Here is a 56,205-nt window from a genome sequence, read left to right on the forward strand (position 1 = left end):
ATCCAGTCGGTGAACGTGGGACGGGCCGTGCCCGTGCCGTACACGGACGCTCCGAGCGGGACGACCGGTATCGACAAACGCGCCGTCCCGGGACCCGTGCAGGTCGCGGCACCCGGCCCCAAGGGCACGGGAGCGAGCGGGGTCGACGGCGACGACGTCTGCGACCTGCGCTTCCACGGCGGCGACGACAGAGCGGTGTACGCCTTCGCCCGCGAGGACCTCGACGCATGGGAGCAAGAGCTCCGACGCGCCCTCCCCAACGGGTCGTTCGGCGAGAACCTGACCACCTCGGGCCTGGACGTGAGCGGCGCGCTCATCGGCGAGCGCTGGCGCGTCGGCTCCGACCTCCTCGTCGAGGTGACCGGGGGCCGCCTCCCGTGCCGCACCTTCGCAGCGTGGCTAGGCGAGGAGCAGTGGACCAAGCGCTTCACCCGGGTCGGCAGGACGGGAGCGATGCTGCGCGTCCTGGCGCCCGGTGCCGTGCGTGGCGGCGACACGGTCTCCGTCGTGCACCGGCCCGACCACGACATCACCACGGGGCTGCTCTTCCGTGCGTGCACCCTGGAGCGGGAGCTGCTGCCCGGCACCCTCGTCGCCGCCGACGCGATGGAGAGCGAGCAACTGCAGATGGCGCTCGCGTACGCGCGGAAGTACGGCCACGCGGAGAAGCCTGCGACGGCCCGGCCGTCTTCCGTGCCGGCCCCGTCGGCCGGTGCTCCCCGGTCCGCGACCCCCGACGCGGCCTCCTGACACCGGAGTTCACGGGCGGGCTGCACACCGGCGCTGGCCCGAGGGCGAACCCGTTGCATAACCTGACGGGGACAATGCCGGCGACCGCGGTGCACGGCGCGGTGGGGGACGGGGGACGACATCGGTGCGGAGGTTCTTCGGGACGCCTGGGGCATACCGCATCTGCGGGCCGGCGGCTTCCTCGAACTCGCTTACGCCCAGGGCTGGAACGCGGCGGTCGACCGCGGCTGGCAGATCGAGCTGGAGCGCCGCAGAAGCGAGGGCACCACGGCGGCCTTCATGGGTCCCGCGGCGCTCGACTGGGACCTCCTCGCACGCCGGGCCCGGCTGAAGGACACAGCCAGGCGCTGTTTCAACGCGCTGGCCCCCGAGACGCGGCGGTGGCTCCGCTCGTACGCCGACGGGGTCAACACCGGGCTGCGCCGATCGACCGCCGGCGCGCCCCAGTTCACCGCTGCCGGGGTAGCTCCGGGCACATGGCGGCCGTGGACGCCGCTCGCCCTCTGGCTGTCGACACATCTCCTGATGGGCGGCTTCCCCTCCAAGCTCTGGCGTGGCGAGCTGGCCGAACGGCTCGGCCCCGAGGCGGTCGGCCTCTTCTCCGGCGACGGGCCCGGCAGCGGCGGCAGCAACGGCTGGCTGCTGCCCGGGGACCGCACCCGCAGCGGAGCGGCGATCCTCGCCGGGGATCCGCACCGCATCGTCCTCGCCCCCGGCGTCTACCAGCAACTCCACGTGGCCTGTCCGGAGTTCGACGTCGTCGGATTGGCGATCCCCGGCGTCCCGGGCATCGCCCACTTCGGTCACACCGGCCGCGTCGCCTGGGCCATCACCAACGCCATGGCGGACTACCAGGACCTCTACCACGAGAGGCTGCGGCGGCGCGGTAGGGGTGTGGAGGCGCTGGGTCCCGACGGCTGGCGGCCCGCCAAGGCCGTCACGGACGTCGTCCACGTCTCCGGGGCGGCGCCCGTGGAGTTCGAGGCGATCGAGACAGAGCGGGGACCGGTCGTGCTGGGCGGCTACGACGCAGGCTGGGCGATGAGCTTGCGCCGGCCGGTGACAGCCTGCGCGGCCCTCGGCTTCGACAGTCTCCCGCAATTGCTGCGTGCCACGTCGGTCGCGGATGTGGACGCCGCGTTCGAGGGATGGGTGGAACCGGTCAACGTCGTCATGGCGGCGGACACCCGCGGCGGCCTGCTCCACCGGGTGGCGGGCAGGGTGCCGGTCCGCGCGGAGACCAACCGCCTGTGGCCCGTGCCCGGTTGGGAGCCGGGACACGGCTGGACCGGCTCCTGGGAGGCGCCGCCGCGGGAGCCCGTCAGCGGTACGGCGGTGATGGCGAACCAGCGGGACCTCGCGGCGCCGCTCGGCGTCGAGTTCGCCGCCGGACACAGGGCCGCACGGATCAGGGAGCTGCTGGGCGGGTCCGGCAACTGGTCGGCAGGGGATATGGCGGCGATCCACACGGACGACGCGCTCCCGTCCGCCTCCGCGCTGCTCGACCCGCTGGCCCGTCTCGACGGCCTCAGCCCCGCCGCCGCCCGCCTGCAGCGACGGCTGCTGCGCTGGGACCGTCGCATGGACGCGGGCAACACCGACGCCACCGCCTACGCATTGCTGCGCGCCGCCGCCGTCGCCCGGCTCGCCGCCCACCCCTTGCTCGCCGCACTCGCCGCGCCCTCCTCCCGCCCCGCGCTGTACCAGCCGTGGCTCGCGCCGGAACCCCGCATCGCGCTGGCGCTCGGCAACCTGCTCTCCGCGGGCGGAGCGCTCGGCATCGACGCGGCCGACGTGGTCAGGGCCGCCGCGGAGGACGCCGCCTCTCCCGCGGAGACGGCCGCGCCGTGGGGCCACGTCCACCGGCTGTCTCCCTGGAGCGCGCTCCCGAGCCTGTGCGAGAGCGACTGGCCCGGCCTCTCCGGCGATCACGACTGCGTGCTGTCCGTGGTGAACGTGCCCGACGCGGTCGGCCGGGTCACGCGCGGCCCCGTGGCCCGCTACGTCTGGGACCTGGCGCGCCGCGAGGACAGCCTGTGGATCGTCCCCCTGGGTGCCTCCGGCGACCCGTCGGCCCCGCACGGACGAGACCAACTGCCGCTGTGGGCACGGGGCGAGCTGCTCCCCGTGGTCACCGACCGGTCGGAGCTTACGGCGGACTCCTCCCCGGCGCGCTCGCCGTCCGCCGCGGAGAGCCCCCGGCCGTGAACGGTCGCCACGAGCCCGGCTCACCGGCAGTGCGACGGGGGGCGGCCCGGCTCTACAGCGCAGCTATGCGTCGCAGCGCCCGCACGTACGCCTGGGCGACGCCGCTGATCGTCGCCTCCCTGTAGAGGTCCGTGCTGTACTCCAACTGGCAGACGATTCCCGGCGAGGCGTCCTGGACGAGGAGGGCGAGGGCACTCTTCGCGGTGGCGTTGGTGTCGTAAAGGCCCTGCGTCACGGAGATGCCGGGCAGCCGCAGGTCGATCTCGTCGTGCCCCTCGTGGAAGACGAACATCGTCTGGAAGGCCCGCACGAGCTGTTCGCCGTGCGTGGTCCTCGCGAGCTCCGCCTCGATGACCGAGGGCGGGACGTCCTGGTGCGCGAAGGCACCGGCCAACTCCCGGTCAGCGCGCGCGAGGAGCGTCGCCGGGGCCACCCCGTGCTCCGCCCTGATGCGGAGCGCGTGGGTGTGGGCGAAGTACCCGACCGTGCGGCGCGACTCCCGGTGCCACCGGTTGGCGAAGGGGGCGACGCACACGATGTCCTCGTGGCCGTAGTCCTCGTGGAGCAGCAGGCAGAAGGCGGCGAGCACCACGACCGCCACGGTGGTCCGGCGGTCGGCCGCCGCACGGCGCAGCGTGCGGCTCAGGTCCGCGTCGATCCGGAACGTGTGCTTGTCCCCGCGGAAGGTCGGAGCTGCCGGTATCGCCCCGTCCGCCGGGACGCCCGCGGCCGGGGGAAGGTCGTGCAGGTGGCGCACCCAGCGGCGCAGCGAGGCCCTGCCGGCCTCGGTGGCGAGCGCAGCCCGCTGGCGTGCCACGAACTCCGCGTAAGTGCCCGGCACCGCGGGGACCGGACGGCCGGAGCAGGCGTAAGCGTCAGCGATCTCCCGCTGCACGAGCGAGACCGACCACCCGTCGGCCACGAGGTGGTGCACCACGAGCGCGAAGGCGTACCGCTCCTCCCCTGTGCGTATGAGAACGGCCCGCAACAGCGGCGCCTCGGCGAGATCGAAGGGCTCTTCGGCGGCGCGTGCGACCGCCCGCCTCGCCGCCTCCTCCCGCTCTTTCGCCGGGAGGTGCGCGAGATCGGTCGTCCGCAGCACAGGGGGCGCCTCGTCGAGTACGGTCCTGCGCAGGCTGCCGCCGGTGCGTCGGAAGGCGGTGCGCAGGCTCTCGTGCCGGGCGACCACCGCGGACACCGCGCGCTGCAGGGCACCTTCGTCCAGCGGCCCCGACAACTTGTAGACGCGGTCGATGTTGTAGGCGGCGTTTGCGGCCGGGTACTGCTCGATGAGGGCGTGGAGCTGCTCCTGCCCCTGCGAGGCGTAGGGCACCTCGCCGGGTACTCCGGAAGCCGCTCGGCTCTTCCGCACGACCTCCGCGACGGCCCGCCACCGAGCGGACTCCTCGGGCACGCCTCCTGCAGTGTCCTCAGCCATGCCTTCCCCCTGCCGCTGGACGCTCTCCCGGGCGGCAACGCACCTTCTTCCCAGGCGGGTTCCGCCGGGCATGCGGTCCGGTGCGGGCCGTCACCTCACTGTGTGGACGGGCGCCGGGGGGCGCCGTCAACTGCGGGCCGTCCACTCCCGAGACGCACGCGGAAGTCCGGCCGGCCGCCGCGGTCGCCGGCGCGCGGAGGCCGCCTGTGCAGCGGACCGGGTCCGACCGCGTCCTGCACGAGCGCCGGCCTCCGGCCGACGCCTCCCCGCCTGCCGGCGGCCGTCTCACCGAGCTGGGCCGCGAGGCGCTCGGCACGGTCCAACTCTCCCTGGAACTTGGAGAGCCGCTGCGAACGGCCTTCCCCGACGAGCTGGTGAAGAGCCGCACCCTCACCGGCTCCCTGCGCTCGCTCGCGGACGGCTCCTCGGCACCGGGCTGACGGCAAAGCCGGTTCAGTGGCATGCCGGCCCACCGTCCGTTCCACTCTCCTGCGCGGCCCGGTCGGGGCGCGGCACGTCGAGCGTGGGGTTGCGGTCGAAGAAACCCGCGGGGCGCAGCGTGAAGCCGGCGCGGTCCGCCGGCATGACCGGCCAGTCCTCGGTGCGCGGGCAGTGGGTGAGGCCGAAGGTGTGCCACAGCACGAGGTCGGCGCCGTCGAGGTCCCGGTCGGCCGCCGTCCACGCCGGGAGGCCGGCACCGCCCGGGTGCTGGTTGACGAGGTGGCCGGCCGGATAGCGCTCCTCGTCCGAGTGCCGGGTGACCCAGAGGTGCCGGGTCGCGAACGCGGCCCGGGAGGCGATCGGGGACGCGTCGTCCGCGAGGAGGGTGGGCCGCTCCTCCGGGACGAGGTCGTAGGCGACGGGGTGCCCGAGCCGGTTCGGGGAGTCGGGGTTGCTCACCCGCCAGACCCGGTCGCGCCTGCCGTCGGCGAGGCGGCGTGCCTTCAGCTCCGACCGGAGGCGGGTGGCCCTCCTGGTGAAGGCGTTGCCGTGCGGATTCGTCCGGCTCATCGGGACCCGCACCATGTCGAGTTCGTCGACCGCGTTGCGGTGGCCGTCCACCGCCATGTCGAGCCGGGCGGAGAACAGGTGCTGGTGGTAGGGCGCCCCGAGTCCGGGGGCGACTTCGGCGGCGTACTCGCTTCCCTCCTCCCGCCAACCGGAAGTGAACACGATGCCCGTCGCCTTCACCTCGTGGGCGAGGGTGCCGTCGAGGTAGAGGTACCAGTAGAAGCCGTAGTCGTAGTTGCCGATGGAGGTGAAGTACGACAGCACGAGCCTGCGTTGGCGGCGCGTCTCCCGTACGCCGAGGAAGAGGTCGGTGTGCTTCCAGAGCACGCCCTGGTCCTCCTCGTGGAGGCAGACGGCGTTGGGGACGGTACGCGGATCGCCGTGCTTGTCCGCGACGACCGCGTCGAGGTAGTGGATCTCGCCCAGGCAGTCGCACCCGCGGGCGAGGGAGTTGGTGTAGCGCCCGAAGAGGTACTCGCCCTGGTCGAAGTAGTTGTGCCGGGAGCGAGTCGGGGACGGGTCGGCGTAGGGGACGACCATCTCGGCGATCGAGGCCCGGTGGACGACGGACCGCTCCCGGCCCCGGTCCCTGTCGTGGAAGCGGAGGTCGTGGAGGGTGAGCCCTTCGCGGACGTTGAAGCCGAGGCGCAGCGACCAGTTCTCCCATCGCACGTGCCCCGCGTCGACCGTGAAGCTCACCCCTTCGGGTTGCGTGACGCGGATCGGCCGGAGCGTCGTGCGCGGCGGTCCGGTGTCGGCGGACTCCCCAAAACCGCCGGGTTCCCGCGGCACCGGCACCGGCAGGTCGTCGACGACCTCGACCACCCGGCCGGCGGTGAGGTCCACGCAGGCGACCAGGCCGTCGACGGGGTGCGCCCAGGGCTGGTCGCCCGCGTGCGGCAGGTGGAAGCCGAGGCCGCGGAGGAGCCGGTGGCCGGACGGCGGACCCGGGCCGTAGTGCCCCGCGGAGAGCGAGACCACGAGCACCGTCTCCGCGCTCAGACCCCGCCGCGCGAGCGCGGCGCGCCAGCCCTCGTCGGCGTCGAGGAGCGCCTGCACCGCCTCGAACTCCTCGGTGAGGATGGGTAGGTGGCCCTCCGCTCGCGGATCGACGGCGCGCCAGCTCTCCACGGTCCCGCGGGTGAGGGAGACGACGGCCTCGTACGACTCGCCGCGGGAGCGGTCGAGCAGCTGCACGCGCAGGCGCCGGCCCGAGGGGCTCCCCTGGGCGGATCCGATCAGCTCCGCCTTGGGCGGCTCCTCGGGCAGGACGGAGACGTAGCGCACGTCGTCGCCGAGGCGCCCCGACGCCTCGACGATCTCGCGCGCGGCCCGGATCTCCCCGGCGGACAGCATCGCCAGGGGATGCGGCGGGGGGCCTTCCGGCGCGGGGGCGTCAGGCATCGGTGCCGAGGAGCTCCGTCAACTCGTCGAGGTGGTCGGCGAGCGCGGGGTCCGGGGTCTTCGTCCAGGGGCCGTCGAGGTCGGGACGGTACCGGGAGACGTGGACGGTGAACGCGGCCACCTGATCGCGCGCGTTCTCCTCCGGGGTGACCTTCTCGCCGATCAACCGCCGGGCCTCCAGGCAGAGGTCGATGCGCTCGCGGAGCCACAGGGGAGCCGTCCTGGCCCGTTCCGCCGCCTCCTGTGCGTCTGCTGCGGCCAGCGTCGAGAGGCGGTCGGCGAGTCGGCGGGCGTCGTGCCGCTCCGCAAGGCGCTCGAAGCGGGTCCACTCCCTGCCCATGGAGTCGAGCCGCTCCCCCACTCCTCGACGTGGGCGCAGCGCAGGCGGCGGGCGGCCTCGCGCAGGAGCCGGCTGGCGCGCTCGGGGTCCGTGTCCCGGCACTCGACCGCCTCGTCCGCGACATGGCGGGCGTCGTGGCGCCACCGCGCGACGCGCTCGGCAGTCACCGCCGGGTGGAAGCGCATCTCCGTGGCCCAGGAGACGAACTCCTCCGTGAGCTTGTCGTCGGGCGTTCCGGGGTAGCCGCCGTAGGTCATGTCCAGGGCGTGGAACCAGCGCGGATCGGACATGCGGCCGACCAGCCCCTGTACGCCCTCGGCCATGGTCTCCCGCAGCTCCGGGGCGGTGAAGGAGAGCCAGCCGACGGCGAGGGTCTGGGCGAGGCCGGAAGCGGCCCACCAATCGACCAGTTCGCTCTGCTGCTCCGCCACCTCGTCCGCCGGCTCCTTGGTGGAGGCGAAGACCGGCAGGAGGTCGATGTCGGACATGGGCCAGGGCTCTCCCCGCCCGACGCTGCCGCCGACGATCAGACTCTGCACTCCGGCGACGGCGCCCAGTATCCGTAACGACTCCTCGAGACGCTCGGCGAGCAGCTGGTTCCAGCGGGGCGTCACGGTCATATACCCATACTCCTTTGGACATCGGCGTACCTGTGCAAAAGGTGAACTGTGGTACTCACGGGGCTGGTTGCGTTCGAGGAGGCTATCCCCCATCCCCCTCCGTGTAATCCCCGTCACGGCGGAGCACCATGTTCCGCCGAGAGCGGCGTACGGCGTCAGGGGCGGAGGAGGATCTTCAGCGCTTCCCGGTCGGCCATCGCGCGGTAGGCGTCCGGCGCTTCGTCGAGCCCGAGAGTGCGGTCGAAGATCCGGCCGGGCTCCACCACTCCGTCGAGGACGTCGGGCAGCAGCTCCTCGATGTAGGCGCGCGCCGGCGCCAGTCCGCCGACCAGCCTGATGTTGTGGCGGAAGGCACCGGCGTCCAGGGGCAGTCGCGCGTACTGCGGCATGCCGACCCGGCTCACCGTCCCGCCGGGCCGTGCCACGCCGAAGGCCGTCTCCAAAGCCTGCTCGGTGCCGACGCACTCCAGCACCGCATGGGTGCCGTGGCCGCCGGTCAGCGACCGCACGCGCGCGACGCCCTCCGCGCCGCGCTCGGCCACGACCTCGGTGGCACCGAAGTCGCGTCCCAGGTCGGTGCGGTCCTCGTGCCTGCCCATCAGGATGATGCGCTCGGCGCCGAGCCGCGCGGCGGCGAGGACCGCGGAAAGCCCGACGGCCCCGTCGCCGATCACGGTCACCGACGTGCGGGGGCCCACTCCGGCCGTCGTCGCGCAGTGGTGGCCGGTGGGGAAGACGTCGGAGAGCGTGAGCAGCGACGGCAGCAGCGCGGAGTCCTCGCCGACGGGCAGTTTCACCAACGTGCCCCGAGCCTGCGGCACCCGGACGGCCTCGCCCTGGCCTCCGTCCACCCCGGGGGCGCCCCAGAAGCCGCCGTTCCGGCACGACGGGTGCAGCCCTTCCGCGCAGTAACCGCAGGCGTTGTCGGCCCACATGAAGGGCGCAACCACCAAGTCGCCCGAGGCGAGCCCCGGCACCTCGGAGCCGACCTCCTCGACGACGCCGAGGAACTCGTGCCCGATGCGGAAGCCATGCTCCGACGCGGCGAGCGAGCCGTAGGGCCACAGGTCGCTGCCGCAGACGCACGCGTACACCACCCGCACCACGGCGTCGGTCGGCTCCCGCAGCACCGGATCGGGCACCTCCTCCACCCGCACGTCGCCTGCGCCGTAGAGCAAAGTCGCCCGCATGGAATCCTCCTGGTCGGTGTCGTCCCGGCCCTGCCCGGCCGGGGGAAGTGAACTCGCCTACTGCGTACGGAGCTTGGCGGCCCGGCGCCGCGCCGGAGGGGCGTGTCCGCAGTCTGGACGATGCCGCACGGGACGGTGAACAGCACGGGCGGCCGAGCTGGCGTCAGAGCCGCGGAGCGTCCGCGGGGGGCAGCCGGTGCATCGAGCCCGCCACCTCGGCCAGCGTGCGGTGCGAGCACAGGTGCCGCCAGGCGAGGCCGCCCCACCCGGAGGTGTCCAATTCGTGCAGGACCGAGGGCACTTCGGAGAGCCGGCCGCCGACGGCGAAGTACGATCGCCCGGCGTCGCAGTCCTTCGCGGGGAGGACGCGGCTCACGGCCGCCGTCAGGGCGTCGAGCGCGGGAGACGGCGGCGCGGGGCCGACCGCCGGCGCGGGGGTGCTTACGACGTCGACGGCGTCGGGCACGACGAACCCCGGCACGTCCAGCAGCCCCAGGCAGGCTTCGTGCAACTCGTCGGCGTCCGCGGCCGGTTCGGCGACCCGCACTTCGGCGGCGAGGCGCCTCCCCTCCTTCCCGGCGGTCAGCCGCGTCCGTGCGTCGAGTACACCGTTCAGCGTCTTCAGCGCCCGCTCCACCGCCTCCGGCTTGGCCCAGCGGTCTCCCGCGAGCAGTACCCAGTCGTCCTGCGGCTGCACCGGAGTCAGGGAGGCGGCCGCGGCCGGCGGACCGGTCGGAGCCGGGGAACGGAGGGTCTCGGCCGTGCAGCGGAGGAGATCGTGCAGACGGTTGCCGCCCAACAGGTTCGCGTGCAGGAAGAGTTCGACGTCGATGGCGTCGGGGGAGCGGCTGGCGAAGCACCAAAAGGTGGTTTCGGGGGCGGACTTGGCGTGCCGGACGTCGATGGTGTCGGGTTCCGCCGCCCTGTCTCCGGGGCCGGTGACCGCCTCGCGCTCCCAACGGTCACCACCGTTGCGCGCGAGGTAGTTGAAGGTGAAGGGGGTATGGACCCTGACCCCCCTTTCCCGTGAGACGGAGAAGCGCTCCTCGGTGACGACCGTCTCGCCGCAGGGCCGGACGCGCAGCGTCTGGAGCATCCGAGTCCACATGGTGCGCGCCTCGGAGCGCAGACCGTCGCAGTCGCCCGCTCCCTTCACGAGGCTGATCCCGGGCTCGTAGCACGCCGCGTTCCGTGCGCCGGCGCCCGCCCTGTCCGTGTAGACCTGCCAGGTCAGGGCGCGCGCGTCCGGCAGGATGCGCCGGACCGCCATGGAGACGCCCGCCAGGACGATCGCGGAGACCGGCGTCTCCCACTCCTCGGAGAGCTGCTCCAACCGCCACCGAAGAGCCGGTGAGTGGAGGTTGCCGATGACGGTTCCGCCCTCTTCGTCCGGGTCCCTCGGAAACGGCGTACTGGGGACCTCCCGCAGGACGCCCCGCGTCTGCTGCCGCGCGCGCCGACGGATGCGCTCCCCTCGCTGACCGAGGTCCTCGCTCAGGAAGTTCCTGGGGTGCACGCACTCCGGCAGCCCCTCCTGGCCGGGGCGGCCGCGGCAGAGGTTCTCCACCACCTGGGCCAACTCCCGCCGCACGACCTCTCCACCGCGTGTGCCGAGGCTGAAGTGGTGCACCAGCAGGACGAGGTAGCGCTCACCGGACGCCAGCCGCCCAGTCACCCACCGCGTGGGCCGCTGCCGCGTGACGTCGATCAGCTCTTGCTTCAACTCCAGTACGACGTCGTCGAGTTCGGCCACGGTCAGCCCTTCACGGCCGTCGTGTTCCACTTCCACGGTGCGGGCAGCGTGCACCCGCTGTTCCAGCCGGCCGTCCGGGCCCGCGGCGACCGTGGTGCGGAGCATCTCGTGCCGGGCAACCACGAGTTGCACGGCGTCCCGTAACCGGCTCTCGGTCACGTGGGCCGGGAAAACCCAGCGCTCCCATCGCATGAGCGCCGCAGCACGATGGCCGTGGAACTGCAGCCAGGACGAGGTCTGGCCAAAGGTGAACGGCACGGAGGCGTACTCCTCGGGAGGGCTGGACATGCTCAGTTCTCGCATTCCTGTCGTGTCCCTGCTCCGCGCCGGCGCGGTGCCCGACGGCGCAGACGGGCGGGGCGGCGGGCGGTACTCCGCGAACAAGCGCTCCCCGGTGGACGTCTCGTGGAGCTCCGTGATGGTACGTGACCGCCCGAGTGCACGGAACCGATCGGCGTCCTCACAGCCGCCGCCCTCCCGTGCGCCCCCGCGCCCACCCCCGAATCGGCCGGACCGAGCCAGCACAGTACTTCGTTTCTGCTGGTCAGGGTCGCTTTCCCGCTACCCGTAGGAAGTCATTCCGGAAAGCGCGACGCGACCCGCGGAACAGCAGGGAAAGAGTCAAAGAGCGCCCATAGAGGACCTGTTGACGCCCCGCGAGGGGCGTGTATACCCTTCACTTTGATTATCAGCTGTCCCAGCGATATCCGGCAACGTTCACACACGGCATTCACCGCTCGGCCGACAACCCGGCGTAATGCGTAGAGGATCGCACGGAATGCGGTTGACAAGTTGATACAACGGGGGGCATTTTGCAAGAGCAGCGCGGTGCGGTAGGTACGGAAAAATCGGAATCCGGTGACGACGGGCTCGACCGGGTTTACAGACAGGTACTTCGTACGCATCTCCGTGAGGACACCGGCGAACTCCCGTACTCCGGCAGGCTGGTCGATTTAGGTATCGATTCACTGGCCACCGTGCAACTGCTGATCGACGTAGAAGAAGCGTTCGGCATTTTCTTCCCTGACGAACTCGTGACCGCGAAGACGTTCAACACCATCGGGTCGTTGCGCTCGGTGATCGAAACCCTGGTCGACGAGAAAGGGCGCGAGCGTGGCGACAGTGCGTGAGGGGAAGCGGGCCGTCGCGCCCGCAGGGGAGAGCCGGGTGCACGCCCTGGCGGGTCGCTCCGTCCTGGTCACCGGAGGGGGCGGGCTGATCGGGAGCCGCATCACCGCCCGGTTACGCACCGCGGGAGCGCGTGCGGTGGTCCTCGACCGACTCGACGCGTACGAACCCGGCACCCTGCCGCTCCTCGGAGTCGACCCCGCGGAACCCGACCTGGTCGCAGGCGACATCACGGACCGCGCCCTCGTCCGTACCCTCCTCGCCGAGAGCGACGCGGTGGTGCACGCGGCGGCGTACGCCGACGTCGCCGCCTGCACGCGCAACCCGGGCGTCGCCTTCGAGTCCAACGTCCGCGGCACTCAGGTGCTGTTGGAGGAAGTGGTGCGCAGTCCGGTGCGGCGCCTCGTCTTCGCCTCCTCCGCCAGCGTCTACGGAGACCGGCCCCAACGGGACGGCGCCGAACGGCGGTTCACCGAGAGCCAGCCGCTCGCCCCGCTCTCGGTCTACGGCAACAGCAAGGCCTGGGCCGAGTCCCAGATCAGGCTGATGCTGGCGGACAAGGGAGTCGAGCACACGATCCTGCGGTACTTCAGCGTGTACGGGGACCCGCAGGTACCGAAGAAGGACAGCCACTCGTGGGTCGTCGCATGGTTCGCCATGCACGCCGCGGTCGGGCACGAACTCCAGCTCCACAACGGCGGGCGGCAGGTCCGCGACTTCGTCCACGTGGACGACGTGGCCGACGCGACCGTCCGCGCCCTGTGCCGCCCGGAGGCGGCCGACGAGACCCTCAACATCGGCACGGGCGTCACCACGTCGATCCGCACGGTCGCCGAGCTGGTGCGCGAGTACGTCGCCGACGTCACGCTCGCCGTCGCGCCCCGGCCCGAGGGCGATCCGCTGGGCGCAGGCGCCGACGCGCGGCACATGGCGCGCGTGCTCGGCTGGCGGCCCGCGATCGGACTCGAAGAGGGAATACGCCGGTACGTCGAGTGGCTCGCCCGCACACCGTCGGCGGTGCCCGCGTGGCTTTCCGGTTCCACGAGCCTGACGGGAGTGGGCTAGATGCGTGTCGTGCTGCTCGGCGGAGCCGGGTACATCGGTTCGGTGATCAGCGCCGAACTCCTCGCGAACGGCGACGAGGTGACCGTCGTCGACGACCTCATTTACGCGACGAAGGAACGCAGGGACAAGCCGCCCTTCGGCACGAATTTCGTCCGGGGAGACTTCCGTGACGAGAACCTGCTGCGCGACGTCGTAAAAGGCGCAGACGCCGTGGTCGCACTCGGCGGTCTCGTCGGGGAACCGGCATGCGACCTGGACCAGGATCTCACCGTCGAACTCAACTACGCATCCGCCGCGTTGGCCGGCGAGATCGCCGGGGAATGCGGCGTGCAACATTTCGTCTTCCTCTCCACGTGCAGCGTCTACGGCAGACAGGACGGACTGGGCACGGAGGAGACGCCGGCCAATCCCCTGTCGAGTTACGCCAGGACCAAGCTCCTCGCCGAGGAGCACCTCGCAAAGGTGTGTCAGGGGAACCTTTCGCTGACGGTGCTGCGTCTCGCCACGGTCTTCGGGCTCTCCCCCCGTATGCGACTGGATTCCGTCGTCAACTCCATGGCGAGCAGGGCCGCGAGGACCGGCGAGATCCCGTTGCGCGGGGGTGCGCAATGGCGCCCCCTACTGCACGTGCGCGACATCGCAGAAGTCGCACGCAGAGCGCTGCACGAGAAAAGGGCTACGCACCCGGAGCCGTACGTGCTCAACGTCGGCAGCGACGAGATGAATTACACGATCGAGCACATCGCCGAGACCGTCGCCGGAAGAATCGAGGGAGCGAGGGTCGTCCGCACGCCGCAGCCCGAGGACCAGCGGGACTACCGGATCTCCTTCGCCCGCATCCGCGAGGTCTTCCCGGGCTCGTGCGCCCGGGGGCTCGGCGAGGGGGTGGACGAGATCGCCGCCGCCGTGGCGAGCGGCGAGTTCGCCGACCTCGACCAGGTCGGGTACGACAACCTCCGCGGCCTCCGCCTCGCGATCGACGAGAACCGGGCGAAGGTGCTCCGCACCCCGGCGATGCGGCGGCTCGCCGACGAGTACGAGGGACGGTGGACGCAGGCATGACCAGTACAGGGACCCTCTACGACGCGGCGGGCGCCGCGCGGTACTGGGGCGAGGAGCGGCTGGACGGCATCGGAACGGCGGACCACGACGCCGAGGACGCCGCCGTCCTGAACCAGGGCAAACCGAGGGAGATCAGCGCCGCGTACGCGCAGTGGGAGACCGACTGCCTCCACGCGATGCTGCCCGACCTGACCGGCAGGTCGGTCCTCGACCTCGGGTGCGGGGTCGGCAGAATCCTCACCTGGCTCGCCCCGCGCGCCTCGGAGGTCGTCGGCGTCGATGTGGCCCCCGGCATGGTGGCCCGCGCCCGGGCCAGGGTGGCCGGCTTCCGCCACGTCGAGCTGCGGGTCGGGGACATGGCCGCCGTCCCCGCTCCCGACGGGCACTTCGACCAGGTGGTGTGCCTCGGGGTGTTCGAGCACGTGCCCGCCGCCCACCGCCGGCGGGCACTGGAGGAGATCCGCAGGGTGCTCCGCCCTGAGGGCGAACTTCTGCTGGAACTCAACAACGCGGAGAGCGCGCTCCTGTGCGAGGCCGCGGGCGACAACCCGCACCGCACGGGCGAGCAGTTCGAGAACGGCTACTTCTGCGAACTCGTCACGGCCGGGGACGTTCTCTCCGTGGCGCAGGAGGTCGGCCTGCGCGAGACGGACCGCACGGCGAACCCGTTCTACTCCGCCGTACGACACGCCGCCTCCGGGGACCCGGAAGAGGACCTGCCCGGACTCTTCGCCCACGCACGGGCGCTCGACGCGCGCCTCGGGCGCGGCCGCGCGATGCACCGTCTCGCCGACCAGTTCATGGTCCGGCTGGTGCGCACGTGAGGCCCGCGTCGACCGCGCCGGACGCGTCCGGGGAGAGCGGCTTCCTCCCGTGGAACACCGCGAGCATCGGCGAGGCGGAGATAACGGAGGTGGTGGACACCCTGCGCTCGGGCTGGCTCACCGGAGGCCCGAAGGCGGCGCGCTTCGAGGACGCCGTCCGCGAACGCCTCGGCACCGAGGACGCGTTCGCCGTCACCTCGTGCACCGCCGCGCTCCACCTCGCCCTGCTCGCCGCGGAGATCGGCGCGGGTGACGAGGTCATCTCGCCGAGCCTCACCTTCTGCGCCGCGGTCAACGCCGTCGAGCAGGTGGGCGCGGAGCCGGTGCTGGTGGACGTCGAGCCGCTGACCCACAACCTGAGCCCGGAGTCGGTCGCCGCGGCCATGACGCCGCGCACCCGCGCCGTCATCGCCATGCACTATGGCGGGCACCCCTGCGACCTCGACGCGCTGCGGGAGATCACCGAGGAGCGGGGCCTCCTCCTCATCGAGGACGCGGCGCACGCGCTGGGCGCCAGCTACCGGGGCCGTCCTGCGGGCTCGTTCGGCGATCTCGCCACCTTCTCCTTCTACGCGAACAAGGTGATGACCACCGGCGAAGGAGGCATGCTGGTGGGCCGCCGCGAACTCGTGGAGAAAGCGCGCCTGCTGGGAAGGCACGGTATCGACTCCTCGGCGTGGCGGCGCCACGGCAGCCGGCGCACCGCCCAGTACGACGTCGTGCTGCCGGGGCTGAAGTACGTGATGTCCGACATCACCGCGTCCCTCGGCATCCACCAACTCGACGCGCTCGACGGCTTCCTGGCCAGGCGTGCCGAAATCGCGCACACCTATACCGGTGCCCTCGCCGACGTGCCCGGCGTCGTGCCGCCGCACGTGGACGACGACGTCACACCGGGCTGGTTCCTCTACGCCGTGCTGGTCGACCCGGACTCCGCCGGGCTGAGCCGGGACGAGATGGCCGCCGAACTCGCCGAGCGCGGCATCGGCACCTCGTTCCACTTCCAGCCCGTGCACACGCTCACGCACTACCGGGCGCTCCCGAGCCGCCCCCTTCCCCGCACCGAGTACGCAGGGGAGCGGCTGCTCTCCCTCCCGTGCTACCCGGCGATGACCGACGCCGATGTGGACCGCGTGGCGGACGCCGTGCGGCGGATCGTCCAGGACCGAGTGCGGGGTGGCCGGGCACATGTCTGAGCATGAGAACGTCCGCTCCCCCGTCCGGTACGCCGAGCACCTGCTGCTGCCGGACGAGACGCCGGAGGAGGTCGGCCAGGAGGCCGTCGAACGGCGCGACCACATCCTCGGCCAGCTTCGCGCACTGCCCGACGAGGCCTTCACTACCTTGCAGTACCTCCAGCCCCAGGTCGGCTGCTTCAACCGTTGCGTCTTCTGCAGCCAGCACGCGGGAACGGACGTGTGGCAACTCACCAGGCGCGGCCTGCGCGACCTCTTCGCTGCGCTCTCCGGCGCCCTCCGCGAACGCCCGCACCTGAAAGGCGAGTTCACCGGCGCGCGGCCGCACAAGCCGCGTGTGCTCTTCCCCTACACGGACAACGACATCGCCTCCTACGCCCACCTCGACCACTACATCGAGCTGGCCAGGGACGTCATGCAGTGCCGGACGCGCCTGACCACCGTCGGCTATTCGTCGCGCAACGAACGGCTCGCCGCCATGCACCGGCGCATCAGCGCGGAGCTGGCCCCGGCCGTCTACGGCATGCGCCTCTCGGCGACACCCTTCGCGCACGGGTGGAGCGCAGGCGACGGCAAGGCGCAGAAGACCAGCAGGCGCGACTTCGTCGCCGACTTCACCGAGGCGCTGCGCACCTACCGGCCGCTGCTCGAACAGGCGGGCGCGGGGAAGGACGCGGTCTGCGTCGAGTTGCGGTTCCGACCGCTGGCCGTCCGCGCGGCGGTCACCGACACCGTGCTCGACGGCCACCATGTGCTCGCGTCCGGCCCCCACCTGCTCGTCTCGCGCGACCCCGTCGGCGGCCCCCCGCGGCTCGCGCACATCACCGGCATCGGCCCGGGGGGCGCAGCCGGCCGGTATCCGTCCCCCGCCGCCGATCCGGAGTTCTCCGAGCCGCCCTCGCCCTATCTGCTGGCCACCTCCGACGCGTTGGCGGCCGGCGGAGCCCAGGACTTTCTCCGCCGGGTACGCGCGGGCGAGCACACGTCGGCGGAACTGCGCGAGGTCGAGGTCTACCGCCTTACGAACCGTGACGGCCCGTACTACGCGATCGACCCCCGACTGAGCGGCTCGTTGCGCCCGTTGCAGCTCTACCCGGAGACCGACCGCCGCGCCGCGGGGTACAACGACGCCTCCCGGCACTTCCTGCGCACCCTCGTCGACTACAAGGCGCAGCACGGTGCGGGCCGCCGTGAAGAGCTCGTCGGCGCCACGGTCCGCGACGTCGCAAGGGCGCTGTACGCGCTCCGCGTGCGGGCCCGGAAGTTCGACGCGTACGACGCCAGGGCCGCCGCGCACGTGCGGGAGGAGATCCTGCCGATGGTTCGCGTGGTGGCGGGGGCGATACTGTCGGCCGGCCTCCCACCCGCTCTCTTCTTCTCCCGCCGGTTCACCCTCGACACCGGCCAGGCCGCCAACCACGGGCGCGCCCGGGCGCTCTTCAAGGGGCTCGCCGGCACCGAGGACGAGCCGATGAGCCCGTGGGAGGAGCGGAGCAACCACATCTCCGTCGCCAAGGGCCACGTCTGGCGGCTCGCCCCCGTCCCCTTCTCCCCCGGCGCCTCCGCGGACCCGGGGGCCGCCCGGCGGGGCGGCAAGAACGGTGTGGCCGGCCGGGACTGCGTCGTCGTGCAGGAGATGGACGCCCGCTACGTGCAGCCCGTCGACCACCGGACGGGCCAGCGCCTGCGTGAGTTCCGCATCGACGGGGTCGAGACGGAGCACCTGCCGCTGCGCGAGGGTCTCGAGCGCCGCCTGCTGCCCGGAGTCCGGGGCACCGCCGCGGAGTTGCCGCTCCTGCCGGCCGACGGCGGAGGGAGCTGACCGCGTGCTGATCGTCGTCGAAGGCATCCACTCGTCGGGAAAGTCCACCCTGAGCGAGGCTCTCGCCCGGTGGCTGCGCGAGCGGGGCGAGAGGGTCGTCGAGACCTCGTGGAACTCCTCCGAAGTGCTCGGCCCGCACATCACCCGGCTGAAGATCGACAACCGTCTGCGCCCGACCACGATGGTGCTGATGGAGGCTGCGGACCTCGCCCACCGGTACGAGCGCGTCCTGCGGCCGGCTCTGGACGAGGGGCGCGTCGTCGTCAGCGACAGGTACCTCTACTCGACGTTGGTCCGCGGGCGGCTCCGCGGCGTCGAAGAGGGGTTCATCCGGCGCTGTTTCAGCTTCGCACCGGCTCCCGACCTCGTCCTCCACGTCCGCTCCTCCGGGGGGACGACGCTTGAGCGGAGGCTCTCCGCCGGCCAGTCGATCGGCGGGCACATGGCGGGCGAAGACTTCCGCCCGATCTCCGACGAGCGGGCGGCCTTCGTCGAACTGCAGGAACGCACCGAGCAGTTGTACGGCGAGGTGCTGCCGCCCGGCACGGTGCGCCTTCCGGAGGGCGCCACCCCGGCCGCGCTGCACTCTCTCGCCGCCGCCGAGGTGGACCGCGTGCTGCGGGAGCGGCGGGGGACGGTGGCCCGGTGACCGCCGTCCTCGTCACCGGGGCCGCCGGCACGCTCGGGAGAGCGGTGCTCGGCACCTGGAGCGCTGCCCCGTCCCACCCGCCGCTGGTGGCCCTCGACCGGCGTCCTCCACCGGAGTTGCCGGGCGTCCACTCCCTCACGGCCGAGTCGGACGGGCCCTTCTCCGCCGCGGACCGCGCCCTGCTCGACGGTGTCACGCACCTCGTCCACCTCGCGGGGACGGTCACCACGGGCACGGCGCCCGCCGACGGACGCTGGGCGTCCCTGCTCGACGAACCCCGCACGCTCACACGGCTGTTGGAGGTGCTGCCCGCTCTGCGCCACACCACGTTCGCCAGCAGCTACATGGTGTACGCCGCGCCCCGGCGGGGCCCGCTCACCGAGCGCCACGAGAAGCGCGCCTGCAACGCCTACGCGTGGTCGAAGAGCGCCACCGAGCTGCTACTGGAGGGGAGCGGCGTCCCCGGTTGCTCCCTGCGGTTCACCGGTGTGTACGGCCCCGGGGTGCCGCTCTCGACGGGCCGGCTGCTGATGCTCGTGCTGGAGGCCGCGCTGTCCGGCTCCCCGCTGCGTCTCTCCGGCCCCGACTCCCGGCGCAACCACCTGTACATCGACGACGCCGTCACGGCGCTGCGGCGGGCGTGCGAGGAGGAGTGGGCCGGCAGCTTCAACATCGGCGGCCCGGCGGGGATCTCGACGCGGGAGGTGGTCGACACCGTCGCCTCGCTCACCGGCACCCCTCTCGACGTGACCTGGGAGCCGGGCGCGCCCGGCTGGGACGCCGCCGTGGACACGTCCGCCGTACGGGAGCGCTACGGGTTCCAGGCGCGCACCCCGATGCGGGAGGGGCTCGACGCCTACCGCGCCTGGCTACTCGACGCCCCGGCTGCCGGCGGTGGCGCCGCATGACGACGCAACGCTCCCCGGGAGCCGCGGCAGAGGTCCGGGAGACCGTCCTGCTCACCGGCACGGCGGGCTTCCTCGGCAGGTGGACAGCGCAGGCACTCGCCGGCCGGCCGCGGGTCGCGGCGACCGCGCGCTCCGCACCCGACGGCCCCTTCGACATCCGCGCTGGTGCGGACCTGACGAGCGAGCGGGAGGTCAGGCAGCTCCACGCCGCGCTCCCCTCCGGCCCGGTGCGGCTGATCCACCTGGCGGGCGAACACAGGTCGCCTGCGCCCGAGCGGCTTCTGCAAGCCAACGTGGCGCCGCTGCTCCACCTCCTCGACGTTCTCGGCGACCGGCTGAGCCACCTCACGCTCGCCTCCAGCGTCGCGATCTACGGCTTTCCCAGCGGAACGCCCGGTCCCGGCCCACGCTCCGTGGACCCCCTCACCGCGTACGGGCGGAGCAAGTGGCTCCAGGAGCAGGCGGCCGGGCTCTTCCGCGCGCACCGGGAGGTCCCCGTCGCCGTGCTGCGGCTGGCGAGCCTGTACGGGGAGGGCGGGAGCACCAACGCCGTCGGCGCGCTGGCGCGGTGCGCGGCCACCGGCGGCACGTTCACGGTCGGCGCCGGTCCCCACGGGCTCAGCGCCAGGGACTACCTCCACGCCGAGGACGCGGCCCGCGCCGTCGTCGCTGCCTCGGACGCCCTGCACGACGGCGCCCTCGACATCGGCTCCGGCACCGCGCTGTCGCCGTTCGACCTCGTGGAGACCGCGCGGCGGGCGGGCGAGCAGGTGCGGGTCGCGGCACATGCGTCGCCGGCCGACGTGACGTCCTCCTTCGCCTGCGACGCCGGACCTGCCGCGCGCGTCCTCGGCTTCCGGCCGCGCGTCACCCTGCTCGACGGGTTCCGGCGCACGCTGGCCTGGTATCGCGGCCCCGGCGGGCGGGAGGTGCGGCGATGACGGAACCCGTGCCGTTCTTCCAACCCGCCATCGGCGAGGAGGAGATCGCCGAGGTCTCCGACACCCTCCGGAGCGGCTGGCTCACCACGGGCCCCAAGACGGCGAGGCTGGAGTCGTCGATCCGCGATCTCGCCGGAGCGCAGGACGCCGTCGCGACGTCGTCCGGCACCGCGGCGCTGCACCTGGCGCTGCTGGCGATCGGCGCGGGGCCGGGGGACGAAGTGATCACCACCGCCCTCACCTGCGCCGCGACGGTCAACGTCATAGCAGCCACCGGGGCCACCCCGGTGCTGGCCGACGTCTGCCCCGACACCCTCAACCTGGACGCGCGCAAGGCCGAGGCGGCGGTCACCGGCCGCACCGTCGCCGTCCTGCCCGTCCACTACGCCGGACACCCCTGCGCCATGGGCGAGTTGGCGCAGATGGCGCACCGGCACGGTCTGGTCCTGATCGAGGACGCGGCACACGCGCTCGGCGCGGCGCTCGACGGACGGCCCGTCGGCAGCACCGCCGACCTCACGGCGTTCAGCTTCTACGCGACGAAACTGATGACGACAGGCGAGGGCGGCATGCTGGTCGGCCGCACCGACCTGGTGGAGCGCGCCAGGTCCCTCGCCTCGCACGGCGAGCAGTGGGAGGCCGACGACCGCCGCAGCCTCGACGCGGAGGCGTGGCGCGACGTCGTCCAACCCGGCCTCAAATACCGGATGTCCGATGTGCAGGCGAGCCTCGGCCTTCCGCAGTTCGCCAAGCTGGACGGCTTCCTGAGGAGGAGGCGGGAGATCGCGGAGGCCTACGTCGAGGCCCTCGCGGAGACGGAGCAGGTCGAGCTCCCGACCGTGCGGCCCGGCGCGCGGCCGTCCTGGCACCTCTTCACCCTCCGAACGCGGCCCCGGCTGCTGTCGATCGGGCGGGACGAGTTCGTCCGGCAGGTGCGCCTGGCGGGGGGCAACGCGGCCCGCCAGTTCAGGCCGATCTACCGGGAGCCCTACTACCGGGACCGCTTCCCCGGGGCGCACACGGCGCTCCCCGTCACCGAGAACGAGGCGGCGAGGGTGCTGTCGCTCCCCGTCCACCCTCGGCTGACCGAAAGAGCGCAGGCCCGGGTGGTGGACGCGGTCGTCCACGTCGCGCGCCGGTTCGGCGCCGAGGTCCCACGGCAACCGCAACGAGTCGAAGGAGATCTGTCCACATGAGCGCCGCTTCTGCCACCCCCTCCCCCTGCTCCTACCGGCACGAGCACTTCCGGGACACGCTCGCGCTCGGGTTGGAGCGCGGCTACACCTTTCGCACCTGCGCGGACTACGCGGCGAAGGGGCCCGTACCTGAGCAGCTCCTCGCGGTGATGCGGCACGACATCGACCTGATGCCGGAGCGCGCCCCCGCCATGGCGCTCATCGAGGCCGAACTCGGCATCCAAGCCACCTACTTCGTCCGGGTGCACGCCAACGAGTACAACGCCTTCGGCCACGAGACCCTGGCGATCCTGCGGGACCTCGTGGACATGGGCCACGAGATCGGCCTGCACGCCGAGCCCCTCGACCTCCAGGCGTCCGCGGGGGTGGAGCCCGTGCGGGCGATCAGAGCCTCCGTCGCCGCGCTGGAAGGCGTGCTCGACGTGGAGATCGAGGGGGTCGCGTCGCACAACGACATCACCCCGGACAACAACCTCGACTACTTCCGGCGCACGCCCGCCGCCGACCTCGGCCTCAGCTACGAGGCGTACGACGACAGCGGGCTCGACCTCTTCGCGAAGAGCCACTACGTCACCGACGGCCACTTCTGGTACTGGCGCACCTTCAAGGGCGGCGAGCTGACCGAGGACAGGTCGTGCCTGTGCGAGCACTTCGACGCGCGCCGCGCGCCGGTCTACGCCCTCCTTCACCCGCACCTCTGGTTCGCCAAGCACTTCCAGCGGGTGAACCACTGAGGCGGCACGCTTCCCGACACACCGTTCCCACCCACGACTTACCGAGGTCACGCATGGCACCGAGCACCGTCCCCCCGGGGCTGACCCCGGACGAGCACGCCGAGCGGCTGGAGTTGTACGGCTTCACCGTCGTCGACGACGTACTGGACCCGACGACCGTGGCCGAAGCCAGGGAGCGCATCGAGCACCTCTACGCGCACGACCCCGGCGTGGAGGCCAAGCGCAGCTCGCCCCTGGAAACGATGCACGTCGAGAACCTGCCCAACAAGGGCAAGCTCTTCGAGACGTTCTTCCTGAACCCCCGGGTGCTGCCGCTCGCCGAACGCCTCCTCGGTGAGGACCTCATCGCCCAGGACGTCTGGTCGTTCGGCATCCCGCCCGGCGCACCGGCGTACCGGCTGCACGCCGACGACGACGTGCGCTCCCCCGGCACCCCGCTCTCCGTGGTGACGATCTATGCGCTGACCGACTTCACCGCGGAGAACGGCGCCACCCGCATCGTCCCCGGTAGCCACTGGATTCCGCGCTACCCCGAGCCCCGCTCGTACGCGGGAGAGATCAACATCGAGGCCCCCGCCGGCTCCTGCGTCATGCTGCTCGGCTCCGCGTGGCACTCCTCGGGCGCCAACCGCACCGACACCGTCCGCACCTCGATGTCCTGCTACTTCTCCAAGCCCTGGATCAAGCAGTACATCGACTTCAGCCGCTCCCTTTCGACCGACGTGCTGGACCGCGCGACGCCCGAGGCCCGTCGTGTCCTCGGCGTCAAGAGCCGTACGCGGCACACGGAACGCTGGCAGTGGGACGAGGAGACCGGGTACCCCGAGGCGGAGCACCACCCGGAGCTGGCCGGCCTCGGGTACGGCCCGTGCTGCCTGCACGGCCGTACCGCCCAGCCGGCCGGGGCGTCGGGAGAGCGGCATGGGTGAAGACCGCACGCGGGAGATCCGCCTCATCCTCGACACCGCCCGCCCGCACCTGACCGCGGACGACGTCACGGCGCTGCGCGCGCTGTCGGCGGAGGACGTCGACTGGGCCTTCGTGCTCGACCAGGCCTTCCGCCACCGGGTCCTTCCCCTCTTCGCCCGCAATTTCGTGCGATACCAGCTCCACCCCGAGATGCTGAAGCCGATGCCGTCGTTCCTCTACGAGGAGCTTCTCGTCAACGTCCACCACGCCAACGAGGTGCGCAACGAGGCGCTCGTGCGCGAACTCGGCGAGGTGCTGCGGGGGTTGCGGCAGCGCGGCGTCGAAGCCGTGGTGCGCAAGGGCGCGGTCCTGGGTCAGGAGGTCTACGGCGACATCGGCGCCCGGCGCTCCTACGACATCGACCTGATCGTCGAGCCGGACGAAGTCCCCACAGTGCGGGAGGAGTTGGAGGCGCTCGGCTACGGCACGGGCGGCCCCGCGGCGAACCGGCGCACGCTGGCCCCGCTGCCGCGCGCGCAGTCGGCCTTCTGGGCGCTGCGGGTCCCGAACCTGGCCTTCCGGCGCACGACGAGCGAGAGGTTCGTGGGGACCTTCGTCATCGACGTCTGCCTCAACCAGTTCCTCCCCGGCAGCGGCTACGACCTGCCGCCGGGGAACCTGCGCGAACGCTCCCGCCAGTTGACCTTGTTCGGCTTCCCCGCCCGGGCGTTCACCCACGAGGAGATGCTGGTCGACCTCGCCACGCACCTCTTCAAGGAGGCCACCACCCTCCACTACGTCCACCTCAGCCAGGACCTGACCGTCGCCAAGTTCCTCGACCTGGCCATGTACGCCCGGCACCGACCGGTCGACTGGCCGCGGTTCGTCGACCTGTGCCACCGGTACGGCATCGCGAAGCCGGTGTACTTCGCCCTCCACTACACGCGAGCCGTCTATCCGGACAGCCTGCCCGACGAGGTGCTCTCGGCGCTCCGCCCGCCGGACACGTCGTTCCTCCACGAGATCGGCGCCGTCGACAAGCTGCCCCACCAGTGGCAGGGGGACCTCCTTGCCCGCATGTTCGACAACACACGCGCAGCCCAGGCCCCGCCGAGCCCCCTCCCCTTCTGAACGCGCTGCACTGCACACCCCGGAACGTCGGAAGTGAGAAGCACCTAGATGACCTCGGACGAGCAGCGGGACCGCCCCCCCGGGACTCCGGCAAGGTGGTGGGCGCGAGCCCGCAGCGGCGAGACGGTGCGCACCATCAGGCACCTCCTCCTCGCGCTGCCGGGCGCCGGCCGGGCGCTCACCTTCGCGCTCCTCCTCACCACCGTGGCGACGGGTCTTCTGCCGCTGGTGCAGATGTGGTTGACGAGTCTCGCGATCGGCTCGCTGCCCGACGCGGTACGCGACGGGACGGGCAGCGAGGCGTACGGGCGCCTCGTCGTGCTGGTGATCGGACTCGCCGCGGCGTTCTTCGCCTCGCAGATGGCGGCGCCCCTCCAGTTCTCCGTCTCCAGGGCGCTCGGCACGCGCCTGGAGGTCCGGGTGCGCCACCGGGTGATCGACGCCCACCTGCGGGCGGTGGAGATCGACCGCGCCGACGACCCCGCACTGCGCCGCGCCAGGTCGCTCGCGCGCGACCTGCGGACGATCACCTTCGGCCCGTCCCACGCCGTCGGCGCTCTCTCCCGCCTCGTCTCCGGCCGCATCCACGGGCTCAGCGCCGCAGCCGTCCTCGCCACCTTCACCTGGTGGGCGCCCTTGGTGCTGCTGCTCACCTTCCTGCCGTGGGACCGCTACTTCCGCAACGAGCACGCCAAGATGGCCAAGGGATGGCTGGGGCGCACCCGGGCCCAGGAGCGGGCCGAGTACTTCCGCGACCTCGCCTTCGACCCGGCGACCGGCAAGGAGATCCGGGTCTTCGGACTGGCGGGATTCGTCCGGGAGCGGTTCGCTGCACACTACCACCGGGCGATGCGCCCCTTCTGGCAGGGGCGACGGACGTCGGTGCGCCGGTTCCTGCCCGTCGTCGCACTTGTGACGCTGGGCTACCTGACGGTTTACGGATGGCTGGGCTACACCGTCTCGATGAGCGAGGTGTCCCTCACGCACGCCGCCCTCTACATACAGGTGGCCGGGCAGATCTGGCGCATCGTACCGAGCTTCAACGACCTCTCGCGGATCAGCATCGGCGCCGGCGCCGTCGCCGCGGCGGCCCAGCTGCCGGACGGGCATACCGGCGAGCCGAAGGGCGGGGGGCCGCCCCCCGTGCTCGCCCAACGCCCTCTCGTGCGCTTCGAGAAGGTCGCCTACCGCTACCCGTCGGCGGATACGGACGTCCTCTCAGGCGTCGACCTGGAGATCCCGTTCGGCGGCTCGCTGGCGGTCGTCGGGGAGAACGGCGCGGGCAAGAGCACGCTGATCAGGCTGCTGTGCGGCCTCGCGACCCCCACAGGGGGACGGATCACGGTCGACGGCCGGGACCTCGCGGACCTCGACGCCGCGTCCTGGCACCGCGGTGTCGCCGCGGTCTTCCAGGACTTCGTCCGCTTCCCCTTCTCGGCACGCGAGAACATCGCGGTCGGCACCGGCGGCCGGGCGAGCGAGCACGCCGTCGCGGCCGCGGCCGAGCAGGCCGGAGCCGGAGGCACCATCGCCCGACTCCCCAAAGGTATGGACACGGTCCTGTCCCGCGAGTTCTCCGGCGGCTCCGAACTCTCCGGCGGGCAGTGGCAGTCGATCGCCGTGGCCCGGGCGATGGCCAGAGTCATGGACGGCGCCAGGCTGCTGGTGCTCGACGAACCCACCGCCAACCTCGACGTACGCGCCGAGGCCGAGATGATCGACCGCGTCCTCGACCTGGACCTGGACCTGGAGGTGACGACGGTCCTCGTGTCGCACCGTTTCGCCAACGTCAGGCGCGCCGACCGGATCGTCGTCCTCGACGGCGGACGGATCACCGAGAGCGGCAGCCACGACCAACTCATGCGCAGGGAAGGGCAGTACGCCCGCATGTTCCGCCTCCAGGCGGCCCGCTTCGAGAGCGGCGACGCGGCCGAGGGCGGCCCCGACGTCAGAGGGGAAGAAGATGGCAGGGCGTGAGTCGATCCGGGTGCTGCGGCTGGTGGTCTCCACCACGCTGCGCGCCGACGCCCGGCTGACCTTCGCCGTCATCGGGCTGCGGGTGGCGGCGGGCGTCCTGACCCCGCTCGACGCCGTCGCGCTGGGGCTGCTGCTCGACGCCGCCGTGGAGGGGAACACGGCCGGGGCGCTGACCTACGCTGCGCTTTTCGCCGTCTGCGACGCCGGGAGCTCCGCCCTCAACCACCCGGCAGGACAACTGGAGTTGACGCTCCGCGAGAAGACCGACTTCCTCGTCGACAGCCGCCTGCTCCGCGCCGCGACGCGGCCGGTCGGCACCCGGCACCTGGAGAGCCCCGACTACCTGGACCAGGTCGAGCGCGTGCGGGACCAGTTCTCTTCGCTGGGGGCGCTGGTCGAGAGGCTTGTCGCCCTCGTGCAGGTCGTGATCATGTCGGTCGTGACGGTGGTCGCCCTCGCCGGCGTGCACTGGAGCCTGTCCCTGCTCATCTTCGCCGCCGTGCCGACCGTGATGGCGGCGGGCCGGGCCGAGTCCCTCCGGCTGAGCTCCGAGGACGGAATCGCCGAGCACGTCCGCTTCTCCGATCGGGTCTTCGACCTCGGCACGCGCCCCGAGCACGCCAAGGAGGTCCGGCTGCTCGGCCTGGGCGGCCACCTGACGGAGCGTTTCCTGCACGGGACGCGCCGCATCACCGGCGTCCGCGACCGCACGGAACGGCGGGCGACGGCCTGGACGATGGCCGGCTGGCTCTTCTTCACCGCCGGGTTCCTCGGCGGCCTCGCGGTCCTCGTCAGGGGAGCAGCGCAGGGGACCGTCACGGTCGGCCAGGCACTGATCGTCCTCTCCCTCGCCATACGCCTCAACGAGCAGGTCAACGAGATCACCACGGCCGTGGCGGGGATGCGGCGGATGATGGCCGACGGGCGGCGCTTCCTGCGCGTGCTGGAGCGGATCGGCGACGGCCGGGAGGGCCCGCCCGCCGAAGCACCCCCGGCCCTCCCGCCCACGATGCGCCGAGGCATCGCGCTGCACGGCGTGAGCTTCGGCTACCCCGGCGCCGAGAAGCCGGTGCTGCGCGACGTGGACCTCGTACTGGAGCCCGGCACGACGGTCGCCCTCGTCGGCGAGAACGGCGCCGGCAAGAGCACGCTCGTCAAGCTGCTGTGCCGCATGTACGAGCCGGACTCCGGCCGGATCACCGTCGACGGGCAGGACCTGCGCGACGTGCCCGCGGAGCAGTGGCGCGACGCGCTCTCCGCCTGCTTCCAGGACTTCGTCGCCTTCGAACTGCTGGCGCGCGAGACGATCGGCGTCGGGCGGCTGGCCGCCATCGACGACGAGGAGCACGTCCGGCAGGCGGCGCACACCGCGGACGCGACGGCCGTCCTCCAACGCCTGCCGGAGGGGCTGGAGACGCAGCTCGGCGAGCGGTGGGACGCGGGCGTCGGGCTCTCCGTCGGGCAGTGGCAGCGCATCGCGATGGCACGCGCCGCGATGCGCACCGCGCCCCAGTTGCTCGTCCTCGACGAACCCAGCGCGAGCCTGGACGCCGCCACCGAGCACGCGCTCTTCGAGCGCTTCACCGAGGCGAGCGCGGCGGGCTCGCGGCGCGGAGCGGTGACTCTGCTCGTCTCCCACCGGTTCTCGACCGTCCGCATGGCCGACCGCATCGTCGTCCTCGACGACGGGCGCATCGCGGAGCACGGCAGCCACGAGGAGCTCATGGCGCGCGGCGGCACCTACGCGCAGCTCTTCACCCTGCAGGCCAAGGGATACGCATGACGACCCGTCAGCGACGGCCGCTTCCCCGCCGCAACGCATCGCGACAACGGAGGAGAACATGATCGAAGAAGTCCACGGCGAGCTACGGGAATCCGTCTGGTCAGCGGCCGAGGCCGGCCGGCTCAAGGAGCGCATGCACGAGGACGGCTACCTCCTGCTGCGGGGGCTGCTGCCGCCCGAGCGGGTCGCCGCGGTGCGCGCCGACATCCTCGGCGTGTGCGCGCGGCACGGCTGGCTGAGCGGCGCACGGGCCACGGAGGACAGCGTGGCCCCGGGCAGCGAATGCGAGCCTCCGGACCCGCGCTACTACGCCGCGTACCGCGAGGTGGTCAGCCTGGAGAGCTACGACACGCTCGCCCACTCTCCCGCACTCCTCGACGTCGCCCGCACGCTCCTCGAGGACGAGGAGGTGCTGCCCCGCCCGGCCAAGCTCGCCCGGCTGATGTTCCCGCAGCAGGGCGGGGTCGGGGCCACCCCGCCGCACCAGGACTACCCGCACGAGCAGGCCACGGCCGACTCGTACACGACGTGGATACCGATGGGCGACGTGGACAGGGCGCTGGGCGGTGTCGCCCTCCGCCCCGGCTCCCACCGGCAGGGCGTACTGGAGCACGGCTTCGTCCCCGGCATCGGCGGCCTCGGCGTGAAGGAGAGCGCCACGGGCTCCCCGCACTGGCTCGGCACCGAGTACCGGATGGGCGACGTCCTGGTCTTCCACAGCCTCACCCTGCACGGCGCGCTCCCCAACCGCTCAGGCGAACGCCTCAGGATCTCGGCGGACTTCCGCTACCAGCGGGCCGCCGATCCCATGACGCCCCACATGCTCAAGCCCAGCGGGGGCCAGCTCGACTGGCCGGAGGTCTACGCTGACTGGCAGAGCGACGAGTTCCAGTACTACTGGCACCCCTGGCAGTTGCGCACCGTCCCGTACGACCGCACCTACTACGGCAAGCGCGACGAGGAGGCGTTCGAGCGGGCGGCCGAGGGCGACCCGCACGCCCGCCGCTTCCTCACCACGATCAGTACGCGCAATCCCGACCCGGCCGTCCGCGAGCGGGCCGAGGCGCTGCTCGCCCGCTTCGAGGACGGGGCGGACCGGTGACGGGGCCCCGTATCAGCGTGGTGCTCCCCGCCCACTGCTCGGCCGCGCGGCACGGGACCTCGCGCCTCCGGCTGGCGCTGCTGTCCTGGTCCCGGCAGACCCTCCCCCGAGACGCTTACGAGATCGTCCTCGTCGACAACGCGAGCGATCCCCCGCTGGCCGCCCAGGTCTCCGAGTGGGGGCTGGCGGACCGGGTGCGCGTGGTGCGCCGCGAGGAGACGGGACTGGGCTCCGGATACAACCGCGGCGTGGAGGCGGCCGAAGCGCCCCTCGTGCTGCTCGCCACCGACGACGAGCTCGCGGAACCCGGCCTGCTCGCCACCCACGTCAGCGAACACGGCGGCGAGCAGCCCGCGTTGGTGATCGGCCGCTGCACCATCCTCTTCCACACCGAGCTCTTCCCCGACGTCACCAAGGCGAAGGTGGACCCGCACGCCCTGGAGCGGGCGGCCGTCAGGGAGGAGACCCGGTGGCTGCCGGGGGCCGCCGCGGCCCTGGGCCTCGCGGAGAAGCCGGTGACCGAGGAGGACGTCACGGGCGACTTCGACAAAGTCCTCGCCCTGGCAGGCACCACCCCGCAGTTCCAGGACATCGAGCGGACCGTCGCCTCCGGACACTGCCACACCCTTCCCGGCGGCTGGCTCGCCGTGCGGGTCGGCAACCACTCCCTCCCGGTGACGACCCTGCGCGAGATCGGCGGGCTCGACGAGACGCTGGACTCCTTCGGCGGCTGGTACCTCGACCTGGAGCTGGGTATCCGGCTGATCGACGCGGGGGTGCGCTTCCGCCACGCGCCGGAGGCCGTCTCGGCCAACCTCACGCACCCGCGCGCGCCGGGCGGCATGTTCGGAGTCGTCCCGGCCATGGCGTACCTGATCAGCAAGCACAACAGGATGGACGTCGCCCTCTCGCCCCTGTACTTCCAACGCGGACTCGGCATCGCGGAGTACGCACGGCTGCTGCGGTCCGCCGAGCGCTGGTGGACGCCGGCCGGCCGCGCCGGCCACGCCGTCCCGGACGGCGCCGCCCGCAGCCCCCACCAGCCCGCCTCCCACTGACCGAGGGGAAGGTTCTGATGTCCGCCCACAAGACGGTTCCGTTCGTCGACCTGTCGGCGCAGATGCCGACCGTCCGTGCAGAGATCGAGCAGCGCTTCGCCAAGATCATCGACACCACCTCCTTCATCCTCCGCGAGCACTGCGACGCCTTCGAGGAGGAGTTCGCCGACTACCTGGGGACCCGGCACGCCATCGGCGTCGGCAACGGGACCGACGCGCTCGTCGTCGCGCTCAAGGCACTCGGCGTGGGCCCGGGAGACGAGGTGATCACAGCGGCGAACTCGTTCATCGCGACCGCCGAGGCGATCGTCCTCGCCGGTGCCGCACCGGTCCTCGTCGACGTCGACCCGGTCACCTTCAACCTCGACTCCGAGCTCGTCGCCGAGGCCGTCACCTCGCGCACCGTCGCCGTCATACCGGTCCACCTCTACGGGCGCCCGGTCGACCTCTCCCCCCTCCTCGCCCTGGCCGAGCGCCACGGCTTCGCCGTGCTGGAGGACTCGGCGCAGGCCCACGGAGCCGTCCAGGAGGGGCACCGGGTGGCGAGCGTCGGCGCCCTCGGCTGCTTCAGCTTCTACCCGACCAAGAACCTCGGCGCGTTCGGCGACGCCGGGGCGATCGTCACCGGTGACGACGCGCTCGCCGAGCGGGCGAGGAAGCTGCGCGACCACGGGGGGACAGCGGCCGACGAGCACCTCGTGGCCGCCCAGAACAGCCGCATGGACTCCCTCCAAGCAGCCGTGCTGAGCGTCAAGCTGCCTCACCTCGACGAGTGGAACGCGCAGCGGCGGCAGCACGCGGCCGGCTACGCGCGCCGCGTGGCGGAGCGCGGCCTCACCGACCGCATCCGAGTCCCGGCCGAACACTCCGGCCACGTGCATCACATCTACGTGACCCGCGTCCCGGGCGGGCGGCGCGACGCGGTGCTCGCCGCCCTGCGGAAGGCGGGCGTGGGAGCAGGCGTCCACTACCCGCGGCCCATCCACCTCACCGAGGCGTTCGCGCATCTCGACCTCGCGGGGCGGCTCCCGGTGAGCGAGCGGCTGGCCGGCGAGATCCTCTCCCTGCCGATGTATCCCCAACTGACCGAGGACGACCTCGACTACGTCGTCGACTGCCTCGCCGCCGCACTGGACGCCGCATGAGCCGGCCGGTGGGCACCGCAGCGAAGAGGAGCACTACGCGATGAGCACCGAACCGCTGATCAGCGTCGTCATCCCGTCCTACCGCACGGACCGCAGCACGGGGACCTACCACGGAACATTGCGCTCCTGGTCCCGGCTGGAGACCTCGGGGTACGAGGGAGACCCCGGGCTGCGGCGGCTCCGCCTCAGCCTCGCCTCGCTGGAGCGGCAGACCGTCGGCAAGGAGCACTTCGAGGTGGTGCTCGTCGACGACGGGGGCGACTACGACCTCGCCGAGGAGAGCGCGCGCTGGGACCTCGACCTCCCGTTGCGCGTACTCCGCCGTCCGCACGCGGGGCTGTGCCACGCCTTCAACCACGGGGTGGAGCAGGCGCGTGCGGAACTCGTCCTCCTCGGCCTGGACCACGCCGTCTTCGCGCCGGACACGCTGCGCGCGCACCTCGAGGCCTACCGCGCCGCGTCGCGCGACCGGCCGGGAACGCGGTGGGCCGGCTGCGGACGGCAGCGCCAGTTGTTCCACAGCGTCCTGTTCAAGGACCCCACCAGCAGCGAGGTGGACCCGGCACACCTCGCCGCGCTCGGCCGCCACGAAGGACTGGGCTGGCTCCCCGAGGCCACCAGGTACCTGGGCCTCGACCGCAAGCCCATCACGCTCGACGACGCCCGGGGCGGCTTCGCGAAGCTGGAGTACCTCTCCTCCCGCACCCCCGAGTACGCCGACCTCGACGCGGTCCTCGCCCGAGGCGCCCACACCCTGCGGTGCGGCTGGCTGACGATGCGGTTCGGCAACCACTCGCTGCCGAAGTCCCTGTGGGAGGAGCTCGGCGGACTCGATGCGGGGTTCGACGACCATCGGGGCTGGTACGCGGACCTCGACCTGGGGCTCCGACTCCATCGCGCAGGCGCCGAGTTCGGTTTCGTGTCGTCCGCGGTCACCCTCGACCTCTTCCACGGCGGAGCCCGCGGCGCCGCCACGGCCAAGTCCACGGGCCTCGTCTCGATGGTGAACAAGCACCCGCTGCCCGAAGTACTGCTGCTGCCGCACTACCTCGACCAGATCGGTCTCACCATCGCCGACTACGAGGAGCACGTCACCGCCGCCGACCGGTGGTGGACGAAGGGCGGTTCCCGACGGCCCACGGGGGCGGTCCCCGCATGAGGCTCGCCGGGCACCAGCCGGACTACCTGCCGTATCCGGGGTTCTTCGCCAGGATGCTGGAGGTCGACGCGTTCCTCCTTGTCGACCACGTCCAGTTCGAGAAGAAGAGCTTCCAGAGCCGCAACCGCATCGCGGGCCCGCACGGGCAGACGCTGCTGTCCGTCCCCGTCCGCGCCAGGGGCCGCTTCCACCAGGCGTGCGCCGAGGTGGAGACGGCAGACCCGGAGGGCCGCTGGCGGACGAAGCACTGGCGGTCGCTGGTGGCCTGCTACCGCTCGGCGCCCCACTTCGCCCGGCACGCGGCGTTCTTCGAGTCCCTCTACGCGCGCCGCTGGGAGCTGCTGGTGGACCTGAACCTCGCAGTGATCCGGTACCTCCGGCGCTGCTTCGCGATCGAGACGCCGCTGTCGCGGTCCGGCCCCCTGGGCCTGACGGGAAGGAAGACGGCACTCCTCACGGAGATGTGCCGACGCACCGGCGCGGACACCTACGTCTCCGGCCCCGGCGGCCGGCTCTACGTGGACGACGCGGAGCTCGCGGCGGCCGGAGTGGCCAGCACGTACTCGACCTACCGCCCCGTGCGGTACGCACGCGGCCGACTCCCCTTCCACCCCCAACTGTCGGCCGTCGACCTCCTGTTCCACCAGGGGGAGCGCGCGGCGGACCTCCTTCGGGAGTCCGTTGCCCCCTCCTCCGCGACCACCGTCCCCTGGAGCGTTCCGGCGGCCCGCTGGCCCGCCGGCGGAAAGGAGGAAACACGATGAGAAGGGCAGCAGTGCTCGGCAAGGGCCGACTGGCCGCCCACGCCTGCGAGACGATCGCCGCCCTGCCGGACGTGCGGCTGAGCACCGTCGTCGTCACGGCGGAGGAGCCGGAGTGGGACCTCTCCCTCTCGGGCCACGTGGCCGCTCGCTGGCCCGACGTGGAGATCGTCCGCTCCGGGGACTGGCGCGTCCTCGTACCGGGGCGGTTCGACCTCGTCTTCAGCGTCCTCTACGACCGGATCGTCCGGGACTCCCTGATCGACTCCTGCGGCAGGATTCTCAACTTCCACCCTGGCAAGTTGCCCGAATACCGCGGCGTGCGGCCCGTCAACTGGGCGCTCCGCAACGGCGAGCGGACCAGCGGCGTCACCATCCACGAGATCGACGGCGGCGTCGACTCGGGACCCGTCGTCTCGGAGGCCGCCTTCTCCATCTGGCCCGAGGTGGACGAGGTGCGCGACGTGTGGCACCGCGCCATGGAGGTGGGGAAGGTGCTGATATCCGAGACCTTGCCGCGGTTGGACACCCTCCCCGCGCGGCCCCAGGACGACGGACGTGCCGTCATGCACTACAGCAGCGCGAACGGCAGTCTGGGCGAGCGCCTCGACTGGACGAGGGAGCGGTCCCGCGCCCTGCTGGCGGCAGCAGGCGAGGAGAAGACCGGGTGACCGGGCGCACGCGGCGGCCCCGACCGGCGCACGCGCGCCGCGCAAAGGAGCCCGATGCCCGCTAGCCGTCCCCCCTACGCCCGCCTCCACGACCTCCTCGACCACGCGGCCGACGAGGCACCGGAGCAGCCGGCCGTCGCCGACACGGAAGCCGCCTGGAGCTACGCCGAACTCCGCGCGGCGAGCCGGAGGTTCGCGAACTGGCTCACCCGGCGGGGCGTCCGTCCCGGCGACCGCGTGGTGGTCAGGAGCGCCAACTCCCCGCGCCTCGCGGCGATCGTCTTCGGCACGTCGATGGCCGGCGCCGTCCTCGTCCCCCTCGGTCACGAGACGACACCGTTCCGCTTCCGGCAGGTGGTGGAGGACTCGAGCCCGGCCCTGGTCCTCACCGGGCCGGGGACGGAGCCTGAGCCGGCGGAGCTGGCCGTCGACGAGGTGTGGCCGGCGGTCGCCGCATCGGACGCCGCCCCACCGCCCCTGCGCCGCTGCCCCGACGACACCGTGCTGCTGATGTACACCTCGGGCAGCACGGCAGGGCCCAAGGGGGTGGTCACGGAGAACGCCGCGCTGCTCTTCGCGGTGGAGGCCATCGCGGAACGCCTGCGCTACCGCAGGGAGGACCGCGTCCTGCTCCGCCTGCCGATGTCCTTCGACTACGGCCTGTATCAGCTCTTCCTGTGCACGCTCGCCCGCGCCACCCTGTACCTGGCCCGCACCGAGACCACCCTCACCCTCCTCCGCGACCTCCGCGCCTGGGCACCGACGGTCGTCCCCCTCGTCCCCGCCCTCGCCGGGCTGCTCGCCCGGCTCGCGGGCCGGGGCTCGCCGGCGCTGCCGCCCGTCCGCCTCTTCACCAACACGGGCGACCGACTCGGCCGCCGCACGGCGGACGAGCTCCGCAGACTGTTCCCCGGCTCGTCGGTCGTGCTCATGTACGGCATCACCGAGTGCAAGCGCGTGTCGATCGGCGAACCCGACGAGTACCTCGTCCGCGAGGGCTCCCTGGGGCGGCCGCTCACCGGCACCGAAATCCTGATCCTCGACGGGGAGGGCAACGCGCTGCCCCCGCGGCGGGTCGGCGAGATCGCGGTACGCGGCCCGCACGTGATGGGCGGTTACTGGCGAGCGGAGGAGGAGACGGCACGCCGCTTCCGTACCGTCGGGCCCTCCGGCGTACGCGAGCTGCGCACCGGCGACTTCGGGTACCTCGACGGGGAGGGGCGGCTGTATTTCGAGGGCCGTGGGGACGACCTCTTCAAGCGTCACGGCGTGCGGACGAGCACCGCCGAGATCGAGGCGGCGGCCGAGGACGTCCCCCTCGTCTCCCGCGCGGTGGCGCTGCCCGACGCCGCGGACGGCGAGCTGTGGCTGGTGGTCGGCGGCCCCGTCGCCCCCGAGGACGTACTGCGTGCGGTAGGCGCGCGGTTGGAGCCGCAGAAGCGGCCGGACCGCTGCATGGTCCTCGACGCGCTGCCGCTCACCGCGAACGGCAAGATCGACCGTCTCCGGGTCGCCGCGGCGGTCGGGGCCGCGGTCCGACGCGGTGCGTCGGGCCCACGGCCCACCGAGTGAGTGAGGAGACCGACCTTGACCGAAGCCCACGACACCGGCCGGCTGACGGCCCGTTACGGCAGCCCCCTGTACGTCTACGACCTCGAACCGCTCGGCACCGGCGTCGGCGGACTCCTCGCCACCCTCCCCGAGAACGCCACGCTCTTCTACTCGCTCAAGGCGAACCCGCATCCCCATGTCGTCGGCGAGCTGCGGGAGTTGGGCTGCTGCGCCGAGGTCAGCTCCGGAGGGGAGCTCTCCGACGCGCTGGCGGCCGGCTTCCGCCCCGAGGACTGCCTCTACACCGGGCCCGGGAAGACCGACGCCGAACTCCGCCACGCGGTCGAGCTGGGCGTCGGCACGTACTCGGCCGAGTCCCTGACCGACCTCGGCCGTATAGGCGCCGCCGCCCGGCAGGCCGGGGTCGCCGCCCGGTGTCTGCTGCGCGTCAACGCCACGGGTACGCGGGGCCGCGGGGCGATCAGCATGACGGGGCGGCCCTCGCAGTTCGGCTTCGACCTCGACGAGGCCGAAACGTGGGCGGGCGCCGCGTCGGCGGTCGACGGTGTCACCGTGGTCGGCCTGCACTTCTTCCCGCTGAGCAATGCGCGGGACGAGGACGCCCTCATCGCGTCGTTCGAGGAGAGCATCGCCACCGCGGCGCACCTCCGCGACGTCCACCGGCTTCCGGTCACCGTGCTCGACCTCGGGGGCGGCTTCGCGGCGCCCTACGCGCGTCCGGGCGAACGCCCCGGCTATCCGCGGCTGCGCACGGCGCTGGAGGCGTCGCTCGACCGGCACTTCCCGGCGGACCGCCCGAGCCTGGCGTTCGAGACGGGCCGGTACCTGGCGGGCGCCGCCGGTCGGCTGGTGACGACCGTCACCGACGTCAAGCGGAGCAAGGGCACCTGCTACGCCGTCCTCAACTCCGGCATCAACCACCTGGGCGGGATGTCGGGCCTGCGGAGGATGCTTCCCCTCTCGGCCCGCCCGGCAGACTGCGACGCCGCCGAGGCGGAGACCGAGGTGACCCTGACAGGCCCGCTCTGCGCCCCGAGCGACGTCCTGGGCGCCGCGGTGCGGATGCCGGAACCGCGGGTCGGCGACGCGCTGGTGATCCCGAACGTCGGCGCGTACGGGCTCAGCGCGAGCCTGATCGCGTTCCTCGGCCGGGCGTGCCCCACCGAAGTGGTGGTACGCGGAGGGGAGTTCGTCTCCGCGACGCAGCAGGTGATCACCCGAACGACCGTCGGTGCCGGTGAGGAGGCCGCGGCCGGGCAGACCCCTGCGCCCCGCCCGGCGCCTGCCGGGAAGAACCCGGTGGAGCTCGCCGCCTCGCTCGTCCCCGGGCTGCGGGACGGCGCAGGCGAAGCCGACGCGGAGGCCGAGTTCCCCGTGGAGAGTCTCCGCGCGCTGCGCGAGTCCGGCCTCATGGGCCTCCTGGTGCCGGAGGAGTACGGCGGGCTCGGCGGGGGTCTGCGGGACCTTGTCGAAGTGTCGCGGACGCTGGCGGGCGGCTGCCTTTCCACCGCAATGGTCTTCGCCATGCACTGCCAGCAGGCGGACGCCCTTGTGCGGTTCGGAACGGAGAGCCTGCGCCGCCGCGTACTGCCCAGGATTGCCGCCGGCGAGGTCTACCTCGCCTCGATCACCTCCGAACGGGAGACCGGCGGCCACCTCCTCACCAGCGCCTCGCCGCTTGAGGAGACGGCGCAGGGACTCCGCCTCTCCCGTGACGCCCCGGTCGTGACTGGAGGCGCCCACGCGGACGCCTACGTCGTCACCATGCGGGACCGCCCCGACGCCGCGGCGCACGAGGTGACCCTCGTCTACGTCGCACGCGGTGAGGCGACGGTCGAGGTCACGGGCGGCTGGAACCCCCTCGGCATGCGTGCGACGCAGAGCCTGGCCGTCCAGCTCGACGCCGTGGTGACAGAGGAGCAGATCGTCGGCGCACGCGGGGAGTTCCGCGAGGTGGCCGTCGAGAGCTTCATGCCGCTCGCGCACATCGGGTGGTCGGCGTGCTGGCTGGGGGCTGCGCACCAGTCGTTGCGCGACCTGGTGGCGCTCCTGCGCTCCCCCCGGCGCCCGGGGAGCGCCGACCTCTCCTCCGACCTTCTGCAGGAGCGGGTGGCGCGCGTCCGGCACCCCCTGGAGCTGGTCGCCGCCTACCTGGACCGCGTGACGGACGAGGTCGCCGCAGCACGGCTCGCGGGCGAGCGCGTGGACTCCCCTGCGGTGCAGGTGCACCTCAACGCCCTGAAGGTCGCGGCCGCCGAGTCCACGTTCGAGGCCGCCGACCGCTGCGTGCAGATCGCCGGGCTCGGATCCGGGTACATGAAGAACGCCGCCACCCCGTTCGAGCGGACGCTGCGCGACCTGCGGTCGGCGGCCCTGAACTACGCGAACGACCGGCTGCTCAAGGCCAACGGGCTGCTGACGCTGGCGGATTCGTCGGTGCGCCTGCTGTGATTCCCGGCCGCGCGCCCGCGCCGCACGACGTTCACTCCGGCGAGGGCGCCGCCGATCCCGTGCGGTCCCCCGCCGCCGCCCCGGTCTCCAGGGCGAAGCGCAGCATCTCGTCGATGTGCTCCTCCAGGAGTCCTGTGCAGGGGTCGACGGGGACCAGCCGCGTGGGCTCGCGGCGTCCGGCCGCCCACGTGAACGCCGCCTCGCTGTGCAGGTCGTCGAGCCAGGCCGCCGGCCGGTCGCCGACCGCGCGCGCGATCTCGGGAAACTTGTCGTAGTGCCCTCCCGGATGCGGCGGGAACTCGACGAGCGGCAGCGCGGGAAGCCCCAGCAGGGGAGCGAGCAACCTGTTGGCGTCCTGCTCCCAGCTCGTCGCCCAGACGAGGTCGAAGTGCGGGACCAGCCGGCGGAGCAGCGCACCGTGCGCCGGGTTGACCCGGACCTGCTCCCCTTCGAAGAGCTCGTGCTCCGTGTACCCGGGCGGGCAGGAGGGCGCGCCGTAGGGGTTGAGCACTCCGTCGACGTCGATCAGCGCCAGTAACCGTTGGGAAGTCATCGCGTCCTTGTCCTCGGCCGGTGGAGAGGGTGTACGCACCGCCGCGAGAGCATGGCCCCCGCTGCTGCTCGGCCGAGGGTAACTCAGGCCCGTCCGGGGGGCGTTCACCCGCGGGCGGCCCGTCGCACGCGGCGTCGGCTCCCTGCCGTGCAGGCGGTACGCTGCGCGGAGCCGCGTCGAGGGCTGCACCGCCGCACCGCTGCCGCCACAGCACTCGGACCGCGCCTTCCGCCTCGCCCACCACCGGGCGGGCGCCGCAACCGGGACGACGAAGGATCAGGACACAGTGGCCCACGACGAAGCACCCGGCAAGCGCGCGGTCGACGTGGTGGTGCTCACCATGAACGACCGAGGCGACGAGTTCGAGGCGGCCATGGAGTCCGTGCTCGCACAGAGCGGTGTGGACCTGCGCGTCATGGTCGTCGGCAACGGAGTCGTCCCCGACTTCGTCCCCGAGGGCGTCCGGAGCGTCGCCCTCGCGGAGAACACGGGCATCCCCGAGGGGCGCAACATCGGCGCCGACGCCCTCGCGGAGGGCGGCGGCGAGTTCGTCCTCTTCTTCGACAACGACGCCCTCCTCCCCGAGCCCGACACCCTGGCCCGCCTGATCGAGAAGTTCGACCAGCACCCCGACGCCGCCTACGTGCAACCGCGTATCGCGGACCCCGAAACGGGGAAGACGCTCGGCCGCTGGGTCCCGCGTCTGCGGTCGGGTGACACGCACCGGTCGGGCGCGGTCACGGTGATGGCGGAGGGCGTCGTGCTCGTCCGCCGGGCCGCCTTTGCCGAGGCGGGCGGTTGGCCGGGGCACTTCTTCCTCTTCCACGAGGGCGTCGACCTCTCGTGGAGGCTCTGGGACCGGGGCGGGATCGGCTGGTACGCCGCCGACGTCGAGGTCCACCACCCGGCGACCGACCCCGCACGGCACGGCCCCTATTACCGGCTGGTGGCGCGCAACAGGGCGTGGGTCGCCTACCGCCGCCTCCCCGCGCCGCTCGTGCCCGTCTACGTGGGGGCGTGGACCCTGATCAGCCTGTGGCGGTTCCGCGCGTCGGGGAACCTCCGTGTGTGGCTGCGCGGCACCGTGGAGGGGCTGCGCGGCGGGCACGGCGAGCGCCGGCCGATGTCCTGGCGGACGGTGTGGCGCCTCACCCGGCACGGACGCCCTCCGATCATCTGAGTCCGGCGGAGCCGTGGCGGACGGGAGTCGGCCTCGGCCGACCCCGCCCGTCAGTCCTCCAGCCGGACCGCCTGCCGCTGCGGGTCGCGCAGGTCCGTGCCGTGTCGCAGCCAACGCTCCTGGAGCGCCTCCGCACCGTGCACCCGCTTCCAGGCCGCTTCGTTGGCCGTCATCGGCAGCAGCGGCAGGAAGCGCACCGGCTCGCGGGGCGGGCCGAGCTCCAAGTCCCCTACGAGGCCGCCGGGTTCGGCCACGAGGACGGAGGTGAACGGCGCCCCTGGCCACAGCGGCTCCCCGACGTCCAACGAGGCGCCGGGCGCCACGATCACACCCTCGACCTGCGGCGAGGCGGCGAGCACCGCGAGCGGCCGCAGCACCTTGTCCGTGTCGGAGAGCCCCGCCCTGACGGAGAGCAGCAGCTCGGCACGCGGCCCCCGCTCGGGCTCCGCGACGATCGCGGACGGGTCGGTCATCGGCGCCGCCGACATCCCGAGCGTCGCGTACCGGACGAGCCGTTCGCCGGGGTCGAGGAACCGCAGCACCTCGATGCGCTCGGTGCCGACGAAGGTGAGGGCGGCCCGTGCGTCGGGCTCCCCCAGCGCCTCGCTGAGCTTCGTCTCGACCTGGTGCAGAACGTCCGACATGCGACGAGCCTACGGTGCCGCGCACGGGCACGAAGAGGCGGGCACAGCACGGAGTTCGGTCATCGGGAGGGTGATTGGGTGCTACCGTTGACGGCCGGTCAAGGCGTACGAGCGGGCTCTCCCCCGAGGGGGACCGGCCGGAGGAGGTGGTACCGACATGGACCCCAGTCGACCGTGCAGTACCAGCCGCTCTTTCGCGCGCGGTGCCGATAGCTGAGGCCCCTGCCCACCAGGGCTGCCCTCGGGCCGCCCGGCCAAACCTCCGCAGGCACATTCTTTCCGGGTTCCTCCGGAACCTGCCGCGGCAGAGCGCTCCGCCTCTGAACTCCCGTACCACACAAGTACTTTCCGCCAGCGCGCGCCGCCACCCGCTGCGCCAGGCGCCCGCCCTCCCCTCTCGCCGCAGCGTCGCCCGGGGACCGAGGGCTTCCGCCTCCGCGCACGGCCCACGGCGGTACGGCACCGTGAAGGAGCCCCGCATGTCGATGATCCGAGAGCTGCGCGCCGCGGTACGCCCTTCCCTCCGCAAGGGCGCGCGCAGCGGCGGGACGGAGGACCCGGCCGAGGCGGCGAGCGCCGTCGTCGACTGCGCCGTCTACCGGGACGGGTACCGCGGCACGGCGCGGCTGAGTCCGGCCGAGGCGCTCCGCCGGGTGCGCGGGCGCAGCACGCGGAGCTCCGAAGGCGACGGCGCCACACGGGAGTTCGTCTGGATCGGGCTCCACGAACCGACGGAGCGCGAGTTCGCCGGCATCGCGCAGGAGTACGGACTGCACCCGCTCGCCGTCGAGGACGCCGTCCACGCCCACCAGCGCCCCAAGGTGGAGAGGTACGACGAGAGCATCTTCACCGTCCTGAAGACCCTCCACTACACCGAGCAGCCCGACGAGCCGGGGCAGGCAGCGGCCGTGGTGGAGAGCGGCGAGGTGATGTGCTTCACCGGTCGGGACTACATCATCACCGTCCGGCACGGCGGCCAGGGCTCCCTGCGGGCGCTCCGCCACCGTCTCGAGGACGACCCCGAGCTGCTCTCCCGCGGCCCCTCCGCCGTCCTCCACGCCATCGCCGACCAGACCGTCGACGGGTACCTCGCGGTCGCCGACGCGGTGCAGGTCGACATCGACGAGGTGGAGAACCAGGTCTTCGCGCAGCAGACCGAGCGCGCGGCCGGGCGCAGGCGGGGCGGCGAGTCCGGCCGGATCTACCAACTCAAGCGCGAGGTACTGGAGTTCAAGCGGGCGGTCGGCCCGCTGCTGCGGCCCATGGAGCTGCTGAGCGAGCGCCCCGTGCGGCTGATCGACCCCGAAATCCAGAAGTACTTCCGCGACGTCGCCGACCACCTCGCGCGCGTCAACGAGCAGGTGCTCGGCTTCGACGAACTGCTCAACTCCATCCTCCAGGCCAACCTCGCGCAGGCCACGGTCGCCCAGTCCGAGGACATGCGGAAGATCACTTCCTGGGCGGCGATCTTCGCCGTGCCCACGATGATCGCCGGCGTCTACGGCATGAACTTCGACGTCATGCCCGAGACCCACTGGGAGTACGGCTACCCGGCGGTGATGGCCCTGATCGTCGGGATCTGCGTCGCCATCCACCGGGGGTTCAAGCACAACGGCTGGCTCTGAGCAGACGGCTCCGACGGCCCAACTCGCCCGGCTGCGCGACGCGTCCGGGAGCCGGCGGCGCGGGGCGCAGGTCGCACACGCGCAGCGGGAGCCGTCGGACGGTAGCCTGCTGGGCATGGAGGAGACGCTGCTGGAGCACGCGCTCATCGAGGAGTCCGCGAAGAAGTCGGCGCTGGTGTGGGTCCGCGGCCCCGAGGGTCCCTCGCGTCCGCTCTGGCACGTGTGGCACGGGGGCGCCGTCTGCCTCGTCGGCGACGGCTCCGAACAGCCCCTGCACGGGCTCGACTTGGTCGACGGCGGCACCGCGACCGTCAGCGTGCGGAGCAAGGACAAAGGCGGCCGCCTCGTCGTCTGGCCGGCGCGCGTCGCCCAACTCGCGCCCGGGAGCGACGCCTGGCAGGCGGCCGTCGACGACCTCAAGCCGAAGCGCCTCAACGCGCCGGACAGCGGCTCGCTCACCGAACGCTGGTCCCGCGAGTGCCGCGTCCTGCGACTGGAGCCGGCAGGCGAGGCGCTGGAGCACCCCGGCGCCATGCCCGACTCCTCGCACGCGGCTCCCCCGCCGCCCACCCCGGCGACGACGCGGCAGCCCATGCCGTCCGGCGTCCCGCGTCTCCTCTTCCGCCGCCGACGGAAGAGCTGACGGGGTCAACTCCCGTCGGCGGAGATCTGCTTGCCGTAGTCGACGACCTGCTCCTTCTTCGGCGCGCTCAGCGTGAAGCTCTGGTTCCACGCGCTGAGGCGCACCGTGCCCGCGTCGCCGCCGCGTTGCAGCTTCAACGGGTACGGGGTGCCGTGCAGCGCGACGTCGACGGTCCCGCCGTTCCCATCGCCCGCCTCGACGCGGACCGTCTTCATGCCGCCGACCTCGCCGTGGTCGCCGACCTCGCGCGAACCGTCGAGCGCGAGCAACCCGTCGAGCAGGACCTTCATGTCCGTGAACCCGCTGAACTGCTTGTACGCGGGGTCCTGGCTCGGCACCTTGACGTACTTGCCGACGAGCTTGCGCGCCGCCCGCCTGTCGTTCTTCGTCGGCTCCTTGCCGCCCTTGCCCTGGCGCGCCCAGAAGTCCTGGTTCGCCTTGAGGTAGAGGTCCTTGCCGACACGCAGGAGTTCGAAGGAGGACTTGCCCTTGTGGGAGACCTCGCCGTGCCCGCCGCTGTTCTTCAGCCGCATCTGGAGCCGGTAGGTCTGCCCGTTGCTGACGACGGTTCCCGAGAGGCGGACCGCCTCCGCCGAGCGCGCGGCGGAGCGCGCCTTCTTCTCTATCTGAGGCGCCGTCAACTTGCCGACCCCGTTGGTCCCTGCGTCGGGATCGTCGCCCATGCACCCGGTGAGCGCAGCCGACAGGCCCGCGCAGACAGTCCCGGCGAGGAGTGCTCTCAGACGTGCGCGGGCGCGTGGTGTCACGCTGCTTCCTCCTGGGCTCGGGGGGCGGAAACCGCACCCTACCCGTGGGCGCCGAGGGCGGCGGAGGGCAGCCGTCCGGACCCGCGGGCGCAGCGTGCGGCGGCCGGGAGGAGTCCGGTCGCGCTAGCCTGAACCCTGGCAGAGCACCGCAAAAGGTGCGGTTTTTCGGAGCCAGTGCACGAGACCGGGAGGAGTCCGATGGCGGCAGGGGCCTCCCGCGTCTTCATCTCCCACCTCTCCGGCATCCCCGTCTTCGATCCCGTCGGGGACCAGGTGGGCCGGGTCCGGGACGCCGTCGCGCTCCTCCCCTCGCGGTACTCGCCCGAGCGCGACGAGGGGCTGCCGCGGGTGCTCGGCCTCGTCGTCGAAGTCGTCAGCAGGCGGCGGGTGTTCCTGCCGATGACGCGGGTCACCGGAGTCGAGTCGGGACAGGTGATCACGACGGGGGTGCTCAACATGCGCCGCTTCGAGCAGCGCCCCAACGAGCACCTCGTCTTCGGGGAGCTCCTCGACCGCCGGGTGACGCTGCGTGAGACCGGCGAGGGGGCGACCGTCCTCGACGTCGGCATGCGGCAGTTGCCCGCGCGGAGGGACTGGCAGATCGAGAAGCTCTTCGTCCGCAAGGGACGCGGCAGGGGAGCACTGCGCCGCCGGGGCGGCGAGACCCTCACCGTGGAGTGGACCGCGGTGCGGGGTCTGGGAGTCGAGGAGGAGGCGCAGGGGACGGCGAACCTGCTCGCCGCCTTCGAGCGCCTCCGCCCGGCCGACCTCGCCAGCGTCCTCCACCACCTCTCGGCGAAGCGCCGCACCGAGGTCGCCGCCGCCCTCCACGACGAGCGCCTCGCCGACGTTCTCGAGGAGCTCCCCGAGGACGACCAGGTGGAGATCATCGGCAAACTGCGCGACGAGCGCGCCGTCGACGTCCTCGAGGCGATGGACCCCGACGACGCGGCCGACCTCCTCTCCGAGCTCCCCGAGGAGGAGAAGGAACGCTTCTTGGAGCTCATGGAACCGGAGGACGCGGCGCCGCTCCGCCGCCTCCTCTCCTACGAGGAGCGCACCGCCGGCGGGCTGATGACGACCGAGCCGATCGTGCTGCGCCCGGGCGCCAGCGTCGCGGAGGCGCTCGCGCGGGTGCGCCACGAGGACCTGCCGGCGCCGCTCGCCGCGCAGGTCTACGTCTGCCGGCTGCCCGACGAGACCCCGACCGGCAGGTACCTCGGCCTCGTCCACTTCCAACGGCTCCTGCGCGAGCCGCCGTTCACGCTAGTCGGCGGCATCATCGACCGCGATCTGCGGCCGCTCTCGCCCGACACCCCGCTCGTGCCGCTCGCCGGGTACATGGCCACCTACAACATCGTCGCCGCCCCCGTCGTCGACGAGGCGGGCCACCTGCTCGGCGCCGTCACCGTCGACGACGTCCTCGACCACCTCCTGCCCGAGGGCTGGCGGGAGTCCGCCACCTCCGGAGGGATCGCCGGGTTCGCGGAACCGGAGGGTGCACATGGCTGAGCGGGACCGGGCCGAGGAGCGCCCGGAGCAGAGGGAGGCGCGGGCGCCGGGGGGTACGCGCCCCTCGCGGATGCGGCTCGACGTACCCCGGGCGCCGAGGCGGCCGCTGCTTCCCGAGTACGACCCCGACGCGTTCGGCAGGGTCTCCGAGTCGATCGCGAGGTTCCTCGGCACCGGCCGGTTCCTCGTCTGGATGACCGGCGTCATCCTGGTGTGGATCGGCTGGAACACCCTCGCGCCCGTGGAGCTGCGCTTCGACAGCTACCCGTTCATCTTCCTCACGCTCGCGCTCTCCCTCCAGGCGTCGTACGCGGCGCCGCTGATCCTCCTCGCGCAGAACAGGCAGGACGACCGGGACCGCGTCAACCTCGAGCAGGACCGCAAGCGCAACGACCGCAGCATCGCCGACACCGAGTTCCTCACCCGCGAGATCGCCTCGCTCCGCATGGGCCTCGGCGAGGTGGCGACGCGCGACTGGCTGCGTTCCGAACTCCAGGAACTGCAGGAAATCGCAAGGGAACTGCGCCCCGGTCCCACCGCCGAGGAGGAGGCCCCGGAGGGCCCGGACGGCCGAGGTCCCGAGTGACCAACACCGCTGCGCCGGGCCCTTCGGCGTGTCCCCGCGCGCGCCGTACCATTTCCGCATGGCTACCGACACGCCTCCGGACGCCGTCCGGGAGGGCACACCGACGAACACCCCGTCCGAAGAGGCGGTGCGCGCCGCGCTCGCCACGGTGAACGACCCGGAGATCCACCGGCCGATCACCGACCTCGGGATGGTCAAGTCCATCGGCATCGAGCCCGACGGCACCGTCGACGTCGGGATCTACCTCACCGTCTCCGGCTGCCCGCTGCGGGACACCATCACCTCCGACGTCACCGAGGCGGTCAGGGGCGTGGCGGGCGTCAGCGGGGTACGTGTCGAGCTCGACGTCATGAGCGACGAGCAGCGGCGGGAGCTCGCCGCCTCGCTGCGGGGCGGCAAGGCGGAGCGCGAGGTGCCGTTCGCGCAGCCCGGCTCGCTGACGCGGGTCTACTGCGTGGCGTCGGGCAAGGGCGGTGTCGGCAAGTCGTCGGTCACCGTCAACCTGGCGGCGAAGCTCGCGGCGGACGGGTTGAAGGTCGGCGTCGTCGACGCGGACATCTACGGCCACTCCGTCCCGAGGATGCTCGGCACCGACGGGCGCCCGACCCAGGTCGAGGACATGATCATGCCGCCGTCGGCGTTCGGCGTGAAGGTGATCTCGATCGGGATGTTCACGCCGGGCAACGCGCCGGTGGTCTGGCGCGGTCCGATGCTCCACCGCGCACTCCAGCAGTTCCTCGCCGACGTCTACTGGGGCGACCTCGACGTCCTCCTCCTCGACCTGCCGCCCGGCACCGGCGACATCGCCATCTCCGTCGCGCAGTTGGTGCCGAACGCCGAGATCCTCGTGGTGACGACGCCGCAGCAGGCCGCCGCCGAGGTCGCGGAGCGCGCCGGCTCGATCGCGGTGCAGACGCACCAGAAGATCGTCGGCGTCATCGAGAACATGTCCGGCATGCCGTGCCCGCACTGCGGCGAGATGGTCGACGTCTTCGGCACCGGCGGCGGCACGGTCGTCGCCGAGGGGCTGACGCGGACCACCGGCAGCGAGGTTCCGGTCCTCGGCGGCATCCCGATCGACCTGCGGATGCGCGAGGGCGGCGACGAGGGCAAGCCCGTCGTCCTCTCCGACCCCGACTCTCCCGCGGGCCAGGCGCTCGGCGCGATCGCGGAGAAGCTCGGCGAACGCCAGCGCGGGCTGTCGGGGATGTCGCTCGGGCTGACGCCGAGCAACAAGTTCTGAACCGACGTACGCGCCGGGGCGCAGCACCGTCCGGTGGTGCGCCCCGGCGTACGCGCTACTGCTGCGCGTACGCGGTGATGTCCTTCACGACGGAGAAGCCGAGGCCGTACGCGCTCATCCCCCGCCCGTAGGCGCCGAGATGGACGCCCTCACGTGCACGCCCCGCGAGGACCCAGCCGTACTCGGACTCGCGGTAGTGGAAGTCGGTGGGCTCACCGTCGACGGGCAGGGACAGCGTCGACCAGCCGGCGCCGCCGAGGTCGTCGGCGAGCTCCCAGGCGACGCCTGTCTGCTGGTCGAGCCAGTCCTGGCGGAGGCCGAGCTCCATCTCCCTCGGCCACGTGCACGAGAGGAGCCCGGAGCCGGCGAGCCAGGCCGCTGTGGAGACCGACGTCGCCTCCAGCACCCCCGTGCCGTCGGCGCTGCGGCGCACGGGCCGGCTGGCGACCGTGACGACGACCGCGAAGCGCTGGCTGTCCGGGTTCGCCTCCGTGCGGAGCGAGGGAACCTCACCGTGACCCGTCGAACCGTGCTCGACCGTGCCGTCCGCCGTCTCCCCCACCTGCATCAGCCAACGGGGTCCGTTGAAGGCCGCGTCGAGGCCGTACCACGGAAAGGCCGCCGTCAGATAGCCGTCGACCGCCCGCGCATCGGTCGCCCCCTCTGCGGCGGGCCCGGCTTGTTCTGCCGTCCGACTCGTCGTCTCCATGTGCGTGACGCCTCCTCATTGCCCTGTGTCATGGGCAGCCTGCCCCCCTCGGAACGGCGACCCCGGACACAGGGAGGATAGCCACACCGGTCTGTCGTGTCGGGCATGGTCGGGGATCGGATACCGCCCAGCGGGGGTGAGATGGGCCTCAGTGCGCCCGACAAGTGCGAAGAAACCACAGGTCGTCGACGCGGAACGGACAAGGGGCACATGCGTCCGATCGGCGCACGAGACACCGCGCCGCCCTGCGCCGCCCGGGGTATCCCGCGGCCGCTTCAGGTGGCGTCGGGGTCGAACGGAGGCGGGTCGTCTCCGGGCTCGCCCTTGGTGAGGTCGGGGCCGTTGGAAGAGCCGTTGACCGACGAGCCGTTGGCGGCAGCGGTGCCGCCCTTGGTGAGGTTGTGGCGGGCGCCGCTGCCCGTGCCCTCGCTGCCGTTCTTGCCGTTGACCGCGTCCGTCACCTCGGCGAGGTCCTTGCGGAGGTCGAAGCTGCTTTGGAGCTCCTTGAGGCCGAGGTCGTCGCCGTCGAGCAGGTGCTTGCGCGCGAAGTTCTTGGGGTTGAGGTCGTCGAACTCGAAGTCCTTGAACTCCGGGCCGAGTTCGGAGCGGATGTCCTCCTTCGCGTTGTCGGAGAACTGCCGCACCTTCCGGATGAAGCCGGCGACGTCCTGGATCACCTTGGGGAGCTTGTCCGGGCCGAAGATGAGCACGGCGAGGACGATCAACGTGATCAGCTCAAGGGGTCCTATGTCGAAGAACACCGTGCAGCTCCCTCATTACGTCCATGGCCGACCGACTCCGCCCGCCGACGGACCGGCGCTGCTCGCCGGCCCCCGCGCGCTGTCGACACCCGAGCCACGTTACCCGTAGCGCGCCCGAGCCGGGACCCCACCTTCGCACCCGGGCGCAGCCGCCGCGAACGGAGCACGCCGGGCGCACGACCCCTGCGGACGCCGCACACGACGTAACGCCATGGACGACCCTGCCGAGGAGACGGCACCCCCGCCTTACTCCCCACTCGACGAGCCCAGCCGTACCTGGAACCGGCGCTCCTTGCCGCCCCGCTCCGCCGCCAACTCGACCGTCTCGCCCGGACGATGGCTCCGCACCCGGACGATCAGCTCCTCCGCGCTCTCCACGGCGACGCCGTCCACCTCGCGGATCACATCGCCCGGCTCGACCCCGGCACGGTCGGCCGGACCGCCCCGCTCCACCGAACCCCGCGAGCCGACGCGGGCGCCCTGGCCCTCGTAGGAGGTATCGAGGGTGACGCCGATCACGGGGTGCGAGGCGGTGCCCTTGTCGATCAGCTCCTGGGCGACGCGCTTGCCCTGGTTCACCGGGATCGCGAACCCGAGGCCGACGCTGCCGCCCGTGCCGCTGCCGTCTCCCGCCGACCTGATCGAGCTGTTTATCCCGATCACCTTGCCGTCGGTGTCGACGAGCGGCCCGCCGGAGTTGCCCGGGTTGATCGGCGCGTCCGTCTGGAGCGCGTCGACGTAGCTGAGTTCGCTGTCCCGGCTGCTCCCGCCCGCGGTGACGGGGCGGTTCTTGGCGCTGATGATGCCGCTCGTGACCGTCGCCTCCAGGCCGAAGGGTGCGCCTATGGCGACGACGGGTTCGCCGACTTTCACGGCGTCGGAGTCGCCGAGCGGCAGCGCCTCGGGCGCGGCACCGCGGTCGATCTCGACGACGGCGAGGTCGTAACCGGGGTCCGAGCCCACGACTTCGCCCGTGATCCGCTGGCCGCCGCCGAGGGTGATCCGCACCGTGCCGCCGTCCTTCGCGCCGTCGACGACGTGGTGGTTGGTGAGGAGGTGACCGCGGTCGTCGAGTGCGAAGCCGGTGCCCGTACCGGCCTCGCCGCCCGCCTCGACGTGGATCGTGACGACGCCGGGCAGGGCGCGCGCCGCGATGGCGGCCACGGTGCCGCTGCGGCGCTCGGCGCCGTCCCCGGTCGCCACCTCTTCCTCCGCGTCGCGGTCGGCGAGGAAGGTGGCCGTTCCGACGCCGGCGACGAGGGCGAGCGCGAGCCCCAGCAGGACGAGGCCGGCCCGTCCGCCGGACCTGCGCCTGCGCGGCGGCTTCGGGGCTGCGAGCGGCAGGCTCCACGGGTCGTAGCGCAACGTCGCCTGCGGGTAAGGGGATTGGGAAAGCGCGGCAGGCTGCGGTGCGGTGAGCTGCTGCGGCGGGGCGTCCGGCCGGAACGCCGGGGTCCCGGGCGGTACGCCCTGCGCGGGCGGCAGTTGGACGCCGTGCGGCGGCGTCGCGGGACGCTGCACCGGCGGCGCCGGCGCCCAGGGGCCCGGGCGGCCGTACGGGGGCGTGCCGTACGGGTCGGGGGCGTGGAGAGGCGCGGGTGCCTGCGTGCGGAGGGGCGGGTCGGGGTGCGGCGGCGTAGCGGGTTCGGGAGGCACCTTCTCCGCCGAGACGGCGGGCGCACGGTGGCCGGACGGCTGCGCCGAATCCTCGAAACCCGTCTCGCGCCCGGCGGTGCGGCCGGGCAGGTGCGGCCGGCTCCACCACCGCGGCTTCGGCTCGGTGCCCTTCCCCTCGTCCATACGCTCCCCACTGCTCGCGCCCACCCGGGCCGTCCAACACTCGACAAGGATTCAACCAGGTGTGCGGCCGACGGCGCAGCGGGCAGGCGCCCAGGGGGACTTCAGGGTGTGGCGGGAGGCGTGGGGCTCGGCTGCGCGCTCACCGGGGCGTGCTCGGCGGAATCGCTCGCCGGGAGGTCGGAGCGGATCGCCGGGGGCGCGGGGGGCGTCGCCGGGTCGTAGCCGGCGGGGAGTCCGGGGAACCAGGGGGCGAGGTCGAATCCCTGGGAAGCGCTCGCGGTGAGGAGGGCCGGGGGTGCCGGCGTCGCGCCCGGGGTCTGGCCCGTCGTGTACCGGGGGGTGGGCGCCGGGGGGCGGGCGTCTGACGTCAGTCCGCGGGGCTTGGCACCGAGGGTGCTCACCGAGTCGTTGCGGACGGCCGTTCCTGAGCGGCTCGACGCGCTGGCGCCCGCGGGCGCCGTGCGCACGGGGCCCGCGGAGGCGCCGCGGCCGTCGCCCGAGGCGACCGTGCCCGAGGAGGACGTCTGCGAGGTGAGTGCACCGCCGACGGCGAGCGCAGCGAGTGAGAAGGCACCGGCCGCCGCGAAGGCGAACCGGCGCCCGCGCGAGACGCTGCGCTCGGGCTCGTGTATCCGGAAGCCGGGCTCCGGGCTGAGGTGGCCGCGCGAGGACGGACCGGCGACGGGAAGGTACTCGAAGGTGAAGGGTGCGGCGCCGCCTTGCCCCTGGCTCGCCTGCGCGCCCTGCCCTGCGCCTTCGCCGTCGGTCGTCCCGGAGTCGGGGCCCGAGGGCGCTGCGGGGAGGCCCTGGAGCCGGGCGAGAAGGCCCTCGGAAGGGCCGGGCGGTGCGGTGTCGGCGAAGACGGACTTCACGCGACGCTGAGCGTCGGCCTCGGCCTTGCAGCTCCCGCAGGTGGCGAGATGGGCGAGGACGCGCTCACGGGCGTCGTGGCCCAACTCGCCGTCCACCAGGGCGGCGAGGCGGTCTCCGAGGTGGTGCTCGGCCGGCGTCACTCAGCACCCACCTCCCCTCTCGAGGCCGCGGGCACCGCCGCCGCGCTCAGCGACGCCTGCTGCTCCGCGCGTGCCTGCGGGGAGCGGTGCTGGAGCGCCTTGCGCAGATGTGAGCGGCCGCGGTGGATACGGCTGCGCACGGTGCCGAGCTTCACGCCGAGCGTGGTGGCGATCTCCTCGTAGGAGAGGCCCTCGATGTCGCAGAGGACGACGGCGGCCCGGAACTCGGGCGCGAGGGTGTCGAGCGCCTGCTGGACGTCGGCGTCGAAGTGGCGGTCGTTGAAGTGCTGTTGGGGGGTGGGCTCGCGGCTGGCGAGGCGCTCGGCCGCGTCGTCCCCGAGGGAGTCGAACCGGATGCGCTGCTTCCTGCGGACCGTGTCGAGGAAGAGGTTGGTGGTGATGCGGTGGAGCCAGCCCTCGAAGGTGCCGGGGGTGTAGGTGGAGAGCGAGCGGAAGACGCGGACGAAGACCTCCTGGGTGAGGTCCTCTGCGTCGTACTGGTTCCCCGTGAGGCGGTAGGCGAGGCGGTAGACGCGCGCGCTGTGGGTGCTGACGATCTCCTCCCAGGACGGAGGGGTCCACGCCTGGGCATCCGCATCGGTGTCGAAGGTCGCCGTGTGAGCGGATTCGGCGCGGAACTTGTCAGCTGTGTTGGTCACGGATTTCGGCCTGCCGGCGGCGGCACGGAGGCGACTCATCACCCCTCCGCCGCGGACGGTGGCCGCACCTCCCCTGTCGGCTCTGGTGGTGTCCAGCGGAGCCCCTACCATAGCCACAACTCCCGTTAGCTCCGGATAAGCTTCTTTGCCCTGCTTCGCGGACTCCCGCGCAGACCGCACGCCGCCGCGACGGCCGGGCCTCAACGGACCGTGCCGGAACCGCGCTTCGGTCTCCTCGTCCACACCCCTCTCAACGCCCGGTCCGATCAGCGGGTTCCCGACCCAACGGATACAGTCACGACTGCGTGGAGGACGGGGACAGGAGAGGGCGATTACCGGCAACCGGCAGACCTGGGCGTTCGTCGACGCCTACGGCGCGGAGCTCGCCGAGGGCGACGAGGACGCCGGCGGCGACGGGCTGCGGCTCGCGCGCGAACGCGCGCACGCCGCCGACCTGCGCCCCGTCTCCCCTGGCACCGGAGCGACGCTCCGGCTCCTCGCAGCCGCCGCGGGCGCCAAGGCCGTTGCCGAGATCGGCACGGGCACCGGGGTCTCCGGCATCCACCTGCTCCGCGGCATGCGTCCCGACGGGGTGCTCACCACCGTCGACATCGAGCCGCAGCGACAGCAGTTCGCGCGTGAGGCGTTCCGCGCCGCCGGATTCGCCGCCAACCGCGCACGGTTCATCCCCGGCCACGCACTCGAGGTGCTCCCCCGCCTCGCCGACGGCGGCTACGACCTCGTCTTCTGCGACGGCGAGCGGGGCGAATACCTGGAGTACCTCGACGAATCGTTGCGCCTGCTGCGTCCCGGCGGGCTCGTCTGCTTCGAGGGCGTCTTCGCCGACGGCCGCACCGTCGAGGCGGCCGTGCAGCCGGCCGCCGTGCTCACGCTCCGGGAGCTGCTGCGCACCGTGAAGGAGAGGGCCGAACTCGCGCCCACGCTCCTGCCCGTGGGGGACGGACTGCTCTGCGCCGTGCGCCGTTGACCAGGCAGCGCCTCATGCCCCACGGATGCGCACCGCCCTGGGGCAGAGGCTTCTACCCCAGGGCGGACACGGGCCTTGCAGCGACCGATCGGGCTCAGCCGCAGACCTTCTCCAGCTCCTCGCCGAGGGCCGTCGCCTCATCCGGGGTCAGCTCGACGACGAGTCGCCCACCGCCTTCGAGCGGAACGCGCATGACGATGCCCCGCCCCTCTTTGGTCACCTCGAGCGGGCCATCGCCCGTTCGCGGCTTCATGGCCGCCATGCTCGTTCCCCTTCCTGAAACCAGCCGATCGCAGCCGGCCGCCCGCACACTCGCCCCGCATCCGGAACCACTCCACCCCGAGCGGGAGGGAATGGGGATATGCGACGCCACCGGCAGGGCTCGCCGGCATCGAACACATTGCTTCCCTGCCATTATCCCGCATGCCAGGACCGGATGACCAACATCGGTTCGCAGATCTTCGCCCCGGGCCGAACACAAAACCGCCCAATGCGGCAGGCAGAGAGTGATAACGCCTGACCCCCGAAGCGGACCGGGCGGTTTCGGGGCGTTTGCCCGGGCACGTCGTTTGACGCAGCTCACATCCGCGGAGCCCGGTGCCGCTCGCTCCCCCTCTGTCGAGCGCTGGTGATCCGCGTCATGCTTACGCCATGAACGACACCGTGCTCTACGAAGTGACCGAGGGCCTCGCCAAGGTGACCCTCAACCGCCCCGACGCCATGAACGCGCTCGACGACGCGACGAAGGCGTCCCTCCGCGACACCCTGCGCCGCGCCGCGGCCGACGAGAACGTGCGCGCGGTGCTGCTCGGCGCGCGGGGGCGGGCCTTCTGCGTCGGGCAGGACCTCAAGGAGCACGTGGCGCACCTCAGGGAGAGCGGGGGCGGTGCGCTCAACACCGTCGAGGAGCACTACAACCCCATCACCCTCGCGATCGCGGAGATGCCGAAGCCGGTCGTCGCCGCGGTGAACGGCGTGGCGGCGGGTGCGGGCGCGGGGTTCGCACTCGCGGCCGACCACCGGATCGCCGCCGAGAACGCCTCGTTCAACACCTCCTTCGCCGGCGTGGGGCTCTCCTCCGACTCGGGGCTCTCCTGGACGCTGCCCCGTCTCGTCGGCCCCGGGCGCGCGAAGGACCTGCTGCTCTTCCCGCGCAGCATCAAGATGCCCGAGGCCCGGGAACTCGGCCTCGTGGACAGGGTGGTGGCGGCAGACGAGCTCGCCGAGGCGGCCGAGGCAACGGCGCGGCAGCTCGCCGCCGGGCCGACGGTGGCCTACGCCGCGCTCAAGGAGGCCGTGGCTTACGCGAGTTCGCACACGCTGGCGGAGTCGCTCGCCAAGGAGGCCGAGCTCCAGACGCGTGCGGGCGCCTCGGCGGACCACACCATCGCCGTCGAGGCGTTCGTCAAGAAGGAGAAGCCGGAGTTCACCGGACGGTGAGCCGCCCTCAGCGCACCTGCGGCAGGCCGCGGACCCAGCACTCGGCGAGGTGGTCGTCGACGAGGCCGGCGGCCTGCATGGTGGCGTAGGCCGTCGTCGGGCCGACGAACCGCAGGCCGCGGCGCTTCAGTTCGCGGGCGAGCGCCTTCGACTCCGGTGTCGTGGCGGGGACTTCGCCGAGGGTGCGCGGAGGGCGCGGGGCCGGCTCCGGTGCGTGCGACCAGACGAGGGAGTCGAGCTCGCCGGGCTCCCACTCGGCGAGGACGCGTGCGTTGGAGAGCGCCGCCGAGATCTTGGCGCGGTTGCGGACGATGCCGGCGTCCGCGAGGAGACGCGCCTCGTCGGCCTCGGTGAAGGCCGCCACCGCGGCGATCCGGAAGCCCGCGAAGGCGGCACGGAACGCTTCCCGCTTGCGGAGGATCGTCAGCCAGGAGAGGCCGGACTGGAAGCCTTCCAGGCAGAGCCTCTCGAAGAGGGCGTCGTCTCCGCGGACGGGGCGGCCCCACTCGGTGTCGTGGTAGTGCGCGTAGTCCTCCGTGGCGGCGGCCCAGGGGCAGCGGAGACGTGCGTCCTCGCCGGGAACGGGACCGCCCTCGAGGCCCACGGCGCTGCCGCCTTCGCGGCACTCGGTGCTCATCCCTGCTCCTCGCCGGAGCCCGGTGGCTCCTGCTGCTCGGCCTGCGGGTGCGGTCTGCTCGCGGGCTGCGGTCCGCCCTGCTCGAAGCCGCCCTCCGGGGGCTCGCGGGGGAGTCCGCGCGCGACGGCGACGGCCTGGACGCCGGCGAGGCGGGACTCCAACTCGGCGATGCGCGCGTCCCGTTCGGCGAGCTCGGCGCCCAGGCGGTCGAGGACGTCGTCGACCTGGTCCATGCGGTAGCCGCGGGGTGCGACGGCGAGGCGGAGGGAGGCCACGTCGGCGCGGTTGACCGGGCGGGCCTCGGGGAGCGGCTCGTCGAAGAGGTCGGGCGCGGGCTCGGAGAGGCCGCCCGTGACCGAGCGGCCCTGGGCGTCGCCGCCGCCGAGCACGGCGAGGGTCACGGCGGCGACCACGACGACGAGCGCGATCAGCATGAACCAGAACACAGGCGACTCCCGGCGTCGGATCGGAGCTATGACGGGCTTGGCGCGGCTTCGCCCGGCGACGCGCCGACACGCGCCGTGGACGCCCCTCGCGGGCGAGGCCGCGCCGAACGGCCGTGCCCGGTACGGGGGTTCCGCAGGACACCGATCGTGCCATGCCCCACCGACATCGGCCGTCCCCGTACCCCGGCCGCCGTCCGGCTCCGTGCCCGCGACACCACCGCTGATCACCCGGGGGACCGCGGCGGTAGTGTCGGCGGGTGACTGCGTACGGGCGCGCAGCCGCGCGGGGGCGCGGCCGGCCGCCGAGGAGAACGGGAGGGGCCGATGCTGCGGCTCGGCACACGTGAGTTCGCGCCCGGGGAGCCGGTGGTGATGGCGATCGTCAACCGCACCCCCGACTCCTTCTACGACCGGGGCGCCACCTTCCTCGACGAGCCGGCGCTGGCCCGCGTCGACCAGGCGGTGGCCGACGGCGCGGCGATCGTCGACATCGGCGGCGTCAAGGCGGGCCCGGGCGAGGAGGTCACGGCCCGCGAAGAGGAGCGCCGCATCGTCGACTTCGTCGCCGAGGTACGGGCGAGGCACCCGGAGGTGGTCGTCAGCGTCGACACCTGGCGGCACGAAGTGGCCGACGCCGCGTGCCGGGCCGGCGCCGACCTCGTCAACGACGCCTGGGGCGGCGTCGATCCGCAGCTCGCGGAGGTGGCGGCGCACCACGGCGCGGGGCTCGTGTGCACGCACGCCGGCGGCGCGCAGCCGCGCACCCGCCCGCACCGGGTGAGCTACCCGGGGCCCGGCGGCGTCATGGCCGACGTGCTCCGCAGGGTCCTCGGCCTCGCGGAGCGGGCGCGGGAGGCGGGGGTGGCGGCCGAGGGCATCCTCATCGACCCGGGGCACGACTTCGGCAAGTCGACCCGGCACTCCCTGGAGGCCACCCGCGAATTGGGGCGGATGGCGGCGACGGGCTGGCCGGTGCTCGTCTCGCTCTCGCACAAGGACTTCGTCGGCGAGACGCTCGACAGGCCCGTCTCCGAGCGGCTG

52 protein-coding genes (2 of these 52 only partly in view) are annotated in these 56,205 nt (G+C 72.7%); 35 read left to right on the forward strand and 17 right to left on the reverse strand.

Annotated elements, in window-relative coordinates; all coding sequences use genetic code 11:
• Both F603_RS0106440 and F603_RS31695 read left to right on the forward strand, forming a co-directional pair.
• A protein-coding gene (locus tag F603_RS0106440) for an MOSC domain-containing protein (protein WP_106431266.1) crosses the window boundary here: on the forward strand, positions 1 to 750 show its 3' portion. The gene continues 6 nt to the left of window position 1, outside the view; 750 of the gene's 756 nt are visible here — the last part of the coding sequence; the start codon falls outside the window, past its left edge; its stop codon occupies positions 748 to 750.
• A 120-nt stretch (positions 751 to 870) separates the two neighbouring features.
• Entirely contained in the window at positions 871 to 2,958 is a 2,088-nt protein-coding gene (locus F603_RS31695) for a penicillin acylase family protein (RefSeq protein ID WP_051096113.1), read from the forward strand.
• Between the two features lie 52 nt (positions 2,959 to 3,010).
• Here the strand turns inward: F603_RS31695 and F603_RS0106450 are convergent, their stop codons facing one another.
• Positions 3,011 to 4,396 (reverse strand): condensation domain-containing protein, encoded by a 1,386-nt coding sequence (locus tag F603_RS0106450; protein WP_026328186.1) that lies wholly within the window; start codon positions 4,394 to 4,396, stop codon positions 3,011 to 3,013.
• A gap of 206 nt (positions 4,397 to 4,602) precedes the next feature.
• On the opposite strand from F603_RS0106450, the gene F603_RS0106455 reads away from it, so the two are divergent.
• Positions 4,603 to 4,836: a hypothetical protein gene (locus F603_RS0106455; RefSeq protein WP_019545194.1), complete on the forward strand. Its 234-nt coding sequence runs from the start codon at positions 4,603 to 4,605 to the stop codon at positions 4,834 to 4,836.
• 13 nt (positions 4,837 to 4,849) lie between these two features.
• On the opposite strand, the gene F603_RS0106460 is transcribed toward F603_RS0106455, so the two are convergent.
• The 5 genes from F603_RS0106460 to F603_RS0106475 all read right to left on the reverse strand — a co-directional run bounded on the left by F603_RS0106460 (position 4,850) and on the right by F603_RS0106475 (position 11,002).
• A complete protein-coding gene (locus F603_RS0106460) occupies positions 4,850 to 6,811 on the reverse strand; it encodes a primary-amine oxidase (protein WP_051096114.1) in 1,962 nt (653 codons plus the stop codon).
• A complete protein-coding gene (locus F603_RS35025) occupies positions 6,804 to 6,977 on the reverse strand; it encodes a hypothetical protein (RefSeq protein ID WP_019545196.1) in 174 nt (57 codons plus the stop codon). The genes F603_RS0106460 and F603_RS35025 overlap by 8 nt, the downstream gene beginning before the upstream one ends.
• Positions 6,974 to 7,771, reverse strand: coding sequence for a nucleotidyltransferase family protein (locus tag F603_RS31700; RefSeq protein ID WP_019545197.1), 798 nt, complete (start codon positions 7,769 to 7,771; stop codon positions 6,974 to 6,976). The genes F603_RS35025 and F603_RS31700 overlap by 4 nt, the downstream gene beginning before the upstream one ends.
• Positions 7,772 to 7,926: 155 nt before the next feature.
• Positions 7,927 to 8,961, reverse strand: coding sequence for a zinc-binding dehydrogenase (locus F603_RS0106470; RefSeq protein WP_019545198.1), 1,035 nt, complete (start codon positions 8,959 to 8,961; stop codon positions 7,927 to 7,929).
• Positions 8,962 to 9,124: 163 nt separating this feature from the next.
• Positions 9,125 to 11,002 carry a hypothetical protein gene (locus F603_RS0106475; RefSeq protein ID WP_026328187.1) on the reverse strand — a complete coding sequence of 626 codons (1,878 nt, stop codon included), beginning with the start codon at positions 11,000 to 11,002 and terminating at the stop codon, positions 9,125 to 9,127.
• Between the two features lie 524 nt (positions 11,003 to 11,526).
• Between F603_RS0106475 and F603_RS33380 the strand changes: the two genes are divergently transcribed.
• The 23 genes from F603_RS33380 to F603_RS35740 are packed head-to-tail and all read left to right on the forward strand — an operon-like array spanning position 11,527 to position 37,958.
• Positions 11,527 to 11,844, forward strand: coding sequence for a phosphopantetheine-binding protein (locus tag F603_RS33380; protein ID WP_019545199.1), 318 nt, complete (start codon positions 11,527 to 11,529; stop codon positions 11,842 to 11,844).
• Positions 11,828 to 12,907 (forward strand): NAD-dependent epimerase/dehydratase family protein, encoded by a 1,080-nt coding sequence (locus tag F603_RS0106485; RefSeq protein WP_342665908.1) that lies wholly within the window; start codon positions 11,828 to 11,830, stop codon positions 12,905 to 12,907. The genes F603_RS33380 and F603_RS0106485 overlap by 17 nt, the downstream gene beginning before the upstream one ends.
• Positions 12,908 to 13,969: an NAD-dependent epimerase/dehydratase family protein gene (locus tag F603_RS0106490; RefSeq protein ID WP_019545201.1), complete on the forward strand. Its 1,062-nt coding sequence runs from the start codon at positions 12,908 to 12,910 to the stop codon at positions 13,967 to 13,969.
• Complete coding sequence (locus F603_RS33385; protein ID WP_158678616.1) at positions 13,966 to 14,793, forward strand: class I SAM-dependent methyltransferase; 828 nt, start codon at positions 13,966 to 13,968, stop codon at positions 14,791 to 14,793. Before F603_RS0106490 ends, F603_RS33385 begins: the two co-directional genes overlap by 4 nt.
• Positions 14,790 to 15,989: a DegT/DnrJ/EryC1/StrS family aminotransferase gene (locus tag F603_RS0106500; protein WP_019545203.1), complete on the forward strand. Its 1,200-nt coding sequence runs from the start codon at positions 14,790 to 14,792 to the stop codon at positions 15,987 to 15,989. Before F603_RS33385 ends, F603_RS0106500 begins: the two co-directional genes overlap by 4 nt.
• Complete coding sequence (locus tag F603_RS35030) at positions 15,982 to 17,811, forward strand: hypothetical protein (protein WP_158678617.1); 1,830 nt, start codon at positions 15,982 to 15,984, stop codon at positions 17,809 to 17,811. Before F603_RS0106500 ends, F603_RS35030 begins: the two co-directional genes overlap by 8 nt.
• Positions 17,812 to 17,815: 4 nt before the next feature.
• Positions 17,816 to 18,460 carry a dTMP kinase gene (locus F603_RS33390; protein ID WP_019545205.1) on the forward strand — a complete coding sequence of 215 codons (645 nt, stop codon included), beginning with the start codon at positions 17,816 to 17,818 and terminating at the stop codon, positions 18,458 to 18,460.
• Positions 18,457 to 19,368, forward strand: coding sequence for an NAD-dependent epimerase/dehydratase family protein (locus F603_RS0106515; RefSeq protein WP_019545206.1), 912 nt, complete (start codon positions 18,457 to 18,459; stop codon positions 19,366 to 19,368). The genes F603_RS33390 and F603_RS0106515 overlap by 4 nt, the downstream gene beginning before the upstream one ends.
• Positions 19,365 to 20,309, forward strand: a complete 945-nt coding sequence (locus tag F603_RS0106520) for an NAD-dependent epimerase/dehydratase family protein (RefSeq protein ID WP_019545207.1) — start codon at positions 19,365 to 19,367, stop codon at positions 20,307 to 20,309. The genes F603_RS0106515 and F603_RS0106520 overlap by 4 nt, the downstream gene beginning before the upstream one ends.
• Positions 20,306 to 21,505 (forward strand): DegT/DnrJ/EryC1/StrS family aminotransferase, encoded by a 1,200-nt coding sequence (locus F603_RS31720; RefSeq protein WP_019545208.1) that lies wholly within the window; start codon positions 20,306 to 20,308, stop codon positions 21,503 to 21,505. Before F603_RS0106520 ends, F603_RS31720 begins: the two co-directional genes overlap by 4 nt.
• A complete protein-coding gene (locus F603_RS33395; RefSeq protein ID WP_019545209.1) occupies positions 21,502 to 22,239 on the forward strand; it encodes a polysaccharide deacetylase family protein in 738 nt (245 codons plus the stop codon). Before F603_RS31720 ends, F603_RS33395 begins: the two co-directional genes overlap by 4 nt.
• Positions 22,240 to 22,292: 53 nt before the next feature.
• Positions 22,293 to 23,168 (forward strand): phytanoyl-CoA dioxygenase family protein, encoded by an 876-nt coding sequence (locus F603_RS33400; RefSeq protein WP_019545210.1) that lies wholly within the window; start codon positions 22,293 to 22,295, stop codon positions 23,166 to 23,168.
• Entirely contained in the window at positions 23,161 to 24,279 is a 1,119-nt protein-coding gene (locus tag F603_RS0106540; RefSeq protein ID WP_019545211.1) for a nucleotidyltransferase domain-containing protein, read from the forward strand. The genes F603_RS33400 and F603_RS0106540 overlap by 8 nt, the downstream gene beginning before the upstream one ends.
• A 48-nt stretch (positions 24,280 to 24,327) precedes the next feature.
• A complete protein-coding gene (locus F603_RS0106545; protein ID WP_078503573.1) occupies positions 24,328 to 26,256 on the forward strand; it encodes an ABC transporter ATP-binding protein in 1,929 nt (642 codons plus the stop codon).
• On the forward strand, positions 26,243 to 28,039 hold the full coding sequence (locus tag F603_RS31735; protein WP_019545213.1) for an ABC transporter ATP-binding protein: 1,797 nt from the start codon (positions 26,243 to 26,245) through the stop codon (positions 28,037 to 28,039). The genes F603_RS0106545 and F603_RS31735 overlap by 14 nt, the downstream gene beginning before the upstream one ends.
• A gap of 58 nt (positions 28,040 to 28,097) precedes the next feature.
• On the forward strand, positions 28,098 to 29,141 hold the full coding sequence (locus F603_RS0106555) for a phytanoyl-CoA dioxygenase family protein (protein WP_019545214.1): 1,044 nt from the start codon (positions 28,098 to 28,100) through the stop codon (positions 29,139 to 29,141).
• Positions 29,138 to 30,199 (forward strand): glycosyltransferase family 2 protein, encoded by a 1,062-nt coding sequence (locus F603_RS0106560; protein WP_019545215.1) that lies wholly within the window; start codon positions 29,138 to 29,140, stop codon positions 30,197 to 30,199. The genes F603_RS0106555 and F603_RS0106560 overlap by 4 nt, the downstream gene beginning before the upstream one ends.
• Positions 30,200 to 30,216: 17 nt before the next feature.
• Positions 30,217 to 31,344, forward strand: a complete 1,128-nt coding sequence (locus F603_RS31740) for a DegT/DnrJ/EryC1/StrS family aminotransferase (protein ID WP_019545216.1) — start codon at positions 30,217 to 30,219, stop codon at positions 31,342 to 31,344.
• 40 nt (positions 31,345 to 31,384) lie between these two features.
• Positions 31,385 to 32,503: a glycosyltransferase family 2 protein gene (locus tag F603_RS0106570; RefSeq protein WP_019545217.1), complete on the forward strand. Its 1,119-nt coding sequence runs from the start codon at positions 31,385 to 31,387 to the stop codon at positions 32,501 to 32,503.
• Positions 32,500 to 33,267 carry a WbqC family protein gene (locus F603_RS31745; RefSeq protein WP_158678618.1) on the forward strand — a complete coding sequence of 256 codons (768 nt, stop codon included), beginning with the start codon at positions 32,500 to 32,502 and terminating at the stop codon, positions 33,265 to 33,267. Before F603_RS0106570 ends, F603_RS31745 begins: the two co-directional genes overlap by 4 nt.
• Complete coding sequence (locus F603_RS0106580; RefSeq protein WP_106431246.1) at positions 33,264 to 33,935, forward strand: formyl transferase; 672 nt, start codon at positions 33,264 to 33,266, stop codon at positions 33,933 to 33,935. Before F603_RS31745 ends, F603_RS0106580 begins: the two co-directional genes overlap by 4 nt.
• Before the next feature lie 54 nt (positions 33,936 to 33,989).
• The gene (locus F603_RS31750) at positions 33,990 to 35,507 is read left to right on the forward strand and encodes a class I adenylate-forming enzyme family protein (RefSeq protein WP_019545220.1); all 1,518 of its coding nucleotides are present in this window, start codon (positions 33,990 to 33,992) and stop codon (positions 35,505 to 35,507) included.
• A 15-nt stretch (positions 35,508 to 35,522) separates the two neighbouring features.
• Positions 35,523 to 37,958, forward strand: a complete 2,436-nt coding sequence (locus F603_RS35740) for an acyl-CoA dehydrogenase family protein (RefSeq protein WP_019545221.1) — start codon at positions 35,523 to 35,525, stop codon at positions 37,956 to 37,958.
• 31 nt (positions 37,959 to 37,989) lie between these two features.
• Here the strand turns inward: F603_RS35740 and F603_RS0106595 are convergent, their stop codons facing one another.
• The gene (locus F603_RS0106595; RefSeq protein ID WP_019545222.1) at positions 37,990 to 38,511 is read right to left on the reverse strand and encodes an HAD domain-containing protein; all 522 of its coding nucleotides are present in this window, start codon (positions 38,509 to 38,511) and stop codon (positions 37,990 to 37,992) included.
• A 286-nt stretch (positions 38,512 to 38,797) separates the two neighbouring features.
• On the opposite strand from F603_RS0106595, the gene F603_RS0106600 reads away from it, so the two are divergent.
• Positions 38,798 to 39,691, forward strand: coding sequence for a glycosyltransferase family 2 protein (locus tag F603_RS0106600; RefSeq protein ID WP_019545223.1), 894 nt, complete (start codon positions 38,798 to 38,800; stop codon positions 39,689 to 39,691).
• 50 nt (positions 39,692 to 39,741) lie between these two features.
• Here F603_RS0106600 and F603_RS0106605 read toward each other — a convergent pair whose 3' ends face one another.
• Complete coding sequence (locus F603_RS0106605; RefSeq protein ID WP_019545224.1) at positions 39,742 to 40,335, reverse strand: suppressor of fused domain protein; 594 nt, start codon at positions 40,333 to 40,335, stop codon at positions 39,742 to 39,744.
• A gap of 479 nt (positions 40,336 to 40,814) precedes the next feature.
• On the opposite strand from F603_RS0106605, the gene F603_RS0106610 reads away from it, so the two are divergent.
• Positions 40,815 to 41,960 carry a magnesium and cobalt transport protein CorA gene (locus F603_RS0106610; RefSeq protein WP_019545225.1) on the forward strand — a complete coding sequence of 382 codons (1,146 nt, stop codon included), beginning with the start codon at positions 40,815 to 40,817 and terminating at the stop codon, positions 41,958 to 41,960.
• Between the two features lie 115 nt (positions 41,961 to 42,075).
• Complete coding sequence (locus F603_RS0106615) at positions 42,076 to 42,603, forward strand: hypothetical protein (RefSeq protein WP_019545226.1); 528 nt, start codon at positions 42,076 to 42,078, stop codon at positions 42,601 to 42,603.
• A gap of 5 nt (positions 42,604 to 42,608) precedes the next feature.
• Here F603_RS0106615 and F603_RS0106620 read toward each other — a convergent pair whose 3' ends face one another.
• Entirely contained in the window at positions 42,609 to 43,286 is a 678-nt protein-coding gene (locus F603_RS0106620; RefSeq protein ID WP_019545227.1) for a hypothetical protein, read from the reverse strand.
• Positions 43,287 to 43,568: 282 nt separating this feature from the next.
• On the opposite strand from F603_RS0106620, the gene F603_RS0106625 reads away from it, so the two are divergent.
• From F603_RS0106625 to F603_RS0106635, 3 genes are read left to right on the forward strand one after another with little or no spacing between them, the layout of a single operon-like run.
• Positions 43,569 to 44,882 carry a magnesium transporter MgtE N-terminal domain-containing protein gene (locus F603_RS0106625; protein WP_019545228.1) on the forward strand — a complete coding sequence of 438 codons (1,314 nt, stop codon included), beginning with the start codon at positions 43,569 to 43,571 and terminating at the stop codon, positions 44,880 to 44,882.
• Entirely contained in the window at positions 44,875 to 45,468 is a 594-nt protein-coding gene (locus F603_RS0106630; protein ID WP_019545229.1) for a DUF1003 domain-containing protein, read from the forward strand. Before F603_RS0106625 ends, F603_RS0106630 begins: the two co-directional genes overlap by 8 nt.
• 58 nt (positions 45,469 to 45,526) lie before the next feature.
• Positions 45,527 to 46,711 carry an Mrp/NBP35 family ATP-binding protein gene (locus F603_RS0106635; protein WP_019545230.1) on the forward strand — a complete coding sequence of 395 codons (1,185 nt, stop codon included), beginning with the start codon at positions 45,527 to 45,529 and terminating at the stop codon, positions 46,709 to 46,711.
• A 55-nt stretch (positions 46,712 to 46,766) separates the two neighbouring features.
• On the opposite strand, the gene F603_RS0106640 is transcribed toward F603_RS0106635, so the two are convergent.
• The 5 genes from F603_RS0106640 to sigE all read right to left on the reverse strand — a co-directional run bounded on the left by F603_RS0106640 (position 46,767) and on the right by sigE (position 51,764).
• The gene (locus F603_RS0106640; RefSeq protein WP_019545231.1) at positions 46,767 to 47,420 is read right to left on the reverse strand and encodes a hypothetical protein; all 654 of its coding nucleotides are present in this window, start codon (positions 47,418 to 47,420) and stop codon (positions 46,767 to 46,769) included.
• Between the two features lie 275 nt (positions 47,421 to 47,695).
• Complete coding sequence (locus tag F603_RS0106645; protein ID WP_019545232.1) at positions 47,696 to 48,181, reverse strand: sec-independent translocase; 486 nt, start codon at positions 48,179 to 48,181, stop codon at positions 47,696 to 47,698.
• A 246-nt stretch (positions 48,182 to 48,427) separates the two neighbouring features.
• On the reverse strand, positions 48,428 to 49,981 hold the full coding sequence (locus F603_RS0106650; protein ID WP_019545233.1) for a trypsin-like peptidase domain-containing protein: 1,554 nt from the start codon (positions 49,979 to 49,981) through the stop codon (positions 48,428 to 48,430).
• Positions 49,982 to 50,082: 101 nt separating this feature from the next.
• Positions 50,083 to 50,994 carry a zf-HC2 domain-containing protein gene (locus F603_RS0106655; protein ID WP_019545234.1) on the reverse strand — a complete coding sequence of 304 codons (912 nt, stop codon included), beginning with the start codon at positions 50,992 to 50,994 and terminating at the stop codon, positions 50,083 to 50,085.
• Positions 50,991 to 51,764 carry an RNA polymerase sigma factor SigE gene (gene sigE / locus F603_RS0106660; RefSeq protein WP_211231023.1) on the reverse strand — a complete coding sequence of 258 codons (774 nt, stop codon included), beginning with the start codon at positions 51,762 to 51,764 and terminating at the stop codon, positions 50,991 to 50,993. The genes F603_RS0106655 and sigE overlap by 4 nt, the downstream gene beginning before the upstream one ends.
• A 190-nt stretch (positions 51,765 to 51,954) precedes the next feature.
• Between sigE and F603_RS0106665 the strand changes: the two genes are divergently transcribed.
• On the forward strand, positions 51,955 to 52,641 hold the full coding sequence (locus tag F603_RS0106665; RefSeq protein WP_026328192.1) for an O-methyltransferase: 687 nt from the start codon (positions 51,955 to 51,957) through the stop codon (positions 52,639 to 52,641).
• Between the two features lie 94 nt (positions 52,642 to 52,735).
• Here the strand turns inward: F603_RS0106665 and F603_RS33885 are convergent, their stop codons facing one another.
• Entirely contained in the window at positions 52,736 to 52,903 is a 168-nt protein-coding gene (locus F603_RS33885; protein ID WP_016907584.1) for a DUF3117 domain-containing protein, read from the reverse strand.
• A 389-nt stretch (positions 52,904 to 53,292) separates the two neighbouring features.
• Here F603_RS33885 and F603_RS0106675 point away from each other — a divergent pair, with 389 nt between their 5' ends.
• Positions 53,293 to 54,081, forward strand: a complete 789-nt coding sequence (locus tag F603_RS0106675; RefSeq protein WP_019545237.1) for an enoyl-CoA hydratase-related protein — start codon at positions 53,293 to 53,295, stop codon at positions 54,079 to 54,081.
• Positions 54,082 to 54,088: 7 nt separating this feature from the next.
• Here F603_RS0106675 and F603_RS0106680 read toward each other — a convergent pair whose 3' ends face one another.
• Together F603_RS0106680 and F603_RS0106685 are read right to left on the reverse strand one after the other, a co-directional pair.
• Positions 54,089 to 54,718 carry a DNA-3-methyladenine glycosylase I gene (locus F603_RS0106680; protein ID WP_019545238.1) on the reverse strand — a complete coding sequence of 210 codons (630 nt, stop codon included), beginning with the start codon at positions 54,716 to 54,718 and terminating at the stop codon, positions 54,089 to 54,091.
• Entirely contained in the window at positions 54,715 to 55,164 is a 450-nt protein-coding gene (locus F603_RS0106685; protein WP_019545239.1) for a DivIVA domain-containing protein, read from the reverse strand. The genes F603_RS0106680 and F603_RS0106685 overlap by 4 nt, the downstream gene beginning before the upstream one ends.
• Positions 55,165 to 55,488: 324 nt before the next feature.
• Here F603_RS0106685 and folP point away from each other — a divergent pair, with 324 nt between their 5' ends.
• Positions 55,489 to 56,205: the 5' portion of a dihydropteroate synthase gene (gene folP, locus F603_RS0106690; protein ID WP_019545240.1), read on the forward strand. The gene runs 153 nt beyond the window's last position; only the first 717 of its 870 coding nucleotides appear in the window; its start codon is at positions 55,489 to 55,491; its stop codon lies beyond the right edge, outside the window.

The organism is Streptomyces sulphureus DSM 40104, from assembly GCF_000381025.1.
Taxonomy (GTDB): Bacteria; Actinomycetota; Actinomycetes; order Streptomycetales; family Streptomycetaceae; genus Streptomyces; species Streptomyces sulphureus.

What these genes read in the sequence shown, in the direction of transcription:
- F603_RS31745 (WP_158678618.1), top strand. Translation starts at nt 32,500, where the DNA reads ATGAGGCTCGCCGGGCACCAGCCGGACTACCTGCCGTATCCGGGGTTC.
- sigE (WP_211231023.1), bottom strand. Translation starts at nt 51,764, where the DNA reads ATGGTAGGGGCTCCGCTGGACACCACCAGAGCCGACAGGGGAGGTGCG.
- F603_RS33400 (WP_019545210.1), top strand. Translation starts at nt 22,293, where the DNA reads ATGGCACCGAGCACCGTCCCCCCGGGGCTGACCCCGGACGAGCACGCC.
- F603_RS0106680 (WP_019545238.1), bottom strand. Translation starts at nt 54,718, where the DNA reads ATGAGCACCGAGTGCCGCGAAGGCGGCAGCGCCGTGGGCCTCGAGGGC.
- F603_RS35030 (WP_158678617.1), top strand. Translation starts at nt 15,982, where the DNA reads ATGTCTGAGCATGAGAACGTCCGCTCCCCCGTCCGGTACGCCGAGCAC.
- F603_RS0106545 (WP_078503573.1), top strand. Translation starts at nt 24,328, where the DNA reads ATGACCTCGGACGAGCAGCGGGACCGCCCCCCCGGGACTCCGGCAAGG.
- F603_RS0106460 (WP_051096114.1), bottom strand. Translation starts at nt 6,811, where the DNA reads ATGCCTGACGCCCCCGCGCCGGAAGGCCCCCCGCCGCATCCCCTGGCG.
- F603_RS0106540 (WP_019545211.1), top strand. Translation starts at nt 23,161, where the DNA reads ATGGGTGAAGACCGCACGCGGGAGATCCGCCTCATCCTCGACACCGCC.
- F603_RS0106520 (WP_019545207.1), top strand. Translation starts at nt 19,365, where the DNA reads ATGACGACGCAACGCTCCCCGGGAGCCGCGGCAGAGGTCCGGGAGACC.
- F603_RS0106620 (WP_019545227.1), bottom strand. Translation starts at nt 43,286, where the DNA reads ATGGGCGACGATCCCGACGCAGGGACCAACGGGGTCGGCAAGTTGACG.
- F603_RS31735 (WP_019545213.1), top strand. Translation starts at nt 26,243, where the DNA reads ATGGCAGGGCGTGAGTCGATCCGGGTGCTGCGGCTGGTGGTCTCCACC.
- F603_RS31740 (WP_019545216.1), top strand. Translation starts at nt 30,217, where the DNA reads ATGTCCGCCCACAAGACGGTTCCGTTCGTCGACCTGTCGGCGCAGATG.
- F603_RS0106610 (WP_019545225.1), top strand. Translation starts at nt 40,815, where the DNA reads ATGTCGATGATCCGAGAGCTGCGCGCCGCGGTACGCCCTTCCCTCCGC.
- F603_RS31750 (WP_019545220.1), top strand. Translation starts at nt 33,990, where the DNA reads ATGCCCGCTAGCCGTCCCCCCTACGCCCGCCTCCACGACCTCCTCGAC.
- F603_RS0106605 (WP_019545224.1), bottom strand. Translation starts at nt 40,335, where the DNA reads ATGTCGGACGTTCTGCACCAGGTCGAGACGAAGCTCAGCGAGGCGCTG.
- F603_RS0106630 (WP_019545229.1), top strand. Translation starts at nt 44,875, where the DNA reads ATGGCTGAGCGGGACCGGGCCGAGGAGCGCCCGGAGCAGAGGGAGGCG.
- F603_RS33385 (WP_158678616.1), top strand. Translation starts at nt 13,966, where the DNA reads ATGACCAGTACAGGGACCCTCTACGACGCGGCGGGCGCCGCGCGGTAC.
- F603_RS0106490 (WP_019545201.1), top strand. Translation starts at nt 12,908, where the DNA reads ATGCGTGTCGTGCTGCTCGGCGGAGCCGGGTACATCGGTTCGGTGATC.
- F603_RS31720 (WP_019545208.1), top strand. Translation starts at nt 20,306, where the DNA reads ATGACGGAACCCGTGCCGTTCTTCCAACCCGCCATCGGCGAGGAGGAG.
- F603_RS0106580 (WP_106431246.1), top strand. Translation starts at nt 33,264, where the DNA reads ATGAGAAGGGCAGCAGTGCTCGGCAAGGGCCGACTGGCCGCCCACGCC.
- F603_RS0106595 (WP_019545222.1), bottom strand. Translation starts at nt 38,511, where the DNA reads ATGACTTCCCAACGGTTACTGGCGCTGATCGACGTCGACGGAGTGCTC.
- F603_RS0106470 (WP_019545198.1), bottom strand. Translation starts at nt 8,961, where the DNA reads ATGCGGGCGACTTTGCTCTACGGCGCAGGCGACGTGCGGGTGGAGGAG.
- F603_RS0106640 (WP_019545231.1), bottom strand. Translation starts at nt 47,420, where the DNA reads ATGGAGACGACGAGTCGGACGGCAGAACAAGCCGGGCCCGCCGCAGAG.
- F603_RS33395 (WP_019545209.1), top strand. Translation starts at nt 21,502, where the DNA reads ATGAGCGCCGCTTCTGCCACCCCCTCCCCCTGCTCCTACCGGCACGAG.
- F603_RS0106635 (WP_019545230.1), top strand. Translation starts at nt 45,527, where the DNA reads ATGGCTACCGACACGCCTCCGGACGCCGTCCGGGAGGGCACACCGACG.
- F603_RS33885 (WP_016907584.1), bottom strand. Translation starts at nt 52,903, where the DNA reads ATGGCGGCCATGAAGCCGCGAACGGGCGATGGCCCGCTCGAGGTGACC.
- F603_RS0106615 (WP_019545226.1), top strand. Translation starts at nt 42,076, where the DNA reads ATGGAGGAGACGCTGCTGGAGCACGCGCTCATCGAGGAGTCCGCGAAG.
- F603_RS0106650 (WP_019545233.1), bottom strand. Translation starts at nt 49,981, where the DNA reads ATGGACGAGGGGAAGGGCACCGAGCCGAAGCCGCGGTGGTGGAGCCGG.
- F603_RS0106555 (WP_019545214.1), top strand. Translation starts at nt 28,098, where the DNA reads ATGATCGAAGAAGTCCACGGCGAGCTACGGGAATCCGTCTGGTCAGCG.
- F603_RS31700 (WP_019545197.1), bottom strand. Translation starts at nt 7,771, where the DNA reads ATGACCGTGACGCCCCGCTGGAACCAGCTGCTCGCCGAGCGTCTCGAG.
- F603_RS0106475 (WP_026328187.1), bottom strand. Translation starts at nt 11,002, where the DNA reads ATGTCCAGCCCTCCCGAGGAGTACGCCTCCGTGCCGTTCACCTTTGGC.
- F603_RS0106450 (WP_026328186.1), bottom strand. Translation starts at nt 4,396, where the DNA reads ATGGCTGAGGACACTGCAGGAGGCGTGCCCGAGGAGTCCGCTCGGTGG.
- F603_RS0106675 (WP_019545237.1), top strand. Translation starts at nt 53,293, where the DNA reads ATGAACGACACCGTGCTCTACGAAGTGACCGAGGGCCTCGCCAAGGTG.
- F603_RS0106625 (WP_019545228.1), top strand. Translation starts at nt 43,569, where the DNA reads ATGGCGGCAGGGGCCTCCCGCGTCTTCATCTCCCACCTCTCCGGCATC.
- F603_RS0106570 (WP_019545217.1), top strand. Translation starts at nt 31,385, where the DNA reads ATGAGCACCGAACCGCTGATCAGCGTCGTCATCCCGTCCTACCGCACG.